This window comes from Streptomyces sp. HUAS MG56 (assembly GCF_058673395.1).
In genome coordinates this window covers 5,819,099-5,875,123 of the sequence record NZ_CM178722.1, presented here as the reverse complement: position 1 = coordinate 5,875,123, position 56,025 = coordinate 5,819,099, and the positions used below count along the sequence as shown (strand labels likewise).

Here is a 56,025-nt window from a genome sequence, read left to right as displayed (position 1 = left end):
CCGGCACCCCGTGATGGACCTCGGGTGTGGCCCCGGCGGCCGCGCACAGGCGCAACAGGTCGTCCAGAAGTTCGGCGTCCTCGGTGACGATGAGCGGCCGTCCCGGTCGTCCCGGCGCGCCGGGCGGTGGGTCGTGGGTGACGGTTCCGGTCACGGGTGTTCCCCCTTCGCTGCATGGGCCGCGCAGCCCCTGCGGCCCCGCGATTCCCAAAGATGCGGAGAACCGACAAGCGGCCCCCCATATGAACGGCCGACGGAAACCGGCCATACGCGCTCCGACAATCGGATCCGGCCATGAACTCGCCACGGCCGCAGCGCGCTGGAATCACGGTGCAGCGGTCCGCGAAATAATGTGGATCTTGGTGGAAAACTGTGGACAACTCAGGGCCTGTGAATATCTCCATCACCCATACCGGTGATGCCCGTACTGATCCCTGTGCGACTTCCACAGAGCAGCGCAACGATTACCCTGAGTAACGAATCATGGGCGCACGGAAGCGGCGGCCGCAGCGGCGCGAGGGCGGCCGCACGGTCGCGGAGCGAGAGGAGAGGCGGACGAAAAGGCGTCCGGACATGCGACGACCCCCGCCGGGGGGGAGAGCGGGGGTCGTCCCCACGGCCGACTCGGGGGGGGAGGAGTCGGACCGGGTTAGCACGGTCGCGAACGATCCGTGACTTCCATGGTGTACCCGAGAGCCCTCTCAGGCAAACCCACACGCCCCACCTTACGCCGAATGGTGGGCGCCTATGCTCAGGGGCGTGGAAAACCACTCCTTGCCCCGCGCAGCGGCGTTCTTTGACCTGGACAAGACGGTCATTGCGAAGTCGAGCACGCTCACCTTCAGCAAGTCCTTCTACCAAGGCGGGCTGATCAACCGCAGGGCCGCGCTGCGTACCGCATATGCCCAGTTCGTCTTCCTGGCCGGCGGCCTGGATCACGACCAGATGGAGCGGATGCGCGAGTATCTGTCCGCCCTGTGCCGCGGCTGGAACGTGCAGCAGGTACGGGAGATCGTCGCCGAGACCCTGCACGACCTGATCGACCCGATCATCTACGACGAGGCCGCCTCCCTCATCGAGGAGCACCACACGGCCGGGCGGGACGTGGTCATCGTGTCGACCTCGGGCGCCGAGGTGGTCGAGCCGATCGGCGAACTGCTGGGCGCGGACCGGGTGGTGGCCACGCGCATGGTCGTCGGCGAGGACGGGTGCTTCACCGGCGAGGTGGAGTACTACGCGTACGGCCCGACCAAGGCCGAGGCGATCCGCGAGCTGGCCGCGTCCGAGGGCTACGACCTCGACCGCTGCTACGCCTACAGCGACTCGGCGACCGACCTGCCGATGCTCCGGGCGGTCGGACACGCGCACGCGGTCAACCCGGACCGCGCGCTGCGGCGCGAGGCACTCGCGCGCGGGTGGCCGGTCCTGGAGTTCCGCCGGCCGGTCCCGCTCAAGAAGCGGCTGCCCTCGCTCTCCGTACCGCCCCGCCCCGCGCTCGTCGCGGCGGCGGCCGTCGGAGCGGCGGCCGCGACCGCCGGCCTCGTCTGGTACGCCAGCCGACGCCGCAGCACGGCCTGAACTTCGCCCGTTTCACCCCTGTTTGAACCTGAAAGTAAAGAAGTGCAGGCAGGGGTTCCGCTTCCTCCGGGCTCGCGGTAGAAAGAACCTAGGCCCGCGAGACCAAAGGACATCCGAGAGGATCACCTTTCACTACGCACTTGGCCCACGGACCCCGCATGGACACCGGGCACCCACGCGACGTCGACCCGTCGATTACGGGCCAGCCGCACCAGGTGACGGGCAAAGTCCCCGACCTGATGGGCACATATCGAGGACGCTTGGTAACCGGGTGAGCATGCCAGCGGCGGTACGAGAATTCGTACCGCCGCAACCCTGTCCGGCGCCTCTCGCGCACTTCCGGCGCCCGGGTCGCCGCCTCGCGCCGCCTCAGGCCGCGCCGCGCTGGAGCGCCTCGCACACCGCCGTCGACTCGCGCACACCCAGCTCGACCGCCTTGCCGCAGTGGGCGATCCACGCCGCCATGCCCTCGGGGGTGCCGGAGACGTAGCCGTCGAGGGCCGCCAGGTAGGCGGCGCGGCCCAGCTCGGCGTATCCGACCTCGGCCGGGCAGATCGCCTTCGGGTCCAGGCCGCTGCCGATCAGGACGATCCGCTCGGCCGCGCGCGCGACCAGACCGTTGTGCGACACGAAGGGCCGCAGCGCCAGCAGTTCGCCGTGCACCACGGCTGCCGTGACCAGCGCGGGCGCGGACGTCCCGGCGATGATCAGGTCCGCGAGCCCCTCCAGCCGGCCGGAGACCTCCGCGGCGTCCGGCAGCGGCAGCTCGATCAGCGGCTCGTCCACCGCCTCGCCCGCCAGGCGCGGCCGGCCGACCTCGTCGCCGCTGCTCGCCGCGGCCACCAGGTGCAGCCGGGCCAGCACCCGCAGCGGCGACTGCCGCCAGATGGACAGCAACTGCCCCGCCTCGGCCGACAGCCGCAGAGCCGCGCCCATCACGCGCGCCTCGGCGTCACCGCTGAAGTCGGTACGCCGCCGCACCTCCTCCAGAGCCCAGTCGGCGCCGGACAGCGCGGCGGAACCGCGGGCGCCGCGCAGGGCCGCCTCGGCGGTGATCTCGGTGCTGCGGCGCCGCATGATCCGGTGTCCGTAGACCCGGTCCACGGCCTTGCGCACGGACTCCACGGACTCAGCCACACCCGGCAGCGAGCCCAGGGCGGAGAGCGGATCGGCGGTCGCGCCTGTCGTACTCATGAGTACGACACTACGCACCACAGTGCCCCACCCCTCGAAGGAGTGGTCTTCTTCACTCGGACCGCCACATGCAGCTATCAGCTGACTACCGTTGGTGAACATGAAAATTGCTTTCGTCGGGAAGGGCGGCAGTGGCAAGACCACGCTCTCCTCCCTCTTCATCCGCCACCTCGCGGCCGCCGGTGCCCCGGTGGTCGCCATCGACGCGGACATCAACCAGCACCTCGGTCCCGCACTCGGACTCGACGAGGCGGAGGCGGCCGCGCTGCCAGCCATGGGCGAGCGACTGCCGCTGATCAAGGACCATCTGCGCGGCGCCAACCCGCGCATCCCCTCAGCCACCACGATGATCAAGACGACCCCGCCCGGCGAGGGCTCGCGCCTGGTCCGGGTGAGCGAGCCGAACCCGATCTACGACGCCTGTGCACGCCCGGTGGAACTCGACGGCGGCGCCGTCCGTTTGATGGTCACGGGCCCCTTCACGGACGCCGACCTGGGGGTCGCCTGCTACCACTCCAAGACGGGAGCGGTGGAGCTGTTCCTGAACCACCTCGTCGACGGCCCCGACGAGTACGTCGTGGTCGACATGACGGCCGGTTCGGACTCCTTCGCCTCCGGCATGTTCACCCGCTTCGACATGACGTTCCTCGTCGCCGAGCCGACCCGGAAGGGAGTCTCCGTCTACCGCCAGTACAAGGAGTACGCCCGCGACTTCGGCGTCGCCCTGAAGGTCGTCGGCAACAAGATCCAGGAACAGGACGACATCGACTTCCTGCGCGCGGAGGTCGGGGACGACCTGCTCGTCACGGTCGGTCACTCGGACTGGGTGCGCGCCATGGAGAAGGGGCGACCGCCCCGGTTCGATCTCCTGGAGGAGGCCGGCTCCCGCGCCCTGCACACCCTCAAGGACACCGTGGACGCCACGTACGCCCTGCGGGACTGGGAGCGCTACACGCGCCAGATGGCGCACTTCCACCTGAAGAACGCCGAGGCGTGGGGCAACGAACGCACGGGAGCCGACCTGGCCGCTCAGATCGACCCCGGCTTCGTGCTCAGCGAGAGCGCCGGTGCGGGCGTGGCGGCTCCCGCCTGACAGCATCCGGCCGGCAACTCCCGCCTGCCGCCTACTGCCTGACCGCCGGCGCCCCGGGTACGCCCTTGGGCGCCGGAGCCGGACGACCGGAGAGGAAGGACGCCCAGCCCTGGCGGGGCGCCTCGCCCACCGTCAGGGTGCGCAGCTTCTCCAGGGTCTTCGGGTCCTGCGCGTCCAGCCAGTCGGCCAGTTGGTGGAACGACACACAGCGCACGTCGGGCTTGTTGCACACCTCCTTCACCGTGTCCTCGACGGCACGCATGTACGTGCCGCCGTTCCAGGACTCGAAGTGGTTGCCGATGATCAGCGGCGCCCGGTTGCCGTCGTAGGCCCGGTAGAAGCCCTTGACGAGGCCGTCGCGCATCTGGTCGCCCCAGTAGTCGAACTTGTCGGGGTCGCCCTGGGTCTGGGTGCCGGACTGGTTGACCATGAAGTTGTAGTCCATGGTCAACTGCTCGAAGGTATGGCCGGGGAAGGGGACCAGTTGCATGGACAGGTCCCACAGGCCGTCCTTCTTCTTGGGCCAGACCTGGTTGTCGACGCCGCTGGAGTCGTAACGGAAGCCCAGCTGACGGGCCGCCTCCGTGAAGTTCTTCTGACCTTCCAAGCAGGGCGTGCGGGCGCCGATCAGCTCCTTGTCGTAGTCGAAGGGCAGCGAAGCCGAGTTCTTCATGCCGGTGTTGGTCTTCCACGTCTTCACGAACTGCTTGGCCTGGGCGATCTCGCTCTTCCACTCGTCCACCGACCAGGTGCCGACGCCGCCGTCGGGCCCGCAGAAGTGGCCGTTGAAGTGGGTGCCGATCTCATTGCCCTCCAGCCAGGCCAGCCGCGCCTGCTTGACGGTGTCGGCGATCCCCTTCTGGTCGTTGAAGCCGATGTCGGAGCGGCCCGGCGAGTGCTGCGGGGGCTTGTAGAGGTCACGCTTGGCCTCCGGCAGCATGTACACGCCGCTGAGGAAGAAGGTCATGGTCGCGTGGTTCTCCTTGGCGACCTTACGGAAGTGCGAGAACAGCTTCTGGCTGTCCTCGCCGGCGCCGTCCCAGGAGAAGACGACGAACTGGGGCGGCTTCTGACCGGGCTTCAGCCGCTCGGGCCTGGGCAGATGCGGCTGTGCGCCGGTGTACGCGGTGGACCCGTCGCCGATCAGCCGGACGAGGCTCCGGGGCGGCGGCGCCGCCTTCTGGGGGCCGGGCGCCCCTTCCTTCGAACCGTGGGAGCCGGTCGCGCAACCGGCGAGTGACGAGGCGCAGGCCGCGGCAGCCACGACGCCGACGGCGATCCTCTGGGTGGCGGTCATGTGTTCCGCCCACCTTCTTCCTTCTCTCAGGTAAACGCTGGCGAGGTCGTTTTCTGGCGATCTGCCGGGCTTGAACCGACAGCGCGGCCAACGTCGCACGGGACCGAGAAGGAATTAGTACGACAAGCCGATCAAATGATTACTTCGCCCATCCGAGGGATCTCATGAGTCATTTGCCCCGCAAAGCTATACCGCTTCTTTACGTTGCGTTACTCTTCATTTACTGAGAGTGCCCCATCCCGCCCCAGTCCGCGACCACGCCGCCCCGGAGGAGACGGGACCATGCCCACCTGCGCATCCCCTCACGCCCAGCACCCCGCCGACCTGTCCGCGTCGACGTCGACGTCCGTCGCGGTCCTCCTGATCGCCCTGTCCCCGTCTCTCGGACTCGGCTGCGCGGACCTCGTCGCGCCCCTCGCAGTAGCTGCCGTGCTGCTGACGGTCCCGATCCTGGAGGAGATCCCGCTCGTCCCCCTCGCCCGCATCACGCATGGCCGGCAGAAAGGAGCCCATCACGGAGGAGTCCACGACCAGTTGACCTTTCTCGCGGTGCACCGACCCGGCGGGGCCTTCCCGCTCATGCCCCAAGGCGCCCACGCCGTCACGAACGCCCGCATCGCGCGAGGCGGCACGGCCGACCTGTCGGGCCGACGCGGCACACCCCGGACCGTCGCCGGACCGAACCCGCCTGCCGCCGGGCCGACTTGGCCCGGCACCGAGTCGGCCAGAGCCAACGCCGAATCGACCGGAGCCGCCACCGGGCTGATGGCGTCCACCATCCGGTCGGCCGGCTCCAGCGCCAGATCCGTCACCGGCTCGGCCCGGTCCGGGCTCTGCCGGTGTCGGCCCTGGACGCCGTGGCGTGACCACCAGGACTGCGTCACGGGTGCTCCGGCCTCTCCGGCAGGACAGGAGACGGCGGGAGAGGTGGCGGCGGCGAGGGAACTCGCGCGTGGCATCAGCTCGTTCCAGCGTCACACCGCGCCGCTGGTTCGAGCGGAGCTGGCGCGGCTCGCCAGGGACGGCCAGCGGCCCGCACAGCTCTTCCTGACCTGTGCCGACTCCCGGCTCGTCACATCGATGATCACCGCCAGCGGCCCCGGCGACCTGTTCGTCGTCCGCAACGTCGGCAATCTGGTGCCGCCACCGGGCGAGGAGCACGGCGACGACTCGGTGGCGGCGGCCATCGAGTACGCGGTGGAGGCGCTCGGGGTGCGCTCCATCACCGTGTGCGGCCACTCCGGATGCGGGGCGATGCAGGCGCTGCTGTCCGGCGAGTGCGGGGACGGGGGCGGGGACGGCGGCAGGGGCGGTGATTCCGGAACGGCGGGGGCCGGGACGGCAGCCGGTGCCGCGGGCGCCGCCGAGGCCGTGGTCACCCCCCTGCGTCGCTGGCTCCGGCACGGGCTGCCGAGTCTCGCGCGGATGGACCGGGAGGACTGCTGCGCCCGGCCCCGGCTGACCGGGCGGTCCACGGTGGACGCCGCGCACGCCATGGACGCCGTGGAACGACTGTGTCTGGTCAACGTGGTCCAGCAGTTGGAGCACCTGCGGGCGCACGGGCCGGTGGCGCGGGCGTTGGCCAGGGGCGAGCTGGAGCTGCACGGGATGTACTTCCACGTGGCCGAGGCGCGGGCGTATCTGCTGGTGGAAGCGGAGGGCGGCCGGGTGTTCGAGGACGTCGCCGAGGGCGTCGTCGCAGGAGAGGAGGCACATGGTGCCGTGTGAGTCCCACGTCGTCGATAGGTCTACACCAATTTCGTCGACGACTCTTGTCACCGGGCCCCCGCGTCTGATGAGCTGTGGGCTGGGACACAACGGACACCCTTCGAAAGGGAGATGTCGTGAGCAACGAAAGCCTGGCCAACCTGCTCAAGGAAGAACGCAGGTTCGCGCCGCCCGCCGACCTGGCCGCGCACGCCAACGTCACCGCGGAGGCGTACGCACAGGCCAAGGCTGACAGGCTCGGCTTCTGGGCCGAGCAGGCCCGTCGGCTGACCTGGGCCAAGGAACCGACCGAGACGCTGGACTGGTCGAACCCGCCGTTCGCGAAGTGGTTCAAGGACGGCGAGCTGAACGTCGCGTACAACTGCGTGGACCGCCACGTCGAGGACGGACTCGGCGAACGGGTCGCCATCCACTTCGAGGGTGAGCCCGGCGACAGCCGCTCGATCACCTACGCGGAGCTGAAGGACGAGGTCTCCAGGGCGGCCAACGCCCTGCTGGAGCTGGGTGTCCGCAAGGGCGACCGGGTCGCCATCTACATGCCGATGATCCCGGAGACCGCGATCGCGATGCTGGCCTGCGCCCGTATCGGCGCCGCGCACTCGGTCGTCTTCGGCGGCTTCTCGGCCGACGCGCTCGCGACCCGCATCCAGGACGCCGACGCCAAGGTCGTCATCACCTCCGACGGCGGCTACCGCCGCGGCAAGCCCTCCGCCCTCAAGCCCGCCGTGGACGAGGCGATCGACAAGGTCGACAACGTCGAGCACGTGCTGGTGGTGCGCCGTACCGGCCAGGACGTGGCCTGGGACGACACCCGGGACGTCTGGTGGGACGACCTCGTCGGCCGGCAGTCCGCGGAGCACACGCCGGAGGCGTTCGAGGCCGAGCACCCGCTGTTCATCCTCTACACCTCGGGGACCACGGGTAAGCCGAAGGGCATCCTGCACACCTCCGGCGGCTACCTCACCCAGGTGGCGTACACCCACCACGCCGTCTTCGACCTCAAGCCCGAGACGGACGTGTTCTGGTGCACGGCCGACGTCGGCTGGGTCACCGGGCACTCGTACATCGTCTACGGCCCGCTGGCCAACGGCGCGACGCAGGTCATGTACGAGGGCACCCCGGACACCCCGCACCAGGGCCGGTTCTGGGAGATCGTGCAGAAGTACGGCGTCACGATCCTCTACACCGCCCCGACGGCGATCCGGACGTTCATGAAGTGGGGCGACGACATCCCCGCGAAGTTCGACCTCAGCAGCCTGCGCGTCCTCGGTTCCGTGGGCGAGCCCATCAACCCCGAGGCGTGGGTCTGGTACCGGAAGAACATCGGCGCCGACAAGACCCCTGTCGTGGACACCTGGTGGCAGACCGAGACCGGCGCGATGATGATCTCGCCGCTGCCCGGCGTCACCGAGGCCAAGCCCGGTTCCGCGCAGACCCCGTTGCCCGGCATCAGCGCGACCGTCGTCGACGACGAGGCGCACGAGGTGCCCAACGGCGGCGGTGGCTATCTGGTGCTGACCGAGCCGTGGCCGTCGATGCTGCGCACCATCTGGGGCGACGACCAGCGGTTCATCGACACCTACTGGTCACGCTTCGAGGGCAAGTACTTCGCCGGTGACGGCGCGAAGAAGGACGACGACGGCGACATCTGGCTGCTGGGCCGGGTCGACGACGTCATGCTCGTGTCCGGCCACAACATCTCCACCACCGAGGTGGAGTCGGCCCTCGTCTCGCACCCTGCTGTCGCGGAGGCGGCCGTCGTCGGTGCCGCCGACGAGACCACCGGCCAGGCCATCGTCGCCTTCGTCATCCTGCGCGGCACGGCCTCGGAGGACGACACGCTCATCGGCGCGCTGCGCGACCACGTGGGCGCCACGCTCGGCCCGATCGCCAAGCCCAAGCGGATCCTGCCGGTGGCCGAGCTGCCGAAGACGCGCTCCGGCAAGATCATGCGCCGCCTGCTGCGCGACGTCGCCGAGAACCGCCAGCTCGGAGACGTCACGACGCTGACGGACTCGTCGGTCATGGACCTCATCCAGACCAAGCTGCCGGCCGCCCCCGGCGAGGACTGACCCGCACGGTCCGAGGACTGACCCGCACGGTCCGAGGACCGACCCGCACCGCCCGCGAAGGGGCACCCGGCCGACGCGCCGGGTGCCCCTTCGGCGTCCGGTGTGAGGATCACCGGTCCCGGACCGCATCCCTCCCCCCCCTTGGGTAAACGAGCAATCTTAGGTAAGCTAAGTAAAGCGTCAAGAACGCGGCAAGGGTGTGCCGGGAAGTCTGGTCGGCGAAGTGAGCCGTCCTGCCTACCCACCGGAGGTCCCCCGTGACCGCGCCCCGCGCCCGCACCAACGCCCGCAAGGTCCTCGGACGCCTGTCCCTGCCCGAGCGGTCCTTCGTGGCGGACGCGCTGCGCACCGAGACCGTCGGCGGCATCCTGCTGCTGATCGCCGCCGTCACGGCCCTGGTCTGGGCGAACGTCCCCGCCCTCCGCCACAGCTACGAAGCCGTCAGCCACTTCCGGCTGGGCCCCGGCGCGCTCGGCCTGAACCTCTCCGTGGCCCACTGGGCCGCCGACGGCCTGCTCGCGGTCTTCTTCTTCGTCGCCGGCATCGAGCTGAAGCGCGAACTGGTCGCCGGGGACCTGCGCGACCCGAGGGCGGCCGCGCTGCCCGTGGTCGCCGCGCTGTGCGGCATGGCCGTACCGGCGCTCGTCTACACCCTCACCAACCTCACCGGACACGGCTCGACCCAGGGCTGGGCGGTGCCCACCGCCACCGACATCGCCTTCGCGCTCGCCGTCCTCGCGGTCATCGGCACCTCGCTGCCCAGCGCCCTGCGCGCCTTCCTGCTCACCCTCGCGGTCGTGGACGACCTCTTCGCGATCATGATCATCGCGATCTTCTTCACGGACCGGCTGAACTTCGCCGCCCTCGGCGGGGCCGTCGCCGGGCTGGTGGTCTTCTGGCTGCTGCTGCGCAAGGGCGTGCGCGGCTGGTACGTGTACGTGCCGCTCGCGCTGGTGATCTGGGCGCTGATGTACAACAGCGGCGTGCACGCCACCATCGCCGGTGTGGCGATGGGGCTGATGCTGCGCTGCACCGCCCGGGACGGCGAGGAGCACTCGCCCGGCGAGCACGTCGAGCACCTGGTGCGCCCCCTGTCGGCAGGGCTCGCCGTGCCGGTGTTCGCGCTGTTCAGCGCCGGGGTGACGGTCTCCGGCGGGGCGCTCCAGGACGTGTTCACCAGGCCGGAGACGCTCGGCGTGGTGCTCGGGCTCGTCATCGGCAAGACGCTCGGCATATTCGGCGGCACCTGGCTGACCGCCCGCTTCACCCGCGCCTCGCTCAGCGACGACCTCGCCTGGGCCGACGTCTTCGCGGTGGCCTCGCTCGCCGGCATAGGCTTCACCGTCTCGCTGCTCATCGGCGAACTCGCCTTCGCCGGTGACGCCGTCCTCACCGACGAGGTGAAGGCCGCCGTCCTCACCGGATCGCTGATCGCGGCGGTGTGTGCGACGGTGCTGCTGAAGATACGCAACGCCAGGTACCGCAGGCTGTGCGCGGAGGAGGAGCGCGACGACGACCTCGACGGCATCCCGGACGTGTACGAGCAGGACGACCCGGCGTACCACCTGCGCATGGCCGAGATGCTTGAGCGCAGGGCAGCCGAACACCGGCGCATCGCCGCCGAGCGGGCCGCAGCGGCCCGCCACGGGCTTGCGGAAGTGGCGGGCGGGGCAGGCGAGGAGGACGACCGTCCGGCATGATCTGACGAGACGGTACAAAACAAGACGGCCACACAGCAGGACGGCCGGGCCGGACGGCCGCACGAGCGGGGTGGCCGGACCGGGCCCGACGCCTGCGGCACGTCAGACCTTTGAGGGAGAACGCGATGAGCGCACCCGACGGCAGCCCGGTCGGCGCCGAACGCAGCGTCGGCCAGCTGTTCGCCTCGGCGACGGCCGAGATGTCGGCGCTGGTGCACGACGAGATCGCGCTGGCCAAGGCCCAGCTGAAGCAGGACGTGAAGCGCGGCGCGGTCAGCGGCGGCGCCTTCACGATGGCGGCCGTGGTGCTGGTCTTCTCCCTGCCGATGCTCAACTTCGCCCTCGCGTACGGCATCCGGACCTGGAGCCACTGGAACCTGGCGATCTGCTTCGTGCTGTCCTTCGCGGCCAACGTGTTCGTCGCGATCCTGCTCGGGCTCATCGGCCTGGCGTTCGCGAAGAAGGCCAAGAAGAGCCAGGGCCCGAAGAAGGTGGTCGCCTCGGTGAAGGAGACGGCGGGCGTCCTGCAGAACGCCAGGCCGCACCCGCGCGCCGAGCTGCCCGAGGACCGTACCCCCGCCGCCATCGAAGCTGTGGCACGCTCGTCGTCATGACCGACCCCGCCCCCTCCGCCGTACGGATCGACGTCCCCCACGGGAAAAAGGTGAGTCACCGGGACGTCGCCGCCAACGGCGCGCGCTTCCACATCGCCGAGCTCGGCGACGGCCCGCTGGTGCTGCTGCTGCACGGCTTCCCGCAGTTCTGGTGGACGTGGCGGCACCAGCTGGTGGCGCTCGCGGACGCCGGCTACCGAGCGGTGGCGATGGACCTGCGGGGCGTCGGCGGCAGCGACCGCACGCCCCGCGGGTACGACCCCGCCAACCTGGCGCTGGACGTCACCGGCGTGATCCGCTCGCTCGGCGAGCCCGACGCGGCGCTGGTCGGCCACGACCTGGGCGGCTATCTGGCGTGGACGGCGGCGGCGATGCGGCCCAAGCTCGTCCGCCGGCTGGCCGTGGTGTCGATGCCGCATCCGCGGCGCTGGCGCGCGGCGATGCTGCGCGACGCCCGGCAGACGGCCGCCAGCTCCTACATCTGGGGCTTCCAGCGGCCGTGGATCCCGGAGCGTCAACTCACCGCGAACGACGGTGAACTGGTGGGGCGGCTGATCCGGGAGTGGTCCGGGCCGCGCCCGCCGGAGGACGAGGCGGTGGAGACGTACCGGCGGGCGATGTGCATCCCGTCGACCGCGCATTGCTCGATCGAGCCGTACCGCTGGCTGGTCCGCTCGCTGGCCCGCCCGGACGGCATCCAGTTCAACCGCCGGATGAAACGACCCGTTCGGGTGCCCACCCTGCATCTGCACGGCTCACTCGACCCGGTGACCCGCACCCGCAGCTCGGCCGGCTCCGGCGAGTACGTCGAAGCCCCGTACCGCTGGCGGCTGTTCGACGGTCTCGGCCACTTCCCCCACGAGGAGGACCCGGTGGCCTTCTCCACGGAACTCGTCAACTGGCTGAAGGACCCCGAGCCCGACCGGTGAAGGCCGCGGCCCGCCCGGTGACGTGTGCCGGTGACGGTATGCCAGTGACCGTACGGTGACAGGTCCGATGCGTGGAGTATCCGGTTCCTGAACACTTGTCCCTCGAACGGCCACATGCCTGCCGCATAGGCCAATTGGGGGGCGCGGAGGCGGTTATCGACCTTCTGGCGGGGCACACGTCGGGGTATGGGCTGGACGCACGACAGTGACGCACCCCGCAACCGCCGCTCGGCCGCCGGTCCGGGCACGCCTCAGCGAGGCGCCCCGCAACTCGCGGAAGCGGACCTGCGCGTAGGGATCCCGCGCATCCTGCGCCGCCGGGCCCGCTGGGTCTCGGTACGCCTTCGCCACCCGCGCGGCTGACCCCTCGGGCACCTCTCGGCGCACCTCTCGCCGAGGCGCACCGGGGCTCACAGGGCGCAGCTGTCCGTCCCCACCTCTTCGGTCGCCGTGCGGCCGCGGTCGGCGTCGGAGCGGATCTCGTCCGCCGTGAGGGCGTAGCCGGTCTCGGCGTCGTCGAGGGACTTGGCGAACACCACGCCGTACACCCGGCCGTCGGGGGTGAGCAGCGGGCCGCCCGAGTTGCCCTGGCGCACGGTCGTGTACAGCGAGTAGACGTCGCGGCTGACCGTGCCCCGGTGGTAGATGTCGGGGCCGTTGGCCGTGATGCGCCCGCGCACGCGCGCGGCGCGCACGTCGTACGAGCCGTTCTCGGGGAAGCCCGCGACGATCGCGCCCTCGCCGCCGGACGCCTCCTGGCCGGAGAACCGCAGCGCGGTCGCCCTCAGGTCCGGTACGTCGAGTACCGCGATGTCGCGCTTCCAGTCGTACAGGACGACCTTGGCGTCGTACTTGCGGCCCTCGCCGCCGATCTGCACGGTCGGCGCGTCGACCCCGCCGACCACGTGTGCGTTGGTCATGACGCGGCGGTCGGCGAAGACGAAGCCGGTGCCCTCCAGGACCTTGCCGCAGCTCTGCGCGGTGCCGGTGACCTTGACGATGGAGCGCTGGGCCCGGGTGGCGACCGGGCTGCCGGCGAGGGCCGGGTCGGGCGGCCGGACGTCGTTGATCGGCTCGTTGGCGAACGGGCTGAAGACCTGCGGGAAGCCGTTCTGCGCGAGGACGGAGGAGAAGTCCGCGAACCAGGTGTTCGCCTGCGCGGGCAGCGCCCGGGAGACGCCGAGCAGCACCTTGGAGCTGCGCACCTCCTTGCCGAACGTCGGCAGCGTCGTACCGGCGAGGGCGGAACCGATCACCCACGCGACCAGCAGCATCGCGACGACGTTGACGAGCGCGCCGCCGGTGGCGTCCAGGGCGCGGGCCGGGGACCAGGTGATGTGCCGGCGCAGCTTGTTGCCGAGGTGGGTGGTCAGGGCCTGGCCGACGGAGGCGCAGACGATGATGACGACCACGGCGACCACGGCCGCGGTGGTGCCGACGTTCGCCTTGTCGGTCACGGCGTCCCAGATGACGGGCAGCGCGTACACGGCGGCGGCACCGCCCCCGAGGAAGCCGATCACCGACAGGATGCCGACGACGAAGCCCTGGCGGTAGCCCACGATCGCGAACCACACGGCCGCGAGCAGCAACAGGATGTCCAGCACATTCACGGACGACACCCTGTCATGACCGCCAGTCGAGCGGGACCCGCTTCTCTCTGTCCCAGGCGCGCTCCCAGCCCGCGTAGTGCAGCAGACGGTCGATCACGCCGGCCGTGAAGCCCCACACGAGGGCCGATTCGACCAGAAATGCCGGGCCTCGGTGCCCGCTGGGGTGGACGGCGGTGGCGCGGTTGGCGGGGTCCGTGAGATCCGCCACGGGGACCGTGAAGACCCGTGCCGTCTCGTTCGGGTCGACGACGCCGACCGGGCTGGGCTCGCGCCACCAGCCGAGCACGGGCGTGACGACGAAGCCGCTGACCGGGATGTAGAGCGCGGGCAGCACGCCGAAGAGCTGGACGCCGGACGGGTCGAGGCCGGTCTCCTCCTCGGCCTCGCGCAGCGCGGCTCTGAGCGGCCCGTCGGCGCGCGGATCGCCGTCCTCGGGGTCGAGCGCGCCGCCCGGGAAGGACGGCTGCCCGGGGTGCGAACGCAGCGAGCCCGCGCGCTCCATGAGCAGCAGCTCGGGCCCTCCCTCGCCCTCGCCGAACAGGACCAGCACGGCGGACTGCCGCCCCGAGCCGTTCTCCGGCGGCAGGAAGCGGCTCAGCTGGAGCGGCTCGACCGTCTCGGCCGCCTTCACCACCGGCGCCAGCCACTCCGGCAGTCCGTCCTTGCTGAGCGTCACCGCACCGCCCCGCGCCTCACCGGCCGTCGTCATCGCCACCCCCTCGCCCCTGCCCGATACAACGCCCGAGGGCCCCGAGATCGTTCCGCCACGCGGCGGGATCGCTCCGTCACGCGGCCCCCAGCGGCGGGGCCGGCCGCCCGCCCGCGTCGAGGTAGGCCTGCGGAGGGTTGAGGCGCTGGCCGGGGAAGCCGCCCTTCTCGTACTTCAGCAGCTTCTTCGCCTTCTCCGGATCGGTCTCGCCCTCGCCGTAGGCCGGGCAGAGCGGGGCGATCGGGCAGGCGCCGCAGGCGGGCTTGCGGGCGTGGCAGATCCGGCGGCCGTGCCAGATCACGTGGTGGGACAGATCGGTCCAGTCGCTCTTCGGGAAGAGCGCGCCGACCTCGGCCTCGATCTTGTCCGGGTCGGTCTCCTCGGTCCACCGCCAGCGCCGTACGAGCCGCTGGAAGTGGGTGTCCACGGTGATCCCGGGCCGCCCGAAGGCGTTGCCGAGCACGACGAACGCGGTCTTGCGGCCGACTCCGGGCAGTTTGACGAGGTCTTCGAGGCGTCCGGGCACCTCGCCGCCGAAGTCCTCGGCGAGGGCCTTGGAAAGGCCTATGACCGACCGGGTCTTGGCCCGGAAGAACCCGCAGGGGCGCAGGATCTCCTCGACCTCCTCCGGGTTCGCGGCGGCGAGGTCCTCGGGGGTCGGGTACGCGGCGAAGAGCGCCGGGGTCGTCTGGTTGACGCGCAGGTCGGTGGTCTGGGCGGACAGGACCGTGGCGACGAGCAGCTGGAAGGGGTTCTCGAAGTCCAGCTCCGGGTGGGCGTACGGGTACACCTCGGCCAGCTCGCGGTTGATGCGGCGGGCGCGGCGGACCAGGGCCGTGCGGGACTCCTCCTTGGTGACGGGCTTTACAGGGATGACCTTTTTGACCGTTTTTCCGGTTTTCTTGCTGCCGCCGGAGCTCTGTTCGCCCACAGCGGAATCACGACGTACAACCACCCGCTATGCCCCCTTGGCCTGTGCTCTCACCGGTGATTTGGACACCCGGCCAGCCTAGAGCCCGCCACCGACATCCGCCCCGGACCCGGAAGATCGGCCCCCGATTGGACCCCTGACGCTTACCCGGGCACACCTGTGCGGCATCCTTGTGACAGATCACACTGTTTGGACCGTCCGGCAAAATGGGGAGCACGGTCCCCTGGTACACGGGGGAGCAAGATCCCCTGAGCAGGTCGACAAGGGAGAGAACTCGTGGACGACGTTCTGCGGCGCAACCCGCTCTTCGCGGCGCTCGACGACGAGCAGGCCGCGGAGCTCCGCGCCTCCATGAGTGAGGTGACCCTCGCGCGCGGTGACTCACTGTTCCACGAGGGCGACCCGGGCGACCGGCTGTACGTCGTCACCGAGGGCAAGGTCAAGCTGCACCGCACCTCCCCCGACGGCCGGGAGAACATGCTCGCCGTCGTCGGCCCCGGTGAGCTGATCGGCGAGCTGTCGCTGTTCGACCCGGGCCCCCGTACGGCCACGGCGACCGCGCTGACCGAGGTCAAGCTGCTCGGCCTCGGCCACGGCGACCTCCAGCCCTGGCTGAACGCCCGCCCCGAGGTGGCCGGTGCCCTGCTGCGTGCCGTCGCCCGCCGGCTGCGCAAGACCAACGACGCCATGTCGGACCTGGTCTTCTCCGACGTCCCCGGCCGCGTGGCCCGCGCCCTGCTGGACCTCTCGCGCCGCTTCGGCGTGCAGTCCGAGGAAGGCATCCACGTCGTCCACGACCTCACGCAGGAGGAGCTGGCCCAGCTGGTCGGCGCCTCGCGCGAGACCGTGAACAAGGCCCTGGCGGACTTCGCCCAGCGCGGCTGGCTCCGCCTGGAGGCGCGGGCCGTGATCCTGCTGGACGTGGAGCGGCTCGCCAAGCGCTCCCGGTAGGTCTCGTGGGTGTCGGGTGCCGGACAGGCGGTGTTCACCGTCCGGTACCCGAAAATCAGCTGCCCCGGACAGGGACGCGCGCGACAGTGGCCGCATGGCTGAAACGATCCGTCGTCCCCGTCTCGACGCCCTGCGTCCCGGCCTCGACGACCTGGGCTTCATCGCGCGCGAAGGCTCCCTCGCGCGCGTGCCCGGTGCCTTCCGCCCGGTCGTGGCCGACGCGCGCGACCGGGTGCTGGACCTCTTCGGCACGCGCCTGCACAGCGCGTACCTCTACGGGTCGATCCCGCGCGGCACCGCGCGCGTGGGACGCAGCGACCTGGACCTGCTCGTCGCCCTGCGGGACGAGCCCGGCGAGGCCGACCGGGCGGCCGTACGGGCGCTCGGCGAGGCCGTCGACAAGGAGTTCCCGCAGATCGACGGGGTCGGCACGCTGCTGTACGGCCGGGACCGGCTGCTGAGTGAGCTGGAGCGGTACGACCTGGGCTGGTTCGTGGCCTGTCTGTGCACCCCGCTGCTCGGCGACGACCTCGCCGAGTACCTGCCGCGTTACCGGCCCGACTCCCTGCTCGCCCGCGAGACCAACGGCGACCTGGCCCGGTGGCTGCCCCGCTGGCGGGAGCGGATCGCGGGCGCCGAGGACACCGAGGAGGCCCGGCGCCCCCTCGTGCGCTTCATGTCCCGCCACCTCGTGCGCACCGCCTTCACCCTCGTCATGCCCCGCTGGAACGGCTGGACCAGCGACCTGCGCGAGATGGCCGACGCGTTCGGCGGCTACTACCCGCAGCGCGCCGCACAGCTGCGCACGGCGGCGGAGTACGGCTGCGAACCCGTCGGCGACCCCGAGGTGCTGCGCACGTACGTGGACGACCTCGGCCCCTGGCTCGCCGCCGAGTACACACGCGTGCACGGCGTCAAGGCACCCCGGCCCGACTAGCTGGGCCGGGGACGGGACTAGATCAGGCCGTGTTCGGTCAGGTAGTCCAGCTGGGCCCGTACCGACAGTTCCGCCGCCGGCCACAGGGAGCGGTCCACGTCGGCGTAGACGTGGGCGACGACCTCGGCCGGGGTGCGGTAGCCGTCCTCCACCGCCGTCTCCACCTGGGCGAGCCGGTGGGCGCGGTGGGCGAGGTAGAACTCGACGGCGCCCTGGGCGTCCTCCAGGACCGGCCCGTGGCCCGGCAGGACCGTGTGGACGCCGTCGTCCACCGTCAGGGAGCGCAGCCGGCGCAGGGAGTCCAGATAGTCGCCCAGGCGGCCGTCGGGATGCGCCACGACGGTCGTACCGCGCCCGAGGACGGTGTCGCCGGTCAGGACCGCCCGGTCGGCCGGGAGATGGAAGCTCAGCGAGTCCGCGGTGTGCCCGGGGGTCGGGACGACCCGCAGCTCCAGGCCGCCGATGGTGATCACGTCCCCGGCGCCCAGGCCCTCGTCGCCGAGGCGCAGCGCCGGGTCGAGGGCACGCACGCGCGTGCCGGTCAGTTCCGCGAACCGGGCCGCGCCCTCGGCGTGGTCCGGGTGGCCGTGCGTGAGCAGGGTCAGGGCTATGCGCCGGCCGGCCTGCTCGGCGGTGTCGGCCACCGCGCGCAGATGGCCGTCGTCCAGCGGGCCCGGGTCGATCACCACGGCCAGGTCGGAGCCGGGCTCGGCGACGATCCAGGTGTTGGTGCCGTCCAGGGTCATCGCCGAGGCGTTGGGCGCGAGGACGTTGACGGCCCGCTCGGTGGCGGGGCCGGAGAGCACCGCGCCCCGGGGCTGGCCCGGCAGCGTGCTTGCGTCGGTCATGCGGGGCCTCCTCCGGGCGGACCGGGGGTCGTCGGGACGTGCTTGGTGAACTCCTCGTGCCCCGGCCAGGACAGCACGATCTCGCCGTCCAGCAGACGCGCCGTCGCCATCACCGGCGTCATGTCGCGCGCGGGGGCCGCGCCGAGCGCCTCGGCGGCGGTGCCGTACGGCAGCAGCTGGCGCAGGGTGGCGATGGTGGGCGGCATCATCAGCAGCTCGCCCTTGTCGTAGCCGGCGGCGGCCTCCTCGGGGCGGATCCACACCGCGCGGTCGGCCTCCGAGGAGGCGTTCCGGGTGCGCTGCCCCTGCGGGAGGACGGCCACGAAGAACCAGGTGTCGTAGCGGCGGGACTCGAACTCCGGGGTGATCCAGCGGGTCCAGGCGCCCAGCAGGTCCGAGCGCAGCACCAGAGAGCGCCGGTCGAGGAACTCGGCGAAGGACAGCTCGCGCGCGACCAGCGCGGCCCGGTCCGCCTCCCAGTCCTCCCCGGTGGTGTCGCCGACGACCGAGTCCCCGTCAGGCCCCGCGAGCAGGACGCCCGCCTCTTCGTAGGTCTCGCGCACGGCCGCGCACACGATCGCCTGGGCGCCCGCCTCGTCGACACCGAGCCGCGTCGCCCACCACGCGCGCGTGGGGCCCGCCCAGCGCACCTGACGGTCGTCGTCACGCGGGTCGACACCGCCCCCGGGATACGCGTACGCGCCTCCGGCGAAGGCCATGGAGGCGCGTCTGCGCAGCATGTGGACGACCGGACCGGCCCCGGTGTCTCTCAGGAGCAGCACCGTGGCCGCGCGCCGGGGGGACACCGGGGTGAGGGTGCCGTCCGCGAGCGCGCGGATGCGGTCCGGCCACTCCGGGGGGTACCACTGACCGTTCGCCATGGCCGGAGGCTATCCCGTGTAGGGCGAATGTTCGAGAGGTACCCGAGGTCAGCGGGCCTACGGAAGCAGCTCGACCTGGATCTCGACCTCGACCGGCGCGTCCAGCGGCAGCACCGCGACACCGACCGCGCTGCGCGCGTGCACGCCCTTCTCGCCGAGCACCTCGCCGAGCAGTTCGCTCGCGCCGTTGACGACACCGGGCTGCCCGGTGAAGTCGGACGCGGAGGCGACGAACCCGACGACCTTCACCACGCGCGCGATGCGGTCGAGGTCACCGGCGACGGACTTCACGGCCGCCAGCGCGTTCAGCGCGCACACGCGGGCGAGGTCCTTGGCCTCCTCCGCCGTCACCTCGGCGCCCACCTTGCCGGTGACCGGCAGCTTGCCCTCGACCAGCGGCAGCTGGCCCGCGGTGTACACGTACACGCCGGTCCGCACGGCCGGCTGGTACGCGGCCAGCGGCGGTACGACGTCCGGCAGGGTCAGGCCCAGTGCGGCCAGCTTGGCCTCGACCGCGCTCATGCCTGCTTCACCCGCTTCAGGTAGGCCACGAGCTGCTCGGGGTTGGGCCCGGGCACGACCTGGACGAGCTCCCAGCCGTCCTCGCCCCAGGTGTCCAGAATCTGCTTCGTGGCATGGACGAGCAGTGGCACGGTTGCGTATTCCCACTTGGTCATGGGGCCGACTGTAGCCGCTGTGCCGGGAGGGGCCGTGACCTGCGTTATCCACAGCCTCTCGCGTGAGTGTCGGCCGGACTGGTTAGTCTCGAAGGCGTGAGCAGGCTCCAGGTCGTCAGCGGCAAGGGCGGGACCGGCAAGACGACGGTCGCCGCCGCACTCGCGCTGGCCCTCGCGACCGAGGGGAAGCGGACGCTTCTCGTGGAGGTCGAGGGCCGGCAGGGCATCGCCCAGCTCTTCGAGACGGAGGCGTTGCCGTACGAGGAGCGGAAGATCGCGGTCGCTCCGGGCGGCGGGGAGGTGTACGCGCTCGCGATCGATCCGGAACTGGCCCTGCTGGACTACCTCCAGATGTTCTACAAGCTGGGTGGAGCCGGCCGGGCCCTGAAGAAGCTCGGCGCCATCGACTTCGCCACCACCATCGCGCCGGGCATCCGGGACGTCCTGCTGACCGGCAAGGCGTGCGAGGCGGTGCGCCGCAAGGACAAGAGCGGGAGGTTCGCGTACGACTACGTCGTCATGGACGCCCCGCCGACGGGCCGCGTCACCCGCTTCCTGAACGTCAACGACGAGGTGGCGGGCCTCGCGAAGATCGGCCCGATACACAATCAGGCGCAGGCCGTGATGCGGGTGCTGAAGTCCCCGGAGACGGCCGTGCACCTGGTGGCGCTGCTGGAGGAGATGCCGGTCCAGGAGACCGCCGACGGCATCGCCGAACTCCGCGCGGCCCGGCTCCCGGTGGGCCGCGTCATCGTGAACATGGTCCGGCCCGAGCTGCTGAACGCGGCCGACCTGGAACTCGTACGGACCGTGGGACGTTCTTCCGTCGCACAGGCACTCTCGGCCGCGGGGCTCGGCGGGGCCCGGCGCGGCGGTCACGCCGAGAAACTGGTGGACCCGCTGCTGCGGCAGGCGTCGGAGTACGCCGAGCGGTACGCGCTGGAGCAGGAGCAGCGCACGGTCCTCGGCGAGCTGGGCCTGCCGCTGGGCGAACTGCCGCTGCTGGCCGAGGGCGTGGACCTGGCGGGGCTGTACGAACTCGCCACCGAGCTGCGGAAGCAGGGGTTGTCATGAGTGCGGACCCGGCCGAGGCCCCCGAGACGGCTCCCGAGGCGCACGAGACCGCCGAGGGGCCCGACAGGGCCCACCGTCTCGCCCCCGCGCGCGTGCTGGACGTCGACCCGCTGCTCGACGACCCGAAGACCCGGATCGTGGTGTGCTGCGGCTCGGGCGGCGTCGGCAAGACGACGACCGCGGCGGCGCTCGGCCTGCGGGCCGCCGAGCGGGGCCGCAAGGTCGTCGTGCTGACCATCGACCCGGCCCGCCGGCTGGCGCAGTCGATGGGCATCGACTCCCTCGACAACGTCCCGCGCCGGGTCAAGGGCACCGAGGGCGACGGCGAACTGCACGCCATGATGCTCGACATGAAGCGCACCTTCGACGAGGTCGTGGAGTCGCACGCGGACCCCGAGCGGGCGGCCGCGATCCTGTCCAACCCCTTCTACCAGTCACTCTCGGCGGGCTTCGCGGGCACGCAGGAGTACATGGCGATGGAGAAGCTGGGCCAGCTGCGCGCGAAGGACGAGTGGGACCTGATCGTGGTCGACACCCCGCCGTCCCGCTCCGCGCTGGACTTCCTGGACGCGCCCAAGCGGCTCGGCTCCTTCCTGGACGGCCGCCTCATCCGCCTGCTGACGGCCCCGGCCAAGCTGGGCGGCCGCGCGGGCATGGCCTTCCTCAACGTCGGCATGTCGATGATGACCGGCACGCTCGGCAAGCTGCTCGGCGGTCAACTGCTGAAGGACGTCCAGACGTTCGTGGCCGCGATGGACACCACCTTCGGCGGGTTCCGCACGCGCGCGGACGCCACGTACAAACTGCTCCAGGCGCCCGGTACGGCGTTCCTGGTGGTCGCGGCGCCGGAGCGGGACGCGCTGCGCGAGGCGGCGTACTTCGTGGAGCGGCTGGCCGCGGAGCGGATGCCGCTGGTCGGCCTGGTGCTCAACCGCGTCCACGCGAGCGGGGCCGACGGGCTGTCGGCCGAGCGGGCGCTCGCCGCCGCGGAAAATCTTGAGGACCCCCGCATTGTCGATCAGGGGGGCGGGAAAGCTGGACTTCGTAACTCTCCCGACACGTACGGCAGTTCACAATCTCCCGCATCATCTCCCGCGCCCGAGGCCGCGAGCGGCACCCCTGCTTCCGAAGAAGGCTCCCCCGCCGACGCGGAACGCCCCGTCGACCGGCTCACCGCGGGTCTGCTGAGACTGCACGCCGATCGCATGCAGCTGCTCGCGCGCGAGCGGCGCACGCGTGGCCGTTTCACCGCCCGTCACCCCGAGGTGGCGGTCGTCGAAGTACCCGCGCTGCCCGGCGACGTCCACGACCTCACGGGCCTGCGCGACATCGGCACGCGGCTGGCCGCGGGTGCGCGGGGCGCCGAGGGTGAGCGGTGAGGGAGCGCGCGACAGGGGTCGTACACGCGCAGACACGTACACGCACAGGCAGATGAGCACATACGGATGTTGTGGCGTGGGCCCGCAGGACACCCCGGCGAGACCGCGAGCCGTGTCCGCGGACGCGCGGGACCACACGTCAGCCACGCGAGGCGTCTCTCACGGCGAGGCGGGCCGCAGGCCGATCGCGGTGTCCCCAGGTCCAGGCCCGATCGGCGCTTGCCGGCCCTATGCCTCGTAACCTTCCGGCCCCGTAGCCCTGTAGCTCTCTGGCCCTACAGCCCCCCTGGCAGTGGCCATGGCCGCGGTCCGACGCTGTTCCTCCGGGCGTGTGCCGGAGGGACATGCCCTCAGCTGACGGCCGCGTAGTGCTCGTACACCTCGTCGCTGTCGAGGGGCACGATTCCGGTGCCGCGCTCGTACTCCGAGCGGGCCGTCTCCAGCAGCCTGCGCCACGACGTCACCGTGGGCCGCCGACGCAGCAGTGCGCGGCGTTCCCGCTCCGTCATGCCTCCCCACACGCCGAATTCGACGCGGTTGTCCAGCGCGTCGGCCAGGCACTCGGTGCGTACCGGACATCCGGTGCACACCGCCTTGGCCCTGTTCTGCGCTGCTCCTTGAACGAACAGTTCATCCGGATCGGTAGTGCGGCAGGCAGCCTGCGCACTCCAGTCGGTTACCCAGCCCATACCGGCGCCGTCCTCTCCCGAATCGAGGCTCCCCCACGGCGGCAGCGGCATATTCACCGCCGCCAGTTGAGGACGTTACGGAAGGTGGGGACAGCGCAACACCCCCTTCGGGCCCAATCTTGAATGGCCCGAACGGACTATGGGTAAGCGGCAGATCACCCGCGGGAGTGAGCTGGCGACATACGCGACTCTCCCGGCAAACCGGGACAGCTGCGGTGCGCTACATCGGGCACCGGATGACACACGAGGCGGATTCGGACACGTGCCCCTCAGAGAACCGGGCACGCCCCCGTGGAAGAACCGGGATACGACCGGAACGATTCGGGGTCGCCGGACGTATTGATACGTGACCGCACTGCTGTGACAGTTGAGAGCAGCTTAGGCCAAGGCCTGCGCGCGTGTCCGGCGATTGAGAAGGTAGACGTCTCGCTTTGCCGTGCCGTGACGCGGGTGCTCCATCGGAACGCTCAGAAGTACGGATTAGGCTGCCCTCATGCCAAAGAAGCGCTCGGGCGGTGGTCTGTCGCCAACGCAGCAGGCCGCCAAGTTCCTCGGTGTCAGTGTGCTCGCCGGAGCCGTGATGGCGGGCATCGCGCTGCCCGCGGCCGGCGCGCTCGGCCTCGTGGCCAAGGGGTCGGTCCAGAGCTTCGACGAGATCCCGGCCAACCTCAAGAGTCCCCAGCTGAGCCAGCGCACGACGATCCTGGACAACCAGGGGAACCAGATCGCGTCGGTCTACTCCCGCGACCGCACGGTGGTCGACCTCAAGGACATCTCGCCGTACATGCAGAAGGCGATCGTCGCGATCGAGGACTCGCGCTTCTACCAGCACGGCGCGATCGACCTGAAGGGCGTGCTGCGCGCGCTGAACAAGAACGCGCAGAGCGGCGGGGTCGCCCAGGGCGCCTCCACGCTCACCCAGCAGCTGGTGAAGAACTACTTCATCGAGGAGGCCGGCGACGACCCGACGAAGGTCGCCGAGGCCACCCAGCAGACCATCGGCCGCAAGATCCGCGAGCTGAAGTACGCGATCCAGATCGAGGACCAGCTCGGCAAGAAGAAGATCCTCGAGAACTACCTGAACATCACCTTCTTCGGCGAGCAGGCCTACGGCGTCGAGGCCGCCTCCGAGCGGTACTTCTCCAAGCACGCCAAGGACCTGAGCCTCCAGGAGTCGGCGCTGCTCGCGGGCATCGTGCAGTCCCCGAGCCGCTACGACCCGGGCAACGACGAGGCGGAGGCCACCAAGCGCCGCAACACCGTCCTCCAGCGCATGGCCGAGGTCGGCGACATCTCCCAGAAGGAGGCCGACCAGGCCAAGGAGGAGCCGCTCGGGCTGCACCCGAGCCAGCCGAAGAACGGCTGCATCACCGCGGTCCGCGGCGCCGGCTTCTTCTGCGACTACGTGCGCGACGTCGTCCTGACCGACCCGTCCTTCGGCAAGACCAAGGAGGCCCGCGCGAAGCTGTGGAACCAGGGCGGTCTGACGATCCGTACGACGCTCGACCCGCAGGCCCAGGACTCCGTACAGGCGTCCGTCAGGAACCACGTCTACCAGACCGACCCGGTGGCCACGGCCGCCACCATCGTCGAGCCCGGGACCGGCAAGATCCTGGCGATGGGCCAGTCCCGCCCGTACGGCTTCGGCAAGAACGAGACGCAGATCAACCTGTCCGTCAACCAGGGCATGGGCGGCGGCGCCGGCTACCAGCCCGGTTCGACGTTCAAGCCGATCGTCGCGGCGGCCGCGATCGAGGGCGGCAAGCCCCCGACGCAGCAGTACTCGTCGCCGTACGAGATGCCGTACCCGAGCCCCGTGCAGGCGTGCGACGGCAAGGTCTGGCGCACCGACCCGAACAACCCGGACAAGCTCACGAACGAGAACAAGTCCGAGCACGGCCCGATGGGCATGAAGGAAGCGACCGCCAAGTCGGTCAACACCTACTACGTGCAGCTGATCAGCGACATCGGCATCTGCCCGGTGACGCAGATGGCGCAGAAGATGGGCGTGGCCCGCGCCGACGGCCGCAAGATCGACCAGGCCCCCTCGATCGCGCTCGGCACCCAGGAGATGTCCCCGCTGACGATGGCGAGCGCGTACGCCACCTTCGCCTCGCGCGGGACGTACTGCACCCCGGTCGCCATCATGTCGATCACCCAGAAGGTCGGCAGCGAGGTGAAGTCGCTGCCGGTGCCGAAGACGGCCTGCTCGCGCGCGATGTCCCAGAAGACCGCGGACACGGTCAGCACGCTCCTCAAGGGCGTGGTCGAGGACGGCACCGGCCAGGAGGCCGGCCTCGGCGACCGCCCGAGCGCGGGCAAGACGGGTACGACGGACCAGCGCTACGCGGCCTGGTTCGTCGGCTACACCCCGAACATGGCGGGCGCGGTCTGGGTCGGCGACCCGGCCCACAAGCGCCAGATGACCAACATCACCATCGGCGGCGTCCCGTACGACAAGGTCTACGGCGGCCAGGTGCCCGGCCCGATCTGGCGCGACATGATGACCGGCGCGCTGGCGGGCAAGCCCGCCCCGGACTTCAACCTGATCGACATCCCCGACGACAACAAGGGCAAGGGGGACGGTCAGGGAAAAGGCCAAGGGGGGGCCAACGGGGGCAAGAACGGGGGCAGCACGGGGGGAATCGGCGGCCTGATCGGCGGACTGACAAACGGCGGCGCGGCTGACGGCGGCACCACGGGCGCCACGACCGGCGGCCCCGTCCCCACCCCGACCTTCTCCCTCCCCGGCGGCTTCATCCAGGGCCAGGGCAACGGCGGGAACAACGGAACCGGGAACGGCGGCGTCTGGCCCTAGGCGGCCGTGACCGGCAGGTACGGGCATGCGTACGGCGGCGGGGCCGCACCCTGTGGGAAAGGGGTGCCGCCCCGCCGCCGTATTCGGTCACTCGGACATTCGGCCCCGGTCCGGCCGGCCGGCTCAGCCCTGGAGCAGCTGCTGCTTGACCACGGCGGCGACGCGGCCGCCCTCGGCCTGGCCGGCCACCTTCGCGTTCGCGATCTTCATGACGGCACCCATGGCCTTCGGGCCCTCCGCGCCGGCGGCCTTCGCCTCGGCCACGGCCGCGGCGACGATCGCGGTCAGCTCCTCGTCCGACAGCTGCTTGGGCAGGTATCCGGCGAGGACCTCGCCCTCCGCCTTCTCCCGCTCCGCCGACTCGGCACGGCCGCCCTGCGCGAAGGCGTCGGCCGCCTCACGGCGCTTCTTCGCCTCGCGGGTGATCACCTTGAGGACCTCGTCGTCGGACAGCTCACGCTTCTCCTTGCCCGCGACCTCCTCCTTGGTGATCGCGGCGAGCGTCAGCCGGAGCGTCGAGGAGCGCAGCTCGTCACGCTCCTTGATCGCGGCGTTGAGGTCGTCGTGGAGCTTCGACTTGAGCGTGGTGGTCATGAGGTCGATTGTCGCAGGTGTGCGGCGGCGAACGCCCGTTGTTTTAGCCGCCCGCCCGTCTTCCGGCCCTCCGCGGGTCTGACACGATGGGCGTATGCGCGCGCGATACGGAGTACCCCTGGGAATCATGGCGGCAGGCGCCGCCGGTCTGGCGTACGCGGCGGGCTTCGAGGCCCGCTCCTTCCGCCTGCGACGGGTGACGGTGCCGGTCCTCCCGCCGGGCATGCGCCCGCTGCGCGTGCTCCAGGTCTCGGACATCCACATGGTCGGCGGCCAGCGCAAGAAGCAGCGCTGGCTCCAGTCGCTGGCGGGCCTGCGCCCGGACTTCGTGATCAACACCGGCGACAACCTCTCGGACCCCGAGGGCGTCCCCGAGGTCCTGGACGCACTCGGCCCCCTGATGGAGTTCCCGGGCGCGTACGTCTTCGGCTCCAACGACTACTACGGCCCCAAACTCCGCAACCCCGCCCGCTACTTGATGGAGAAGACGAACGGCCGGCACGGCCTGAACGGCAACAAGCCGGCGGTGGGCGCCATCCACAACCCGTGGGAGGACCTCCGTGACGGCTTCGACTCGGCGGGCTGGCTGAACCTGACGAACACGCGAGGCGTGCTGAAGGTCGAGGGCGTGTCGATCGAGCTGACGGGCCTGGACGACCCGCACATCAAGCGCGACCGCTACGCCCGGGTCGCCGGCGGCCCCTCGGGGACGTACGACTTCTCCTTCGGCGTGGTCCACGCGCCGTACCTGCGCGCACTGGACGCCTTCACGGCGGACGGCTACCCCCTGATCCTGGCCGGCCACACCCACGGCGGCCAGCTCTGCATCCCCTTCTACGGCGCCCTGGTCACCAACTGCGACCTCGACACGGACCGCGTGAAGGGCCTGTCCACGCACACGGCGGAGGGCAACACCTCCTACCTCCACGTCTCGGCGGGCTGCGGCACCAACCGCTACACCCCGGTCCGCTTCGCGTGCCCACCGGAGGCGACCCTGCTGACGCTGGTGGGGCGGGAGCGGGGGTAGCAGCCGGTGGGGCTGGGGGGACGGGCGGGGCCGACGGGGTCCCGGCCGTCCGGCCGTGGCGGTGTAACCCGACCGGACCAACCCGCATGGTCCGCCCTCGCCCCCGCTCCTAGCGTGAGGGCATGACCGCACCGATACCCAGGGACATCCCGGACCTGCCCGCGGTCCCGGGCCCGCCCCTGCTGCTGCCCGCCCCGGTCCCGGCGACGGCGGTGGTGGCCCCGGTCCGCCGCCCCGTGGTCGCACTCGTCCGCCTCCTGATCGCCCTGGCGGCGGGCGGCGGCGTAGCCCTGGAGCTCCTGCTGGGGAGCCCGGCCCGCGTCCTGAGCTACTTCAGCGTCCAGACGAACATCCTGCTGGCCGTGGTCATGCTGCTGTCGGCGACGCGGACCTGGCGGGCACGCCGCCCGCTGCCGTCCGCAGTGACAGGCGCCACACTTCTCTACGCCGTGATCGCGGCGCTGGTCTACCACCTGCTCCTGGCCCACACGACGCCCCCGTTCTCCATGACCGGCGCGACGACGGCACCGGCACGCTGGCACGGCCAGTGGGCGACCCTCCAGATCCTCCACACGGTGACCCCGGCGGCGGTCGTGCTGGACTGGCTGCTGCTCACCCCGTCGGCCCGCCTGCACCTCCGCCAGGCCGCGGCCTGGCTCCTCTACCCCCTGGCCTACCTGGCCTTCTCCCTGATCCGAGGGATGTTCCTCGCCCCCTCGAACCCCGCCCGCTACCTCTACCCCTTCCTCGACGTCGCCGCCCACGGGTACCGCAGCACCCTGGCCAACGCCCTCCTCCTGGGCCTCGCGATCTACGGCCTGGCCGTCCTCCTGGTAGCCCTGGACCACACCCGCCCGACCCCGGTCCGCCGCCGCGTCTAAACCGGATTTCGTCTACAGCCACCGGTGGGCTAAAGTAAACGACGTCGCCGCGGGAAGCAGCGACACCGGGGTGTAGCGCAGCTTGGCAGCGCGCTTCGTTCGGGACGAAGAGGTCGTGGGTTCAAATCCCGCCACCCCGACGCTGGTCAGAGACCACATACGGACTTCCGTATGTGGTCTCTGTCGCGTTCGGGGGGCCAAACAGGGGGCCAAACGAATTTGATCAGGCCACCGCGTCGCCCTCCTCCGGGGCCTTCGTCTCGCCTCCTTTCTGATCTTCGGCGAAGATGTCATCCATCGCTTCGGCACCCTGCGTGATCACGGGCCGGAGCTGCTTCCGGTAGACCGCCTCTGTGGTCGCCTGGCTGCTGTGACCGACCAGGAGCGCGATCCGCTCCAGGGGGATGCCGTGATCGGAGAGCAGGGATACGAAGCTGTGCCGGAGCTCCCGCGGCGTCCACTCGGGCTTCAGTCCGGCCTTCTTCACGATGGCCTTGAAGTCTCGCCGGACGTTGGCTGCGTCCAGCGGCTCACCGCTCCGAGTCGTGAAGACGCGGCCGGTCGGGTTCCACTCCATCCCCCTCGACGCCCGCTCCTGCATCTGCCATCGCATGTGCTCTTCGAGGACATCAACCACCTGCTTCGGCAGCGCTATGGTCCGGCGGCTCTTCCTGGTCTTGGTCTCACCGTGCTTGCGCACCGAACGCCACACCGCGACGTGAGGCGGGATGCCGGCCGTTGTCTCCAGGAAGACGTGATCCCAGGTGAGGGGCCGCGCCTCTTCTGTGCGGACACCGCTCAGGAGCGAGAGCACGAGGTAGGCGTAGAGCCGTGACGGGCGCGCGGCGGTGAGCACGGCCTTTGCCTGCTCCAAGTTCAGCGCCTTGCTCGGACGGCCGGGGCGCCCCTCCGGTGCGGTGACGAGTAGGGCGACGTTCCGAGCAGCCTTGTCCCTGCGCTGAGCGTGCGCGATGGAGCGGCGCAGGATGGCAAGCAGGTCACGCAGACTTCGCGTCGCGAGGAATTCGGCCCGTCCGTCCAACCAGTCGTCGACATCGTCCGCGCTGAGTTCCTTCAGCTTGGCCTTGCCGATGAACGGGATCAGGTGCTTGTTCGCCATCGAACGGTTCTTGCCGATGGTGCCCTTTGCGTCGCGCCCCTTCAGTCCGCGCTCCAACCAGTCATTCACTGCGTCGGCCACGGTGTAGTTGGCCGGCGCCTTGACGCCGGTCTGCACCTCCTTCTTCAGGTCACGGATCTTCTGGCGTACTTCGGTCTTCGTCTTGCCGTACACCTTCGGTCGACGGCGCTTGCCGTTCGGGGCGAACCCCAGTGAGACGGCTCCGACGTAGCTCTTCTTGGCGGGGTCCCAATAGATCGTGTCCGCACCGTGACCAGCCCTTTGGGCACGCTTCGGGGTCTCGGTCATCTTCTGTTGTGCCTCCATAGGACAGGGCCGCGCCCTGAAGGGCGCGGCCCTGTGAAACTGGGGTGATGGGAAGTTCAGGCTGTAGCTTCCGCCTCACGCTTGAGGAGTTCGACGTACTGAGCGATGTACTCCGGCGGCACAAGTCGGCGACGGCCGATGCGGACGGTCTGAAGGCGTCCGAGGCGTATCTCCTCGTAGACCATCGAGCGTCCGATCCTGAGAGCCTTGGCCGCCTCTTCGGGGCGGTAGAGAAGCTGTTCGGCGGGTTCAGCAACCGTGGTCATGCGGCGGTGCCTCCTCGGCAGGGCTCCGGGGGTGGTGGCCCCCTTCCTGTCAGGTCCGCTACTTCCGCTACCTCCGCTACCGCCCTGGTCAGGGGCATGATCGAGGTAGCACATAAGGGCGCGGGTAGCGGATGGAGCTGCTACCGCCCCGGGTTCGTGGCCACGGGGCGGGTAGCGGATGGGTCGGCGCGGTAGCGGATGCGGAAGCGCGATCCGCTACCGGTTTTAGGGCTCTGACCTGCCCGGTAGCGGAGGTAGCGGAAGTAGCGCACTTTCCGCGGGGGGCGGGCAATAGCGCTGCCACGCGTCGTGTAGATCGCTCGCGTAGTAGCCCTTCATGACGCTGCCCCCGGCCTTGATGTTGCGCGCCGCGATCGGGGTGTTGTCCGCGGTCATGTACTCCCGCAGCATCCGTGACAGCCCGCGGGCATCGAGCGGCTTGCCACTCATGTCCGCCCACGGCGCCTCTTCGAGGCTGTGGAGCCGGTCCAGGATGGCGACGGTGGGCAGGCGATCGATCCCGTTGAACACGTAGTCACGCAGGTCGGTCAACAGACGGATGCCGATGCTGCCCTTGTCGCTGGTCTTGGCCGCGTTCACCAGCTCGACGCACGCGGCGCGGGCCCGCTCTGGCCACGTACCGCCCGCCGCGTCGGCCACGGCGAGCAGGGGTTCCCACACGTCCGCGGGCCGGTCGCTGATGCCCTCCGGCAGCTCCGGGAACACCCCATCGACAACGTGACGCACGGACTGTGCCCATGCGGCGAGCCGGTCGCGCAGGGCATGCCCCTCCTTCTCATGGATGCGCTGGCGGAAGGGCTCCACGCGCTCGTTCGGCGCACGGCGGCGCATGCGGACGATGACCGAACGGGTCAGGATCGTGTCCGGCAGCGAGCCAAGACCAGCGACCGCGACCCCACAGAACGACGGGAACTCTTGTACCTGCTGATTGGCTCCGTCACCGACGCAGCGCCACATGACGCCGGAGCGGCGGTGTCCTGCGTTCAGGAAGCCGCGGAGCTGTTCGTTCTCTCCGGCCTTGGGCCCGAAGACGGTGTCGATCTCGTCGAACAGGATCGTGGGTCGCCCCTCCATCCCTGAGACCGCGCGGAAGAGCGCGGAGGCCGACGCGTTGACCGCGACCATCGGTTGCGGCACGAGAGTTTCCACGATCTCCAGCGCGCGGGACTTGCCCGAACCCGGCTCCGGCGACAGGAACGCGAGCCGCGGTGTGGAGTCGAAGCAGTCGAGCAAGTGCGCGTGTGCGTCCCACAGCGTCACGGCGACGTACGCGGCATCGAGGGGGAAGATGTTGAAGCGCCGGTGGAAGGACTCCACCTCATCGAGCAGGGCGGAGCCGTCCATGGCGGGTGCCGGCGGATTGGCGCTCATGCCGCCTGCCTCCCTTCCTGGTTGGTGCGGAGCGGGCATGCGTCACGGTGGACGGTGTGCTCTTCGATCAGTGCGAGCACCTTCGAGTGGCCGACGGCGCTGCGGTCCCTGCCGCACAGGCAATTCGATGTGGCCGTAGGGACGGCACCGCGCGGTGCGGAAATGCGCAGCCACGCGACCGGGAACCGCCCGTCAACCTGGTGCGGGTCAGGACGAAGAGCAGAAGGGGCGCCCTTACGGGCGGCGCCTTTCGGCTCGCCCACGGCCGGAGGGGGCGCGGCTTGTGCGGCGGCGCACGGTCCGGTCGGGGTGGCGGGGAGGCTCTTCAGTGGGGGACGGGGCGGGGTGCTCATGCCGCCCTCCGCTGACCGTTGTGGGCAATCGACCAGTTCAGACCGCTTCGAATGGTCGCCTCACATGACCGCGGCGACAGACCCACCTGCTCCCCCGCCCACTGAAGAGCCTCCTCAACCTGCTCCCTGGGAAGGTCGCCCCAAGCGATGAAGCGCCCCAGGGCTCGCGCCGCCCGCAGCAAGGTGGCGTTGCGCTCGCCCTCCGGAGCCTGCCGTACCGACGCGGTTTCCGCGTTCAAGCCCGCAGCCGCGTAGCGAGAGGCTCGAACGGCCGACGGTGCAGCCATCAGTGCCCGAGAAGCCTGACGGCCGGTCAGGCGGGCGCTGAGCCATTCCGGCAGAGGTGCGGGCGGCACGTCGTTGACGACCGCGTAGGCGCCCGTGGGAGTGAGGCTGCCGGGGGCGACGACGTAGCCGCCCCATGCGCGGGTGTCGATGCGCTTGCCGAGCCGTCCGGCCGTGTTGCCGAGCCGGACGCCGGACGGGGCGGTGAAGTACAGGTGCACCCCACCGCTCGCAGTCCGCACCGTGCGGGTGGTGGGCACGGCATGCCCGGCGCGCTCGCAGAGCGCCGTAAAGGTCGTCACGCCGTTAGGCGTGTCCGTACTGCTCTTGCGCTTGGGCATGTCGAGGTCGACGACCACCAGCCCGGACGGCCCGGTCGCGATACCGACGTTGAACGGCAGGTCGCCCCACGCACGGCGGATGCGGTCGGGGTCGATAGTGGCGCGCTCTTCCCACTTGCGGTGACCACCCGCGCAGTCCCCGATACCGGGGCAGACGTCCTCACCGTGCAGGGCCGGACGCTTGTCACCGGGGCGCAGGGGGAGGACGGCCCATCCCCGCTCCGCCGCATCCAGGGCGGCGAACAGAAGGTGACGGTTCATGCCGGCACCCCCGACGTGCTCGATGGGATGGCCTGGGCCGGACGGCCCTCGCCGAATGGCGCTCGTTGGGTCATGCTGGATGTCTCCTGCTCTCTTGGAGGGACTGGAGAACCGGGGCGGGCGCAGGCTTGTGGTGAGACGGCGCCCGCCTCGGGCGTAGCTAGCCGTGGAAGTGGTTGCGCTTGAAGACGGCCTTGCGGATATTGACCGTGGTCCCGCTACGGTGGCCGCTCGCGCTGAGGACCTGCACGGCCACCCAGCCGCCGAAGATGACGGCGGCGAGGGTGATGAGGTGAGTGATGAGCGCGGTCAGCGCGGTGATGAACGCGGTCAGCAGGAACAGTCCGCCACAGACGGCACCGAACCCGATGCCCCCGAGCGCGATGTTCACCGCCGCGCTGGAGACAGGCAGCTTGGCCGCGACCGGCTCGGGCTTGACAGGTTCGAGGGCGTAGCCGGTGACGACGCGGCCGTCCGGCAGGACGACGCTCGTCACCGCCGGGATCGTGCCCGGCTGCACCGGTACGACCGGCGCCGACCGCACCGGGGCGAGCGGAGTAGGTCGGTGGACTTCCACGGTCGCCTCACGACGGCTGGGGGCGAGGGGCTTGACGGGTTCGTTCATGGTCGCGGTCTCCTGTCATCCGAGGTGGCCGAGAGTGTCGGCGCACGCCTGCACGAGGTTGTGGATGGGTCCGTACGCGCCGGTCCCGGCGACGAAGAAGCCGAACAGGAACAGGACGATGGCCGAACCCGCTCCGGCGGACCTGGTCTTGATGGCGAGGGCGGAGGCGGCGCCGAACAGCAGGACGGCGGAGATGTTGAGGACCATCGGGAGCCTTCCGGTCAGGGGGTGTCGGTGCCCGCGCGGTAGATGCGGGCCCAGCGGTTGTAGAGCCAGCGACCGACGCGTATGCGCTTGCCCGTGGCGTCGCAGCGGCGGCAGTCCTTGCCGCGCTTCATGCGCCCCTTGCGGTCGGTCTTCATCGCGAAGCCCCAGCCATTGCACTTGCGGCAGTTGCCGAACGGCGAGGCGGCGCACACGGCGACGTAACACAGCGTTACGCCGAGAATCAGGGTGATAGCGAGCAGGACAGGGGTCATGACAGGCCCTTCCAGGCGGGTTTCAGGGGTTTCCGCAGATGGGCCGCTATCTGCTAGCGGCCTGATCAGAGCGGGTTTAGGGCGCTAGCGGGGCCGCTAACGTTAGCGGGGTGTGCCGCTAGCGCTAGCGGCCCCGGAGCCTCAGCCCGCGTCCCGCTTTCCATCACGCTCCGCGACCGCGGCGACGATGTGGGAGCGGTCGATGCCACGCCGGTTCACGACCTTGCCCTTCACGCGGCGGCCCACCTGGATGGTGGAAACGCCGTGCGGCTTCAGGGCCGCAGCTAGCCCCTCGGGGTCCCAGCCGTCGTAGACCTCCTCGCGCAGCTCTGCGAGCCGGACGACGACGGTCTCGGACCACACTTTGGGCTCATCGGCCGGCACAACGGCGAGGATGTCGCGCAGCAGGTCATACGTGCTGGTGACCGGCTCGGGTGCCTCGCCAAGCGCGTGGCCGGACAGGGTGCCCGCTTCCTCACGCAGGCGGCGAGCACGGGCGCCGATGGCATCGGCGTCGCGGCCGTCGACGTAGATGGCGCGCACGATCCGGGCGTCCGAGCCTTCACCGACGAAGTAGTGAATGCCCTTGTCCCCCCAGGCGAACATGGTCGCCCGCACGCCCCGCTTGTAGGCGGACGTGCCGAGCACCATGTCGTTTTCGAGCTGGCCCATGACCTTCAGGCACCAGCGTGCCGAGGCATTCGCGCTGATCCCGGTCGGGAGTGCCTTGGCATCCGGGCGCTGCGTGGCGAGCAGCAGCACGATGCCGGTGGCCGGACCACGCTTGACCAGGTCAGTTGCGATCTCCTCGAACTCCTTGGCGTGCTCGGGGTGCTCAAACAGCACCTGGCACTCGTCCACCCCGATCACGATCGGGTGCAGCCCCAAGGAGCGCTTGTCGGCAAGGGCGCTGGTCACCTTCGACTCCGGGCAGACATCGCGCGGCAGGGAACGGATCACCTTGGTGCGGCGCCGCAGTTCCTCGCGCAGCGCCCGGAAGTCGTTCAGGCAGTACTCGATGGACTCGTCATCGTCGCCCGCCGCGTGGCGGTGCGAGACGGCGTCGCCGACCGGGTCCAGGTCGCCCGTGCCCTTCATGTCGTAGGTGTGCAACTCCGCCCGCGGGTCCAGCGCGGCAATGAGCAGCAGCAGACGCAGCAGGAACGTCTTGCCCATGCGCGGGATGGCGCCGATGACACCCGCGATGTACATCAGCGTCGCTTCGACCCAGCGCCCACGCTGGTCGGTGCCGTAGGCGACCGGCTTGAACAGGTCCACCGAACCCGACTTGAGCAACGGCCACTTGGGCTGCTTGGCGCGAGACATGTCCTGATCACCCACCCAGAGCACGAGGTGACCGGTGTGCTCATCGGGCACCGCCTCGGGCCACACACACCCGAGCGGGCGGCGCAGACCGGAAGCGAGCCGGTCGCGACGCTCGATGACATCGGTCACCGTGACGCCGTAGGGGAGGTTGCCCTCCGCACGCCAACCGGGGCCATCCCGGGTGATCGGGGCGGTGAACTCGAACCCATCCCGGCCCTTGGCCTGCGCCTGGTTGATCGCCGGGATACCCAGAGCGCCGAGCGCCCGCAGCACGATGTCACTGGTGAGCTTGGTCGCCTTGGGCAGTTCCACAGCCCTGTGGATGACCGGGTCATCCGCGCGGCGCCCGGCGAACCCGAGCGCCATCACGACCGCGCTCACCGACACCGCCTGAAGCCATTCGGGCGCGAGTACGTACATGGCGAGCGCGGCGCCGAGCCCGACGAACATCGCGAGCACGGCCACGAGGGTGCGCAGTCGGACGCGGCCGTCGCGTTGCCGCGACAGCTTCAGGTACTCGGCGGCGTCTTCGCGGCGAACCGCGGCGAGTCGGACCGGTTCGCCCTCGCGGTCGGCCACCCACCGCATAGTGCTGCCCACGAACTTCGCGGCGCCGGAGGGGGCTTGGAGGGTGAGGCGGGCGGCGTAGACCGGGGCCCGAAGAGCGTGGTAGCCGATCGCGTGGGCGTAGTGGCGGGCCACCCACGCCGCGGCGGTCCGCAGCTCCGCCATCGACCGCAGCCACTCGGGAACGACCGCACGGCGCTGGGCACCGAGCAGCCGACCGAGGTAGCCCGGACCGGTCGCGGTCGGGGTTGGTTGGTCGACCATCACGCGGACGGTCGGGTCGGCCGACTCGGCACCCGACCGCGCGGTGTCGGAGTCGGCCGACGGGTCGGAGCCGAGTCGGGCAGTCGAGTCGGTACGGGCCGACCGTGCCTTGTCGAGGTCGACTACCTCGCCACCGGAGTTGGCGCTCATCTCTGCTTCGAGTCGGTCGAAGAGTTCGTTGTCGTCGTCGGGGTGCTTCACTGAAGGTCCCTTCCAATGGGAGGAAAGGCGGGGTCCGGCCGTCGCTGTAGGAGGTGGGCGGACGGGCCCCGCCGGATCGTGGTGCGGTGTGTTCAGGCGGCGCGCTGTTCCTCGGGGTAGGCGCAGGGCACACACATGCCGAGCGAGGTAGGGATGACGTATCCGGCGTCCTGTCGGCAGGCGGGACAGATACGGCGGGCCCGGTTCGCCTTGGCGAGCGCGGCCCACTTGCCCGGCGTCATCGGCCGGACGGGTTTGGCGCGGTCGACGCGGTAGAGGTAGGCGACCAGCGGGCCGCGCCGGTAGCGCGGGCGCATGATCTGCGCCGCGATCGACTGCCCACCGGGCCGTAAGCCGCAGGCCCGTAACTGCCGTTTGGTAGCGAGCCCGTCGGGGGCACAGCGCCACGGGTAGGTGGGCAGTCCGTGCCTCGCTCCGGTCGGGTCGAAGCACTTGGCGAACATCAGGCAGCCTCAGCCGTCGTGCCGTCGCCCTCCGGGTCGTCCACGGAGTACAGCGCACGGCCGTCGGCACGCTCGCCCTTCAACTGCTCGCGCAACTTACGGGCGTTGGCCTGCGAGACGTGCACGACGGTACGGATACGGTCGGCGGTCAGCTCCGCCTCGGTCCACTCGGTGGTGAGCGCGCGTGCCTCGGTCAGCAGCTCCTCGAAGGTGCGCTGCGTCTTGGCCTTGCCCTTGGCGGGGGTCCGGCGGCGCGGTCGTGGCTTGGGGTCGACCGGTGCCGGCGGATTCTCCACCGGGGGCGGTTCGGGTGTCTCCTGCTCGGTGACGGGGGCCAGTTCGCCCATGCGCAGCATCACCCGCTCGCGCCGCGGGGTCTTCGAGCGCCACTTGCGGCCGTAGCGTTCGCGCAGGTCCGCACGGGTCAACTGTCGCTCCTTCTCCCGTGCCAGCGCCTCGGAGTAGGAGGTGACCTCCCACAGCGTCATGCGTCGCCACAGCGCGAAGGTGGAGGGGAAGGCGAGCAGCCAGCGGGAGAACCGGATCTTCTCCATGCGGCGACCTGTGGCGGCGCCGATCCGCACGGCGTAGACGTGCGCGCCGATCTCGGAGAACACCACCCACAGCAGCGGCATCGTGCCGTGCGCGACCTTGGCCGACAGGGAGTGTCCGGCCGCGATGTTCAGCCCGCACGTGATCAGCGTGAGCGCCCAGGGCACGAACCGCACCCACGCGAGCGCCATATCCATGCGGATCAACAGCAGGTTGGCCACGGTGAACACGGGGATGGCCACGTCGATACCGACCGGCAGCGTCCATGGCTCGCCGAAACCCCAGCGGGCCGCGGCAGCGGAGACCGCGTCGAAGGAGGAGATCAGACCCAGCGCGCCGACTCCGGCGGCGGCGAGCGCTCCGAGTCCGGCAAGCCCCATTTCCGGGCGGGTCAGCGGCGGCACAGCCGGACGCTCGATGGTGTGCGTCGTCATGCCGCCACCGCCTTGCGCGTCGCACGGCGCCGGGCGGGGCGCGGCAGCGGAACGATGTCGAAGAGCTCGGGGTGCGTGTCGATGACTTCGGCCGCGATGCGGGCCACGTCGTCGGCAAGCTCGGGGTTGTCGGCGAGGATGTCGCGGGCCGCATCGAGGCGGGCCGCGCGCTCCTGCTCGCTCTCGCCCTCAACTCCGAGCCACAGCTCAATCGGGGTACCGAGGGCCAGTTCGATGAAGTCGTTCGCGGAGACGGCCTGGTGACCGCCGATGTAAGTGCGCATGGCAAGGCTCCTGAGTTGGAGGGACTGAGAGCCGGAGCAACCGCAGGCGTTTGGTGAGACGGCGATTGCTCCGGAGGCACGCGAGCCGCGGCGCGGCAGGTGCGGCGGCTCTAGCGGTCGTTGACCTCGCGGATCTTGACGCTCCGGCCGTACCCGTCACGGAGGCGGACGAGGGTGAAGTAGCTACCGCCGACATCAGTGATCCGGTGCAACTCGCCCTTGTACTCGACGTCCGTGCCGACCTGTCCGACGTTGGGGTGACGCGGGTTGGTGATCCGGCGCATGGGTTCTCCAAGGAAGTAGTGGAGGGGGTGTTCCGGCTCCCCTCAGCCCCGCTCGTACGAGACGAGCGGAGGAGGCAACCGGCCGCAGCACCGCAGCGCTGCGGAGAGGTCGAAGAGTGCGCGGGTCGTGCTCCGCGCGGGCCGCCTTCTTGTCGCTGAGGACAGGCGGTAGATCCTCGGTCCACTGTTGAGTTCTCAAGGTGCATCAGCGCGGGGCCCGCGGCGCGCGGCAGAAGCCGCCTTCCAGCCGCCGCAAGCGGCAGCCATACGGGCAATCCCGAGCCATTCGTGCAGGTCAAGCGGCCGTTATCCCGAAGTTCCGGGCGACCTCTCGCTGACTAGCGTGCACTAGTCTGCTGTGGTGCACAACCCCTGTGAGGTGATGCGCGCTAGTTCGCTGTGGTGGGTACGCTCAGAGCATGACTGCCACAGGAGGGCCCAAGCCGAAAGCGGTGCAGGTCGCGGACGCGCTACGCGCCGACATCAAGAAGATGAAGCCGGGGGACAAGCTCCCGTCGCAGCGAGAGCTGATGGACCGATTCGGGTACGCAAGCCAGACCATCCAGAACGGCCTGGCTGCACTCCGTGCCGAAGGGCTCATCGTTTCGGCCGGCAACCTCGGTAACTTCGTAGGCGACGGGTCGGCCCCCACCGGCGACGTACGCGACGACATCAAGGAAATCCGCTCCCAGATTCAGGCATTGGCTGAACGGGTCGCAGCGCTCGAAGAACGCTCCGTCCCGGGTGGTGCGTGATCTGCAACCAGCATGGGAGTAACGGAGGGTGTGACGTAAGTGACAGCCAGGGGACGGCAAGGCGGAGGTGGGGACATGTCCAGTGACACCCCTCTGTCCCCTTCCCTGTCCCCCGGGCGCGCGGGTGAGACTCGGAGTACGCACTCGGAGGAGGGCACATGACCGACGACAGGCCCGCATGGGCGCGGCGCATCGCTGCCGAACGAGCGGCCCGTGACTGGTCGCAGCGAGATGCGGTGAGGGCGTTGCGGGCGCACGCTCCCACGGAGCTGCCCGCGGAGGAGAGCATGATTCGCCAGTGGAAGCGCTGGGAGTCAGGCCAGATGCCAAACGACTTCTACCAACCGATCATCGCGGCCCTCTTCGGCACCGTGACACACGCGCTGTTCCCGGCGCCCTCACGGCGGGATGGGGACGGGGAGATCTTGGCAGCGTCCGGCATGGAGACGCTGGAGATCGTGAGCCGCCTCAACCGGTCCGACGTCGACAATGCCACGCTTGATGCCCTGCGGATCACGGCAGACCGGCTCGCCTCGGAGTACCCGTTCATGCCGAGCGAGCAGCTTCTCATCGAGGGGCGGCAGTGGCTGCGCCGTGTCGTCGAACTCCACACGAAAAGCCTCACGCTGGCGCAGCACCGCGAGGTGCTCGCACTGTCTGGTTGGCTCGCCCTGCTGGTCGGCTGTGTCGAGTACGACACGGGTGCACGCCACGCGGCTGAGTCGACGCGACAAGCGGCGCTCTCGCTCGCGACCGAGGCTGACCATGCGGAGGTCGCCGGGTGGGCGCACGAGATGCGGGCGTGGTTCGCTCTCACGACCGGCGACTACCGCGGCGTCATCGCAGCGGCGCGGGCCGGAGCTGAGACCGCGCAGCACCACGGCGTGGCCGTGCAGCTCGCAGCCCAGGAGGCCAAGGCGTGGGCGCGGATCGGGGACCGCCGGCAAGTCGAGGTCGCCTTGGACAAGGGGCGGCGGTTGCTCGAAGGGATGCCGTACCCCGAGAACCTGGACAACCACTTCGTGGTGGACCCAGCCAAGTTCGACTTCTACGCGATGGATTGCTACCGCCTGGTCGGCGAAGACAAGCTTGCACGGACGCTCGCCGAAGAGGTGCTGAGGGCGGGAACGGACTTCGACGGCATCGAGCGCTCGCCAATGCGTAACGCGGAAGCGCGCGTCACGCTCGGAGTCACCGCGGCGCGTGAGGGCGACTTGGAGCAGGCTCTCATCATGGGTGAGCGGGCTCTCGAAGGGGACCGCCAGTCGGTGCCGTCGCTCATCATGACCAGCCGGGAACTGGCTGCGGAGATGAAACGCCATTACGGCTCAGAACCTGCGGCTCAAGAATACCTTGCTCGACTGCAAGCGCTGGGAAAGGAAAAGCCGGGCTTCCTACCTCAGTGAGCATCATCGGAGATATTTGTGAGTGATCCGATCGGACCAAAGATCCAGTCGCAACATCTGACTGGCAACGCAGGGGAAGCTCGTGTACGCCTAACATTCCTTGAAGCTGGCGTGCCGATGATCAGCGTGGACCAAGGGGACGACTACGGCACTGACTTAATCGCACAGGTTCCCCACGACGGGACGAATCAACTGTCCGGTGCTCTGGTGAGAATCCAAGTCAAGTGCGGAAAGTCCAAATATCATAAAAGCGATGGAACTGGCCGATGCCAGCTTGGCGCCGAACATCGAGCCTACTACGCAGACGGCCCTATTCCATCGGTTCTGATCACAGTGGACCCAGACAGTAAACGGATGCACTGGGGGAACATTACCGAGCAATTGCAGCGAGACCGCGACTTGACAGTAGTAAGCGCGCCTCACCCATTCGATGCAGAGACAGTCCCTCAGATTCTTAGAATCGCCAAACAAGCAGGCCCAGGCGACTGGGCTTTGGCTCTCCCAAACAGCGACCCAATAGCAAGAAGAATTGCAATCGAGGGCTGCTTGCTGACGGCGCACCAAGACAGTAGAGTCCTCGAAATTCTCAGAGCGTACACCATCCGAATGAATATCGAGGATATTTCCTTCCTGGCGGCCAGGATTAACGAAGAGGAAAGCAAGCACGTCGGGCAGCAAATCTTAGTCGATTACAGCCATCACTGGGGTGATGGGCTTGAAGAACTACTCCCCGCGCAGCGCTCATACCGGGATCGACCGCCGTACCCCAGAGACCTAATCATGCAGCTTGTCAACGCATTTGAATTCAGCAAGAACGAATTGCTTGAGATCATAGAGAGAAATGAAGATAAATTCACAACCGGCCCCATCGGACATGGCCTGCTAGAGTCCGCGGCTTCCATTCTCGATTCACACCCAGCAGAACACGCTGAGCGATTGACCGAAATAGCTATCTCCAGCATCGAGCCGACCGCAGCAGACGGACCCGCCCATATATTGTTCATGAAAGCTCTTGAGCTCGACCCAATACAGGTGGAGCTTACATGTGAGCAGCACGGAATCCGCGTGATGGACGTCATTTGCGCGACCTTGCACGAGGAGCCGGAGCTAGCAGCCGCAATGTGGGCAGCATGGACCAATTAGTGATCTATGAACTGCGCCTAGCACGCGAATCTCAGGTTGTCCTGGTTCCCGACGCAGTCTCGCTCGTCGATCCCGTGGACTGCTGAGAAGCGCCCTGACTAGCATCTTGGCTAGCCCCGGTCACAGGCGGTGTCATAGCACTCAGAAGACGGCGAGGCGACATTTCCAGCCTCTTACTTCCCCAAAGCGTGGCAGGCCCTAGCAGAAAAACCAATGCTGCTGGAACGGCGGCTGCCAGGGGGATGCCCAGAGATGCGGCGGCACCAAGACCTATAGCTGCGATAGTAGAGCCAGTCACTACGATCCAGCCATCTCTCCTGTCGCTTTCTTCCTCCAGGGAGTGCGACATGGATTGCGACTCATCAGTAACAGGCAGATCAAGGAGGCTAAGCCAACGCTCTTCGAGGAGACGCTCAACCAATGTACCCAAAATGGCAACAACTCTGGGGATCTCCGCCTTCCCATTAGTCAGTAGGGTGCCGGAGCAGCGCATCAACTCTGCCTGCACCCGCGCCACGTGTTGCGAGACAAGCGCCCTTCTTCCAGGGCCAGAAAAGCTCGAAGAGGAATCGGCGAAGTCGCCCAACTCGCCACAAAGGACGGTCATCGCCTCATCAATCTCTAGCGGCTTCGATCTACCCTTTTCCATTTCTGCGCATAGATGAAGTACCAGGAAGCTTGACCGGACGGCTTCCCAATCGGAATTCTGGCGATGGGCGATTCTCGAAAAAGTAGCGATCCGAGCAGATGCCGAAAACATGGCGAGAAATGCGCCCGCGATCAGCGCTAGATTTTGGAGATTGCGAGGGGTGAACGACTTGTCGTCGTAACCTTTAAAGAAGGCTACATAGATGAGAATAAATAAAAATAGCGCCAATATGAGCAACCAGATAGCCGCGAAGGTATCTTCAAGCGCTTTGCAATTTCGGCGCGCTTTGCGGTATTCGGCCAATATCCATTGATAAGGAAGAGAGATGGGTCGACCGTAGGCACGGCATACGGCTACCACTCTTCGCGTCCTGCGTCTCACAAACTCTTCATCAACACTCGCTTGCCTGCGAATGATTAGCCACTTCTTCCCCTCCCTCCATGGCGCATCGCGCGAAAGACTCTTAAGTCTAGGATTGACCCACCAAATAGCCAGAGCTGGGTACGCCGTGCAACAGAGCGCCGCCGTGCCAATGGCGGACAGCCAAGGTCCGTGATACACAATCCCCCCTCAAATTAGCGGACTGCTCACCTGATAGTAACCAGAATCACCGCCAGTCAGGGGCAAGTCGTCGGCACTTAGCTGAGCTGTGATTCACCCGCCCGCGAAGGGCTGCTGGGCCGACCGCCCACTGGGCCACGCCACCGCCACCAGGCCCGCTGTGCAGTCCGGCGCGTACGGGCGAAGCGACCTGAGTCCGTGCCGCGCTGGGCGGTACCACGAGAGCAGGGCTCTGGGACCCAGCGAAGGCAGCCAGCGGAAGACTCCCGGCAGCCACTCGCCTCAGCCCCCGCGCCCTGCTCAAGGCGCGAGACGCCTACGGCGTCTCACCAGGCCAGATCCGTGCCAGCGTGCGACCTGTTCGGGGGCCAAACGGGGGGCCAAACGTGGCAGCCACACGGGAACCGCCCCGGACAGTGGTGGACAGTGCCGGAGCCGAACGGGCAGTACGGTGCCCCTGAAGCAAGGCCATAGAGGGTCGGATCGCGTTCGGGACGAAGAGGTCGTGGGTTCAAATCCCGCCACCCCGACAGCCGTAACAGCAGGTGAGGCACCTACTAGTCACTAGTAGGTGCCTCACCTGTTTGGTCTGCGTGTCTGACTGCGTGACTACCGCTTTTCGCGTGTCTACGGGCGCCGCTCCTGCGCTCCGAAGATCCCGGCCATGACCACCGCACCGGTCTGGATCACAGGCCGGATCTGCTTCCGGTGCACCTCCTCGGTCACGGCCGTCCCGGAGTGCCCGACAAGCCGGGAGATCTCCTCCAGCGGGACGCCCCGGCCGGACAGCAGGGACACGAAGCTGTGCCGCAGTCCGACGCCGGCCGAAGAGGCCGACGGCCATGAACACCGAGCCGAGCAGCAGCGGAACACCCGCCCCGATCCGTCCGCCCATGAACCCGCACTCCCTTGTCGCCCGGGCCCATTGCATCACGCGTCTTCAGTCGGTGGATCGGCTGTGTGCGCCCCCCTGGCCGTCAGCCCGTGCTGAGCCAGGTCGCGGTGAAGTCGCGGCCGCCGCCCGAGAGGGGTCTGCCGTTGACGGTGGCGTCGGAGAACGTGACGGAGCCGAAGTCGGTGACGTTGCCGGACGGGCCGCCGTGCCGGAGCCGGCCTCGACGATGACGTGCGCGGAGGTCGGGGTCCCTCCCGTGGCGGCCTGAGTCTCGTTCTCCGTCCTCGTCCAGCACCGGGTGACGTCCTTGAGGGTGAGGGTGAAGGCGTTGTTCCCGTCGTAGGTGACCGAGGCCCGCACGTGGTCGCCGGGCTCGGTCGGCACGGTCATCGGGACGAGAAGCCGGTCTGCTGGTCGCCCCCGCGGCAGGTGGCGGCCGGCTGGGTCCAGTTCGCCGAGACCGAGGTGTAGGTCCCGTTGATCGCCGAATAGCCGGAGCCGAAGTTGTAGGGCGGCTCGGCCCCCCCGGTGCCGGTCGCCGCGATGCCGGTCGCCGGCGTGTCGGTGGAGGCGTTGGCCAGGCCGGCCGGCGCGCCCAGGAGGACGACGGCCGCCTCGCCGCTGACGGCCGCGCGCCGGGAGGGGCGGCGGCCTCGGTGCTCTGTACTCGTGGGACGTGTTCCTGCTTCGGCCGACGGTGTGCCGGAGCGGAGCGGTCCGTACGACGGTGCCGGCCCGCTCCGCGGTGAGGTGGCCGCCGGTGCGCAAGAAGGCTGCCGCGAAGGGTGCACCCCCTGTTTCCCGTCCTCCCCTGTTTCCCCCAAGTTTCCCCCCGCCCCCTGGACACTCCCTTACTCGTCGGTAAGGCTCGCCCAGGCGTATCCGCCGCTCCCGCTCGCGCCTCGGGCGGGAGTCTCAAGTACCGGAATCGACAGGGGGATTCATGAACGGGATGAACCGGCGGCGGTTCATGGCGGGGCTCGGGGCCGCGGGGCTCGGGTCCGTGGTCATGTCCGGGCGGGCCGTGGCGCGGGAGCGGGCGCTCGCCGAGAGTGCCGCGCGGGCCGTGCGGGTCGAGGGGACCACGCTCCAGCAGGCCGCGACGGCCGTCGGGGACGGGGCGTACAAGCGGCTCACGGCCGGGCCCGGTTGGCCGTTGGTGGTGCGGGAGGAGCTGCGCGGCGCCGGGGGCGGGCGCGACGGGCGGCGGACCGGGCTCGCGTCCTTCGTGCAGTTCACCGACCTGCATCTGACCGACACCGAGTCGCCGGTGCGGTTCGAGTACCTGGCGCGGCTCAACGACAGTGCGCACCGGCCGCAGGAGACCCTGACCGTGCGTGGCGCGTCGTCGCTCGTCGAGCGGGTCAACGCGGTGCGGCAAGGGCCGTACACGGGGCTGCCGTTCCGGTGTGTCATGGCCACCGGGGACAACACCGACAACCACGAGCGGATCGAGCTCGACTGGTACCTGAGCGTCATGAGCGGCGGGCGGATCGTGCCGAACAGCGGGGATCCCGGGCGCTACGAAGGCGTCCAGAACTCCGGGAGCGGGCTGTACTGGAATCCCGGATCCCCGGCGTCGGACGCCTACAAGGCCAAGGGGCTGCCCGAGATACCGGGGCTGCTCGGCGGTGCCGTGCGGCCCTTCGACGCGCCCGGACTGAGCGTCCCCTGGTACACCACCGTCGGCAACCACGACGACAGCATCGAGGGCAGCCTGCCCGACCTCGGGCTGCTGAACGACCTCTACACCGGGTCGCGGAAGCTGGAGGGGTGTGACGACGCCACGGCCGCCCGGCTCGCGGACGCGCTGGTGCGTGATCCCGCGCAGGCCGTCCTGCTGCTCGGCGAACTGCTGGCCGGCGGCGGTGCCGTGCGTACCGTCACGCCCGACGAGCGGCGGCATCCGTTCACGCCTGCCGAGTTCGCCCGGGCCCATCTCGACGCGAGGTACACCGGAGCCGGGCCCGTCGGGCACGGGTTCGGCCAGGACTCCGTCGACAGCGGGCGGCTCTACTACACCTTCGACCTCGCCGACGGCGTCCTCGGGATCAGCCTCGACACCACCAACCGCGCCGGATTCGCGGACGGTTCGCTCGGCACCGCGCAGCTGAACTGGCTGGAGTCGGTCCTCAAGGGCAACAGCGGGCACTGGTACGACGCCGACGGGCATGTGGTGCGCGGCGGGGCCGACGGCCGGCTCGTCGTGGTGTTCAGCCATCACACCAGCACCACCATGGGCAATCTGCTGCCGGACCCCTACCGGCCCTTCGAGGGGCGGCACGGCGGGGCGGAACTCGTCACCCTGCTCCAGCGCTTCCCGAACGTCGTGGCCTGGGTGAACGGGCACACCCACACCAACCGGATCGTCCCGCACGGGCACAGCGTCCCCGAGCGCGCCTTCTGGGAGATCAACACCGCCTCCCACGTGGACTATCCGCACCACGCCCGGATCATCGAGATCGCCGACAACCAGGACGGCACCCTCTCCCTGTTCACCACCCTCATCGAGTCCGCCGCCCCCTACCGGACCGACTTCGCGGACACCTCCGACCCCGGCCTCGCCGCCCTGTACCGCGAACTCGCCTACAACGACCCCTACGCCACCCCCGCCACCCGCATCGGCGCCGCCGCCGACCACAACACCGAGCTGATCCTCACCGCGCCGGCCAGGTAGGAGCACGACACGTTCGGGCCCTGCACACGCGGGTTCATTTGCAGATTTACGCAACTGCGCAGCTATTATTCCGGCACGGACAGCCAGCCAGACCGCCGGAGGCAGCTGACATGACCAGCGTGAAGAGCTTCTCCGTCTCGGGGTACGGGCCCGAACGGTCCCGGCTGACGCGGCTCTTCGCCCGGGACTCGCCGCTGCGCCGGCTGGACTGGCCGATACTGCTGGCGGCCCTCGCGCTGTCCTTCATCGGCTCGCTGCTCGTCTACTCGGCGACCCGCAACCGCACCACGATCAACCAGGGCGACCCGACCTACTTCCTGGTCCGGCACCTGATGAACCTCGGCATCGGGTTCGCCCTGATGACCGCCACCATCTGGCTGGGCCACCGCGTCCTGCGCAACGCCGTGCCGATCCTCTACGGCGTCTCCGTCCTCGGTGTGCTGCTGGTGCTCACGCCGCTCGGCGCGACCATCAACGGCAACCGCAACTGGATCGTGCTGGGCGGCGGATTCTCGCTCCAGCCCTCGGAGTTCGTGAAGGTCGCGATCGTCCTGGGCATGGCGATGCTGCTGTCCGCCCAGGTCGACGCGGGCGACCGGACGCACCCCGACGGCCGGGCCGTGATCCAGGCGCTGGGGCTGGCCGCCGTACCGATCATGGTCGTGATGATGATGCCGGACCTCGGTTCGACGATGGTCATGACCGTCACGATCCTCGGTGTGCTGCTCGCCTCGGGCGCGTCCAACCGGTGGATCTTCGGTCTGCTCGCCATCGGGGTCGCGGGCGCCGTCGCGGTGTGGCAGCTCCATCTGCTGGACGCGTACCAGATCAACCGGTTCGCGGCCTTCGCCGACCCGAATCTGGACCCCTCCGGCGTCGGCTACAACACCAACCAGGCCCGGATCGCCATCGGGTCCGGCGGGCTGACCGGGCAGGGGCTCTTCCACGGGGCGCAGACCACCGGGCAGTTCGTGCCCGAGCAGCAGACCGACTTCGTCTTCACGGTCGCCGGCGAGGAGCTGGGCTTCGCCGGCGGCATCCTGATCATCGGCCTGATCGGGGTCATCCTGTGGCGGGCCTGCCGGATCGCGCGCGAGGCGACCGAGCTGTACAGCACGATCGTCGCCGCCGGGATCGTCGCCTGGTTCTCGTTCCAGTCGTTCGAGAACATCGGCATGGCCCTCGGCATCATGCCGGTGGCCGGCATCCCGCTGCCCTTCGTCTCCTACGGCGGCTCGTCCATGTTCGCCGTGTGGGTGGCCGTGGGACTCCTCCAGTCGATCAAAGTCCAGCGCCCCGTCCAGGCCTGAGCGCATCTGCGGCGCCGACGTGGCCGGTCGCGCCCACGCGGCGGAGCCGCATATCGGTGGAGCCCCGCGCCCCTTCGGGGCGTTGCCGAACCGCGGCGGACTTCGCCGGACCCGCTTGGCCAGTGCGCGCACCGAGCCCTCACGCAGAGCCCTGGGTGTTCTCGGCCAGGGTCACCGCCACCGCACCGGCCCGGCCGGTCCCGGGCGCGGACGCCGCGTGCGTCCAGCCCCGGTCCGACGCGGTACTGGTCCAGCGCCGGCCGTCGAACGTCACGGACGTGGCGTGCAGGGCGGTGGCGTGGCAGACCAGCCACAGGGCGAGGGACCAGCCCGTGGCCGCCCGGCCGGGCGCGATCGGGTAGCTGACGCTGCCGCTGCCGGCCACGGACACGGCGGCCGGCGCTCCGCCGAACTCCCGCCGGACCGCGGCCTCGACACCGGCCTCGCTGTCCGGCACCGAGCCGGCCGCACCGCCACCGGCACCTCCGCCGACGGCCACCGTCCCGCTTCCCCCGCCGGAGGCGCCCGCCTCGCCGGAGGCCGCCGTCGCCCCGCTCACCGTGCAGCTCAGCGCCGGCCCCTCCCGGCCCGTCAGCACGTCGGCCAGCGTCGCCGCCATGTCCTCGTGCTGGGCGTACGCCTGCGGGTAGCCGCTGTGCTGGACCTGCTGTGCGGCGACGGTGACCGGCAGGCCGAGGTAGTCCGGCACCTTGACCAGCGCGTCGAAGAACCTGCCCGAGGCGTAGACGGGATCGCGGATCTGGGCGGGGGTGCCCCAGCCCTGGGACGGGCGCTGCTGGAACAGGCCGAGGGAATCCCGGTCCCCGTAGGCGAGATCGCGGAGTTTGGACTCCTGGATCGCGGTCGCCAGGGCGATGGTGACGGCCCGTTCCGGCAGGGCGCGCGCATGGGCCACGGCCGCGATGGTCGCGGCGTGGGACGCCTGGTCCAGGTCGAGCGAGACGGCCGTACCGTCCGGGCCGTGCGCCGTGCACTCGTCGGAGGCCGTCGAGTGGATGAAACGGACGGCGAGATAGCTCACGAGCGCCAGGACCACGCCCAGCCCGGTCACCACCGCCCACGCCTTGCGGCGCCCCCTCCCGCGTGCCGCCACGCCGACCCTCCTCTTACCCGCCCTCGGCTACAGTTCAGTTGCGTTATTGCGCAACCATATAACTCTGATCGCCGGGCCCCGGAGCGGGATGCGGGGCGGCGGACCCGATCAAGGGGGAAGGCATGACTGGTCGGCGTGGGCCGGCGAAACTGGCCGTGCGGCCGAGCCGGTCAGGGCGGCTGGGCGACCGGGGGCTGGAGCTGGCCCTCCTGCTCGGCGCCGTACTCATATGCGTGTTCGGCTACGCCGAGACGGCCCTCGCGCTCACCGGGAAGCTGCCGCCCGGCATGGCGCTGACGTGCGTGGCCGCGGCCGCACTGCCCCTGGTGTGCCACGTCGCCGTACGCCGGTTCGCGCCGCACGCCGATCCGCTGATCCTGCCGCTGGCCACCCTGCTCACCGGCCTGGGGCTCGTCCTGATCCACCGTCTCGACATCGCCTACTCGACCCACTACCACCACGCGCCGCCCGCGGCGTCCGGGCAGCTGATGTGGTGCGGCATCGCGGTGGCGGTGTTCGCCGGGGTCGTGGCGCTGCTCAAGGACCACCGCAGGCTCCAGCGCTATCCGTACGTCACGATCGCCGTGGGCATGGTCCTGCTGATGGCGCCCGCGTTCTATCCCGGCGACGTCTACGGCGCCAAGCGGTGGATCTTCATCGGGCCGCTGTCCTTCCAGCCCGGCGAGTTCGTGAAGATCGTCATCGTGGTGTTCTTCGCCGGGTACCTGACGATGCGCAGGGACGCCCTCGCGCTCGCCGGACGGCGGCTGATGGGCATGTACCTGCCGCGCGGGCGCCAGCTCGGCCCGGTCGCGGCCGTGTGGATGCTCAGCCTGCTCGTCCTGGTCTTCGAGCGGGACCTCGGCACCTCGCTGATCTTCTTCGGCCTGTTCGTGATCATGCTGTACGTCGCCACCGAGCGGACCAGCTGGGTGGTGTTCGGCGTCGTCATGTTCGCCGTCGGCGCCTTCGTCGTCGGCTCCTTCGAACCGCACGTGCACGGCCGGGTCGTCGCCTGGCTGCACCCCATGGATATCTTCCTGCCGCCCGACCAGCGCCCGGCCGGACTGGTCTCGGACCAGGCCGCCCAGGCCCTGTTCAGCTTCGGCTCGGGCGGCATGCTCGGCACCGGCCTCGGCGAGGGCCACCCTGAGCTCATCGGCTTCGCCGGGCGCAGCGACTTCATCCTGACCACGGTCGGCGAGGAACTCGGCCTCGCCGGGGTGACGCTCGTCATCCTGCTCTACGCCCTGCTCGCCGAGCGCGGCCTGCGCACGGCCCTGACCGTCACCGACCCGTTCGGCAAGCTGCTCGCCGGCGGCCTGGCCTCGGCGCTCGTCCTCCAGGTCTTCGTCGTCGTGGGCGGCGTCACCGGGCTCATCCCGCTCACCGGCAAGGCGCTGCCGTTCCTCGCCCAGGGCGGCTCGTCGATGGTCGCCAACTGGCTGCTGGTCGCCGTCCTGCTCAAGGTCAGCGACACGGCCCGCCGTCCCCCGCCGCAGCCGGCCGCCGACGTCAGCGCCGCCGAGACCCAGTTCGTACGGCCGGTCTGAGACCCCCGTCCCCCCTCGGTGACGGAGCGGAGCCACTGATGTTCCCCGGCGTGAGTCCCCTGGACCTGCTCGCCCTGCGGACGGTGCGCGCGTTCGCCGACAGCGCCGGGGACGAGGTCCGCGCGGAACTCGGCCCCGAACTCAAGGAGTTGGCGGAGATCCGCTCCGCCCTGGACCCGAGGGCGGAGCTGTCGGAGGTCGCCGCCGCGGTGCACGGCGACCCCGACGCCACCTGAGGCGGCCCCGCCTCAGGCCAGCGTGAAGTACGCGAGGCTGCCCAGGCCGGCCACCGAGCAGTAGACGGCGAACGGGATGAGGGTGCGGTGCTCGAAGTAGCGGACGAGATAGCGCGTGGCGAGGTAGGCCGCGACGAACGCGGCCACGCTGCCGGCCAGCAGGGGGCCGCGCAGGCCGTTGCCCTGCGCCCCGAGCAGCGGCGGGAGCTTGAGCAGCGCGGCGCCGCCGATGACGGGGGTGGCGAGGAGGAACGCGAAGCGGGCGGAGTCCTCGTGGCCCATGCCCTTGAAGATGCCCGCGCTGATGGTCGAGCCGGAGCGGCTGATGCCGGGCAGCAGGGCGAGGATCTGGGCGGCGCCGATCGTCACGGCCTGCCGGATCGTCAGCCGGGTGATCCGCAGGTCCGACTGCTCGTCCGCCGACAGGTGCTCCTCGCCGGGAGCGACGGCCGCCCCGGCCCGCCGGCGGCCGGTCCCGCCGCGCCGCAGCTGCTCCGTGACGAAGAGCACGATGCCGTTGAGCGCCAGGAAGATCGCGGTGGGGACGGGCTTGCCGAGCGTCGAGCGGAAGACCTTGTCGAGCGCGACACCGGCGACCGCGACCGGGACGCAGGCCGTGATGATCAGCCAGGCGAGCTTCTGCTCCACGGTCTGGATGCGGCGCTGGGTGACCGACGTGAACAGACCGCGGACGATCCGCACCCAGTCCCGCCAGAAGTAGACGACCAGCGCGAGGGCGGTGGCCAGGTGAAGGCCGACCAGCTCGTTGAGGTAGAGGGATCCGTCGGCGGAGACGTCCAGGTCGTGCTTCCAGTGCCCGCCGAGCAGCGCGGGTATCAGGATGCTGTGCCCCAGGCTGGAGACGGGGAACAGCTCGGTGACCCCTTGCAGCAGGCCGACGCCCACGGCTTCGGGATAGGTCAGAACGGACATCGGCCGGCCTTCGTCTCCAGGTGCGCGAGGGGAGCGGAGCCGGGGACCCGCGCGCGGCGGACGGCTCCGGCGGCGCAAGGTACTACACGCGAGCAAGAATCAGGACAGGTCGCGCGAAGCACCCGGCCGGCTGCCCGGACCGGCGAGCGGGAATCACCTGATTCACCCCGGATCGCCCTCGCCGAGCAGGTTCCGTTCGTGGCGCTTGCGGGCCAGGACGAGCCCGGCGGCGTACAGCGCGAGGACGATGGTGAGAAGCAGGTAATACTCCAGCGGGAGCGTGGTGAGACCGAGCAGCGGGCCGAGCGGGGACGGCGGCAGCACCAGGCCGATGACCGCGAGGGCGGCCGCGGTCCAGCCCACCGGGCCGGGCGGGCGGTCCTCGAAGAGCCGGCGGCCGGTGCGCAGCAGCAGCATCACCAGGCTCTGGGTGATCAGGTTCTCGGTGAACCAGCCGGAGTGGAAGACCGCCTCGTCCTCGGCCGGTCCCGAGCCGTGCAGGGCGAGGGCCAGGACGACGAAGGTGGCGAGGTCGGCGGCCGCGTTGAGGACGCCGAACCCGGTGATGAAACGCAGCAGGGCGCGCGGGTCGAGGGTGGCGGGGCGGCGCAGCAGGGCCGGGTGGGGGCGGTCGTAGGCGAAGGCGAGCTGCACCGTGTCGAAGCACAGGTTCTGCACCAGCACCTGCGCCGGCAGCATCGGCAGGAAGGGCAGCAGCAGACCGGCGGCGAGCATCGCGATGACGTTGCCGACGTTGGACGACAGGGTGATGCGCAGATACGTGGCGATGTTGCCGCCGCTGTGCCGGCCCGCGGAGATGGCGTGGTCGACGGCGGTGAGGTCCTTCTCGGCGAGCACCACGTCGGCGCCCTCCCGGGCCACGTCGGTGGCGTCGCGCGGGGCGATGCCGACGTCGGCCGCCCACAGGGCCGAGACGTCGTTGACCCCGTCGCCGAGGAAGCCCACCGTGTGCCCGCCGGTGCGCAGCGCGGCGCTGATCCGCGCCTTGTGCTCCGGGGTGCAGCGGGCGAAGACCGTCGTACGGCGGGCCAGCTCGGCCAGTTCCGCGTCGGTCAGGGCATCGGTGCGGTCGGCGATGACCACCTGGTCCGGGCCCAGTTCGATGCCCAGGTCGCGGCAGGCGCGGGCCGCGGTGCCGGGGTGGTCACCGGTGAGGATCTTGATGGTGACGCCACGTGCGGCGAGCGCGGCGAGGGCGGGCGCGGCGGTGGGCGCGAGCGCGTCGCGCAGGGTGACGAAGCCGCGGAAGTCCAGGCCGCGCTCGTCGGCCGGGGTGTAGTCGCGCAGCCGGGCCGGGCGTTCGGCGGTGGCGACCGCCAGCACCCGCAGGCCGTCCCGCGCGGCCCGGTCCGCGAGGTCCGCGAGCCGGTCCGCCTCCGCAGGCTCCAGGGCGCAGCGCTCCAGGACGGCCTCCACGGCGCCCTTGACGACGAGCGTGTGCGAGCCCAGCCGGCCGGGGGTGCGCACCACGGCCGTGGCCAGCCGGCGCACGGGGTCGAACGGGAGCGCCGCGAGCCCGTCGTACGCCATGAGGTCGTCCTCGTCGGCCGCGTCCAGGACCGCCTCGTCCAGGGCGTCGGGCTCGGGCAGTTCGGCGAGCTGGAGGGTCCACCAGGCGTTGACGGCGGCCCAGCGGACCACCTCGGGATCGTCGGCGCCCGCCGCGTCCAGGCCCCGCTCGACCACCGGCCGGTCCTGGGTGAGCGTGCCCGTCTTGTCCAGGCACAGCACGTCGACCGCGCCCAGGTCGTGCAGGGCCGGGAGCCGTTTGACGATCACCCCGTGCGTGCGGGCCAGCAGCGACGCGCCGCGCGCCAGACAGGTGGTGACGACGACCGGCAGCATCTCCGGTGTCAGCCCGACCGCCACCGCCACCGCGAACGGCAGGGTCTCCAGCCCCCGGTCGCGCAGCGCCGCGTTGGCCATCAGCACCAGCGGCGGGGTGAGCAGCATGAACCGGATCAGGATCCACGAGATGCCGTACACCGAGCGGTCGAAGGCGCTCGCCTCGCGCCGGCCGACCGTGCGGTCGTGGGCGGCCGCGAACCGGGTGCGCCCGCCCGTCTCCAGCACGACGGCGGTGCCGCTGCCGGTGGCGACGCTGCTGCCCTGGAAGCACAGCTGCGGCCGCTCGAAGAGGGCGGTGCCGGCCGGCCCGGCGGCCGCTGCGACGTCCGCCGCGTGTTTCGGGACCGGGGCCGACTCCCCGGTCAGCGCCGACTGGTGCACGGTCAGGCCCCGCGCGCGCAGCAGCCGGACGTCCGCCGGGACCAGGTCGCCCGCGCCGAGCTGGACGATGTCGCCGGGGACCAGGTCCTCCACCGGGACCTCACGGGCCTCGGGCGCCGCTTCCTCGTCCGCCCGGCGCAGCACGGTGGAGGTGGTGGCGACCAGCTCGCGCAGCTGGGCCATGGACCGGTCGGCGCGGTACTCGCCGGAGGCCCGCAGCACGCTGCTGGTCACGACCAGGGCGAGGATCACGCAGGCGGTGGACCAGGCGAACACGGCGGCGGAGACCAGGGCCAGACAGAGCAGCACTGCGGTGAAGGGGTCGCGCAGGCCGCGCACCAGCAGGCGCGGCCAGGAGGCGTCCTTGCGGGCGGGAAGCGTGTTGGCGCCGCAGCGGGCGAGGCGCAGCGCGGCCTCGTCCTCGGTCAGTCCGCGCGGCCCGGTGTCCAGCCGCCGCAGCACCTGCAGCGCGGTGCCCGCGTCCGGCGCGCCGGCGGCCGACTCCGGCCCGGTGCCGCCGGCCGCGAGCGTGCCCGGTACGGCCCCGGCGACCGGCGCCTCGGCGCCCTCTCCCCAGGCCGGGGCGCTCCTAGGCACCGGTCCCCTGCAGCCCGGCCACCGGCGCGTGCGGCTCCCCGGCGCGCTGGGCCAGCCGGCCGACGAGCACGCGGACGACCGTGACGACATCGGGGTCGCCGACGTAGTAGATCTGCCGCCGGCCCTCCCGGCGGGAGCGGACGAGTCCCGCGAGCTTCAGCTTGGACAGGTGCTGGCTGACGGCGGGCAGCGCCCCGCCGACCCGGTCCGCGAGCGCGCTCACGTCGCTCTCGCCCTGGGCCAGCGCCCACATGATGTGCAGCCGCGGCGCCGCGGCCAGCAGCCCGAAGGCGGCGGCCGCCGCCGAGAGCACCTCGGCGGACGGATCCTCGAAGCCGTGGGTGATCTGCGCCACGGTCCCCTCCCTTTCGCCACCCGTCCACCGGTCGATGCGGACCTCGCACATGTGCTCACCAGTCTAGGCGGCACCTGCGGAACATCCCGGGCGTCGGGGGAGGGCAGGGTCTAGAGGCCCACGTCCCGGCTGCGGATGTCGTCCAGGGACTCGCGGCGGACCAGCAGGCGTGCCTGGCCGGCGCGTACGGCGGCCACCGGCGGGCGGCCGACCAGGTTGTAGCCGGAGGCCATCGACAGGTGGTAGGCGCCGGCCACCGGTACGGCGAGCAGGTCGCCGGGGTGCACGTCCCCGGGCAGCTCGACCCCGGCGGCCAGGACGTCACCGGCCTCGCAGTGCCGGCCCACGACGGTCACCGGGGCCGTCGCCGCCGTGCTGGGCCGGCCCACCAGCCGGGGCGCGTACCGGACGCCGTACAGCGCCGGGCGCGGGTTGTCGCTCATGCCGCCGTCGACGGCCACGAAGACCCGGCCGCCGGTGTGCTTGACGGACAGCACGCGGTACAGCGCGACGCCCGCCGGGCCCGCGATGGCCCGGCCCGGCTCGATGATCAGGCGGGGCACCGGCAGCCCGGCGGTGGCGCAGGCGTCGGCCAGTTCGGCGCGGACCTTGCGGGCCAGCGCCGTCAGGTCCAGGGCCGCCTCGCCGGGGCGGTAGGCGATGCCGTGGCCGCCGCCGAGATCGAGTTCGGGCAGCACCAGCCCGTGCTGCTCGTACAGCCGGGACATGAGCCCGACCATGCGGCGCACGGCGACCAGGTACGGCTTGACGCCGGTGATCTGGGATCCCAGGTGGCAGTGCAGGCCGGCGAGTTCGAGCTGCGGCTGGTCGAGGATGCGGGTGATGGCGTGCTGGGCGTACCCGTCGGAGATGCTGAGCCCGAACTTCTGGTCCTCGGTGCCGGTGCGGATCTTGTCGTGGCCGCCCGCGCTGATGCCGGGCACGACCCGGACCATCACCTTCTGGTGCCCCTCCGGTCCGACGGCGGCGGCGAGCCGGGCGATCTCGGACGGGCTGTCGATGACGACGCGTCCGACGCCGAGGCGCAGCGCGGTCTCCAGGTCGCGCGGGGACTTGGCGTTGCCGTGCAGCACGATCCGCTCCGCCGGGAAACCGGTGGTGACGGCGAGTTCGAGTTCGCCGGCCGAGCAGACGTCGAGGCCGAGGCCCTCCTCGTCCATCCAGCGGGCCATGGCCCGGCACAGGAACGCCTTGGCGGCGTAGAGGACTTCGGCGTCGGGGAAGGCGTCGCGGTAGGTGCGGCAGCGGTCGCGGACCTCGGCCTCGTCGAGGACGTAGACGGGGGTGCCGAAGCGGTCGGCGATCTCCGCGAGCGGTACGCCGCCCACGGCGAGGTCGCCGTGCGGGAACTCGGTGGTGGAGGCGGGCCACACCGACAACTCGGCGGCCCGGGTGGTGGGTTCGTGAACCGTGGTCATCGAGACTGCCCCTCTCAGGCGGCGAACGCGGGTGCCGGTGCGGGCGCCGGCCTGGTGGCCGGGGCGGTGAACTGCGGGTCCACCGTGAGGGCGGTGACGCCGAGCGGGGCGGTCAG

General features: G+C 70.3%; 53 protein-coding genes, 1 tRNA gene and 2 pseudogenes (2 of these 56 only partly in view). 22 read left to right on the top strand and 34 right to left on the bottom strand.

What is annotated here, in order from left to right; all coding sequences use genetic code 11:
* On the bottom strand, positions 1-154 hold the 5' end (the start) of the coding sequence (ssd, locus tag AC4OXY_RS27790) for a septum site-determining protein Ssd (protein ID WP_376293792.1). It extends 953 nt beyond the left edge of the window; only the first 154 of its 1,107 coding nucleotides appear in the window; it begins with the start codon at positions 152-154; its stop codon lies beyond the left edge, outside the window.
* 593 nt (positions 155-747) lie between these two features.
* On the opposite strand from ssd, the gene AC4OXY_RS27785 reads away from it, so the two are divergent.
* Positions 748-1,578 carry an HAD family hydrolase gene (locus tag AC4OXY_RS27785; RefSeq protein ID WP_356029346.1) on the top strand — a complete coding sequence of 277 codons (831 nt, stop codon included), beginning with the start codon at positions 748-750 and terminating at the stop codon, positions 1,576-1,578.
* 369 nt (positions 1,579-1,947) lie between these two features.
* On the opposite strand, the gene AC4OXY_RS27780 is transcribed toward AC4OXY_RS27785, so the two are convergent.
* On the bottom strand, positions 1,948-2,772 hold the full coding sequence (locus tag AC4OXY_RS27780; RefSeq protein ID WP_362821699.1) for a Fic family protein: 825 nt from the start codon (positions 2,770-2,772) through the stop codon (positions 1,948-1,950).
* Positions 2,773-2,872: 100 nt separating this feature from the next.
* On the opposite strand from AC4OXY_RS27780, the gene AC4OXY_RS27775 reads away from it, so the two are divergent.
* Positions 2,873-3,865 (top strand): ATP-binding protein, encoded by a 993-nt coding sequence (locus tag AC4OXY_RS27775; protein ID WP_356029350.1) that lies wholly within the window; start codon positions 2,873-2,875, stop codon positions 3,863-3,865.
* 31 nt (positions 3,866-3,896) lie between these two features.
* Here the strand turns inward: AC4OXY_RS27775 and AC4OXY_RS27770 are convergent, their stop codons facing one another.
* The gene (locus AC4OXY_RS27770; RefSeq protein WP_356029353.1) at positions 3,897-5,162 is read right to left on the bottom strand and encodes a polysaccharide deacetylase family protein; all 1,266 of its coding nucleotides are present in this window, start codon (positions 5,160-5,162) and stop codon (positions 3,897-3,899) included.
* 480 nt (positions 5,163-5,642) lie between these two features.
* On the opposite strand from AC4OXY_RS27770, the pseudogene AC4OXY_RS27765 reads away from it, so the two are divergent.
* From AC4OXY_RS27765 to AC4OXY_RS27745, 5 genes and pseudogenes are all read left to right on the top strand, one after another.
* Positions 5,643-6,890 (top strand): annotated as a pseudogene (locus tag AC4OXY_RS27765) (carbonic anhydrase); the annotation flags it as partial.
* Between the two features lie 116 nt (positions 6,891-7,006).
* Entirely contained in the window at positions 7,007-8,962 is a 1,956-nt protein-coding gene (acs, locus tag AC4OXY_RS27760) for an acetate--CoA ligase (RefSeq protein ID WP_356029354.1), read from the top strand.
* A gap of 257 nt (positions 8,963-9,219) precedes the next feature.
* Positions 9,220-10,662: a Na+/H+ antiporter NhaA gene (gene nhaA / locus AC4OXY_RS27755; RefSeq protein ID WP_356029357.1), complete on the top strand. Its 1,443-nt coding sequence runs from the start codon at positions 9,220-9,222 to the stop codon at positions 10,660-10,662.
* 125 nt (positions 10,663-10,787) lie between these two features.
* The gene (locus AC4OXY_RS27750; protein WP_356029359.1) at positions 10,788-11,276 is read left to right on the top strand and encodes a phage holin family protein; all 489 of its coding nucleotides are present in this window, start codon (positions 10,788-10,790) and stop codon (positions 11,274-11,276) included.
* Entirely contained in the window at positions 11,273-12,205 is a 933-nt protein-coding gene (locus AC4OXY_RS27745; RefSeq protein ID WP_356029361.1) for an alpha/beta fold hydrolase, read from the top strand. The genes AC4OXY_RS27750 and AC4OXY_RS27745 overlap by 4 nt, the downstream gene beginning before the upstream one ends.
* A 410-nt stretch (positions 12,206-12,615) precedes the next feature.
* Here the strand turns inward: AC4OXY_RS27745 and AC4OXY_RS27740 are convergent, their stop codons facing one another.
* From AC4OXY_RS27740 to nth, 3 genes are all read right to left on the bottom strand, one after another.
* On the bottom strand, positions 12,616-13,815 hold the full coding sequence (locus AC4OXY_RS27740) for a MarP family serine protease (protein WP_356029364.1): 1,200 nt from the start codon (positions 13,813-13,815) through the stop codon (positions 12,616-12,618).
* A gap of 13 nt (positions 13,816-13,828) precedes the next feature.
* The gene (locus tag AC4OXY_RS27735; protein WP_491991269.1) at positions 13,829-14,524 is read right to left on the bottom strand and encodes an NUDIX hydrolase; all 696 of its coding nucleotides are present in this window, start codon (positions 14,522-14,524) and stop codon (positions 13,829-13,831) included.
* Between the two features lie 76 nt (positions 14,525-14,600).
* Entirely contained in the window at positions 14,601-15,398 is a 798-nt protein-coding gene (nth, locus tag AC4OXY_RS27730; RefSeq protein ID WP_376293831.1) for an endonuclease III, read from the bottom strand.
* Positions 15,399-15,731: 333 nt separating this feature from the next.
* On the opposite strand from nth, the gene AC4OXY_RS27725 reads away from it, so the two are divergent.
* Both AC4OXY_RS27725 and AC4OXY_RS27720 read left to right on the top strand, forming a co-directional pair.
* The gene (locus AC4OXY_RS27725) at positions 15,732-16,406 is read left to right on the top strand and encodes a Crp/Fnr family transcriptional regulator (protein WP_014674022.1); all 675 of its coding nucleotides are present in this window, start codon (positions 15,732-15,734) and stop codon (positions 16,404-16,406) included.
* Positions 16,407-16,500: 94 nt separating this feature from the next.
* Positions 16,501-17,343, top strand: a complete 843-nt coding sequence (locus tag AC4OXY_RS27720; RefSeq protein WP_356029368.1) for a nucleotidyltransferase domain-containing protein — start codon at positions 16,501-16,503, stop codon at positions 17,341-17,343.
* Between the two features lie 17 nt (positions 17,344-17,360).
* Here the strand turns inward: AC4OXY_RS27720 and AC4OXY_RS27715 are convergent, their stop codons facing one another.
* From AC4OXY_RS27715 to sp36, 4 genes are read right to left on the bottom strand one after another with little or no spacing between them, the layout of a single operon-like run.
* On the bottom strand, positions 17,361-18,191 hold the full coding sequence (locus AC4OXY_RS27715) for an MBL fold metallo-hydrolase (protein ID WP_491991268.1): 831 nt from the start codon (positions 18,189-18,191) through the stop codon (positions 17,361-17,363).
* Positions 18,188-19,072, bottom strand: coding sequence for an NUDIX hydrolase (locus AC4OXY_RS27710; RefSeq protein WP_356029374.1), 885 nt, complete (start codon positions 19,070-19,072; stop codon positions 18,188-18,190). The genes AC4OXY_RS27715 and AC4OXY_RS27710 overlap by 4 nt, the downstream gene beginning before the upstream one ends.
* 57 nt (positions 19,073-19,129) lie before the next feature.
* Positions 19,130-19,594, bottom strand: a complete 465-nt coding sequence (locus AC4OXY_RS27705; RefSeq protein ID WP_356029376.1) for a RidA family protein — start codon at positions 19,592-19,594, stop codon at positions 19,130-19,132.
* Positions 19,591-19,749, bottom strand: coding sequence for a Sp36 family protein (sp36, locus tag AC4OXY_RS27700; RefSeq protein WP_356029377.1), 159 nt, complete (start codon positions 19,747-19,749; stop codon positions 19,591-19,593). The genes AC4OXY_RS27705 and sp36 overlap by 4 nt, the downstream gene beginning before the upstream one ends.
* A gap of 96 nt (positions 19,750-19,845) precedes the next feature.
* On the opposite strand from sp36, the gene bagA reads away from it, so the two are divergent.
* Positions 19,846-20,823 carry an ATPase BagA gene (gene bagA, locus AC4OXY_RS27695; protein WP_491991267.1) on the top strand — a complete coding sequence of 326 codons (978 nt, stop codon included), beginning with the start codon at positions 19,846-19,848 and terminating at the stop codon, positions 20,821-20,823.
* Positions 20,820-22,202, top strand: coding sequence for an ATPase BagB (bagB, locus tag AC4OXY_RS27690; RefSeq protein ID WP_491991266.1), 1,383 nt, complete (start codon positions 20,820-20,822; stop codon positions 22,200-22,202). The genes bagA and bagB overlap by 4 nt, the downstream gene beginning before the upstream one ends.
* Before the next feature lie 350 nt (positions 22,203-22,552).
* Here bagB and wblA read toward each other — a convergent pair whose 3' ends face one another.
* On the bottom strand, positions 22,553-22,891 hold the full coding sequence (gene wblA, locus AC4OXY_RS27685) for a transcriptional regulator WblA (protein WP_067046754.1): 339 nt from the start codon (positions 22,889-22,891) through the stop codon (positions 22,553-22,555).
* Positions 22,892-23,384: 493 nt separating this feature from the next.
* Here wblA and AC4OXY_RS27680 point away from each other — a divergent pair, with 493 nt between their 5' ends.
* Complete coding sequence (locus AC4OXY_RS27680; RefSeq protein WP_491991265.1) at positions 23,385-25,709, top strand: transglycosylase domain-containing protein; 2,325 nt, start codon at positions 23,385-23,387, stop codon at positions 25,707-25,709.
* Positions 25,710-25,832: 123 nt separating this feature from the next.
* Here AC4OXY_RS27680 and AC4OXY_RS27675 read toward each other — a convergent pair whose 3' ends face one another.
* A complete protein-coding gene (locus AC4OXY_RS27675; protein ID WP_356039840.1) occupies positions 25,833-26,303 on the bottom strand; it encodes a GatB/YqeY domain-containing protein in 471 nt (156 codons plus the stop codon).
* Positions 26,304-26,397: 94 nt separating this feature from the next.
* Here AC4OXY_RS27675 and AC4OXY_RS27670 point away from each other — a divergent pair, with 94 nt between their 5' ends.
* The 3 genes from AC4OXY_RS27670 (at position 26,398) to AC4OXY_RS27660 (ending at position 28,351) form a co-directional block, all read left to right on the top strand.
* Complete coding sequence (locus tag AC4OXY_RS27670; RefSeq protein ID WP_356039843.1) at positions 26,398-27,330, top strand: metallophosphoesterase; 933 nt, start codon at positions 26,398-26,400, stop codon at positions 27,328-27,330.
* Positions 27,331-27,452: 122 nt separating this feature from the next.
* Positions 27,453-28,211 (top strand): Pr6Pr family membrane protein, encoded by a 759-nt coding sequence (locus tag AC4OXY_RS27665; protein ID WP_376293813.1) that lies wholly within the window; start codon positions 27,453-27,455, stop codon positions 28,209-28,211.
* Positions 28,212-28,277: 66 nt separating this feature from the next.
* Positions 28,278-28,351: transfer RNA gene (locus AC4OXY_RS27660), tRNA-Pro, on the top strand.
* A gap of 83 nt (positions 28,352-28,434) precedes the next feature.
* Here AC4OXY_RS27660 and AC4OXY_RS27655 read toward each other — a convergent pair.
* The 12 genes from AC4OXY_RS27655 to AC4OXY_RS27600 all read right to left on the bottom strand — a co-directional run bounded on the left by AC4OXY_RS27655 (position 28,435) and on the right by AC4OXY_RS27600 (position 38,036).
* On the bottom strand, positions 28,435-29,640 hold the full coding sequence (locus AC4OXY_RS27655) for a site-specific integrase (RefSeq protein ID WP_491991264.1): 1,206 nt from the start codon (positions 29,638-29,640) through the stop codon (positions 28,435-28,437).
* 74 nt (positions 29,641-29,714) lie between these two features.
* The gene (locus AC4OXY_RS27650; RefSeq protein ID WP_108906899.1) at positions 29,715-29,924 is read right to left on the bottom strand and encodes a helix-turn-helix domain-containing protein; all 210 of its coding nucleotides are present in this window, start codon (positions 29,922-29,924) and stop codon (positions 29,715-29,717) included.
* Between the two features lie 225 nt (positions 29,925-30,149).
* A complete protein-coding gene (locus tag AC4OXY_RS27645) occupies positions 30,150-31,316 on the bottom strand; it encodes a DUF3631 domain-containing protein (protein WP_491991263.1) in 1,167 nt (388 codons plus the stop codon).
* Positions 31,317-31,665: 349 nt separating this feature from the next.
* Entirely contained in the window at positions 31,666-32,556 is an 891-nt protein-coding gene (locus tag AC4OXY_RS27640) for a bifunctional DNA primase/polymerase (RefSeq protein ID WP_491991262.1), read from the bottom strand.
* 160 nt (positions 32,557-32,716) lie between these two features.
* Positions 32,717-33,181 (bottom strand): hypothetical protein, encoded by a 465-nt coding sequence (locus AC4OXY_RS27635; RefSeq protein WP_491991261.1) that lies wholly within the window; start codon positions 33,179-33,181, stop codon positions 32,717-32,719.
* Between the two features lie 15 nt (positions 33,182-33,196).
* Positions 33,197-33,388 (bottom strand): hypothetical protein, encoded by a 192-nt coding sequence (locus AC4OXY_RS27630; protein ID WP_491991260.1) that lies wholly within the window; start codon positions 33,386-33,388, stop codon positions 33,197-33,199.
* A gap of 14 nt (positions 33,389-33,402) precedes the next feature.
* Positions 33,403-33,660, bottom strand: a complete 258-nt coding sequence (locus AC4OXY_RS27625; RefSeq protein WP_491991259.1) for a hypothetical protein — start codon at positions 33,658-33,660, stop codon at positions 33,403-33,405.
* Positions 33,661-33,801: 141 nt separating this feature from the next.
* Entirely contained in the window at positions 33,802-36,018 is a 2,217-nt protein-coding gene (locus AC4OXY_RS27620; RefSeq protein ID WP_491991258.1) for a cell division protein FtsK, read from the bottom strand.
* Positions 36,019-36,110: 92 nt separating this feature from the next.
* Complete coding sequence (locus AC4OXY_RS27615) at positions 36,111-36,482, bottom strand: RRQRL motif-containing zinc-binding protein (RefSeq protein ID WP_491991257.1); 372 nt, start codon at positions 36,480-36,482, stop codon at positions 36,111-36,113.
* Positions 36,482-37,468 (bottom strand): DUF2637 domain-containing protein, encoded by a 987-nt coding sequence (locus AC4OXY_RS27610; RefSeq protein WP_491991256.1) that lies wholly within the window; start codon positions 37,466-37,468, stop codon positions 36,482-36,484. Before AC4OXY_RS27610 ends, AC4OXY_RS27615 begins: the two co-directional genes overlap by 1 nt.
* A complete protein-coding gene (locus tag AC4OXY_RS27605) occupies positions 37,465-37,752 on the bottom strand; it encodes a hypothetical protein (RefSeq protein WP_491991255.1) in 288 nt (95 codons plus the stop codon). Before AC4OXY_RS27605 ends, AC4OXY_RS27610 begins: the two co-directional genes overlap by 4 nt.
* Before the next feature lie 110 nt (positions 37,753-37,862).
* A complete protein-coding gene (locus AC4OXY_RS27600) occupies positions 37,863-38,036 on the bottom strand; it encodes a hypothetical protein (protein WP_491991254.1) in 174 nt (57 codons plus the stop codon).
* A 419-nt stretch (positions 38,037-38,455) separates the two neighbouring features.
* On the opposite strand from AC4OXY_RS27600, the gene AC4OXY_RS27595 reads away from it, so the two are divergent.
* The 3 genes from AC4OXY_RS27595 to AC4OXY_RS27585 all read left to right on the top strand — a co-directional run bounded on the left by AC4OXY_RS27595 (position 38,456) and on the right by AC4OXY_RS27585 (position 41,340).
* Entirely contained in the window at positions 38,456-38,791 is a 336-nt protein-coding gene (locus AC4OXY_RS27595; protein ID WP_491991253.1) for a winged helix-turn-helix domain-containing protein, read from the top strand.
* A gap of 158 nt (positions 38,792-38,949) precedes the next feature.
* Positions 38,950-40,197 carry an NsdA family TPR-like regulatory protein gene (locus AC4OXY_RS27590; protein WP_491991252.1) on the top strand — a complete coding sequence of 416 codons (1,248 nt, stop codon included), beginning with the start codon at positions 38,950-38,952 and terminating at the stop codon, positions 40,195-40,197.
* 18 nt (positions 40,198-40,215) lie between these two features.
* Positions 40,216-41,340: a DUF4365 domain-containing protein gene (locus tag AC4OXY_RS27585; RefSeq protein WP_491991251.1), complete on the top strand. Its 1,125-nt coding sequence runs from the start codon at positions 40,216-40,218 to the stop codon at positions 41,338-41,340.
* A 31-nt stretch (positions 41,341-41,371) separates the two neighbouring features.
* Here AC4OXY_RS27585 and AC4OXY_RS27580 read toward each other — a convergent pair whose 3' ends face one another.
* From AC4OXY_RS27580 to AC4OXY_RS27565, 4 genes and pseudogenes are all read right to left on the bottom strand, one after another.
* On the bottom strand, positions 41,372-42,292 hold the full coding sequence (locus AC4OXY_RS27580; RefSeq protein ID WP_491991250.1) for a hypothetical protein: 921 nt from the start codon (positions 42,290-42,292) through the stop codon (positions 41,372-41,374).
* A gap of 885 nt (positions 42,293-43,177) precedes the next feature.
* Positions 43,178-43,363: pseudogene (locus AC4OXY_RS27575) on the bottom strand (site-specific integrase); the annotation flags it as partial.
* A gap of 164 nt (positions 43,364-43,527) precedes the next feature.
* A complete protein-coding gene (locus AC4OXY_RS27570) occupies positions 43,528-43,740 on the bottom strand; it encodes a hypothetical protein (protein ID WP_376293816.1) in 213 nt (70 codons plus the stop codon).
* Positions 43,741-43,831: 91 nt separating this feature from the next.
* Positions 43,832-44,236 (bottom strand): hypothetical protein, encoded by a 405-nt coding sequence (locus AC4OXY_RS27565; protein WP_491991249.1) that lies wholly within the window; start codon positions 44,234-44,236, stop codon positions 43,832-43,834.
* A 152-nt stretch (positions 44,237-44,388) separates the two neighbouring features.
* Here AC4OXY_RS27565 and AC4OXY_RS27560 point away from each other — a divergent pair, with 152 nt between their 5' ends.
* Both AC4OXY_RS27560 and rodA read left to right on the top strand, forming a co-directional pair.
* Positions 44,389-46,122 carry a TIGR03767 family metallophosphoesterase gene (locus AC4OXY_RS27560; protein WP_356039850.1) on the top strand — a complete coding sequence of 578 codons (1,734 nt, stop codon included), beginning with the start codon at positions 44,389-44,391 and terminating at the stop codon, positions 46,120-46,122.
* Positions 46,123-46,232: 110 nt separating this feature from the next.
* Complete coding sequence (rodA, locus tag AC4OXY_RS27555) at positions 46,233-47,432, top strand: rod shape-determining protein RodA (protein ID WP_402068413.1); 1,200 nt, start codon at positions 46,233-46,235, stop codon at positions 47,430-47,432.
* Between the two features lie 139 nt (positions 47,433-47,571).
* Here rodA and AC4OXY_RS27550 read toward each other — a convergent pair whose 3' ends face one another.
* Entirely contained in the window at positions 47,572-48,546 is a 975-nt protein-coding gene (locus AC4OXY_RS27550) for a heavy metal transporter (protein ID WP_362821711.1), read from the bottom strand.
* 122 nt (positions 48,547-48,668) lie between these two features.
* Here AC4OXY_RS27550 and AC4OXY_RS27545 point away from each other — a divergent pair, with 122 nt between their 5' ends.
* Both AC4OXY_RS27545 and AC4OXY_RS27540 read left to right on the top strand, forming a co-directional pair.
* The gene (locus AC4OXY_RS27545) at positions 48,669-50,099 is read left to right on the top strand and encodes an FtsW/RodA/SpoVE family cell cycle protein (protein WP_402068414.1); all 1,431 of its coding nucleotides are present in this window, start codon (positions 48,669-48,671) and stop codon (positions 50,097-50,099) included.
* A 50-nt stretch (positions 50,100-50,149) separates the two neighbouring features.
* The gene (locus AC4OXY_RS27540; RefSeq protein WP_402068416.1) at positions 50,150-50,335 is read left to right on the top strand and encodes a Sec-independent protein translocase family protein; all 186 of its coding nucleotides are present in this window, start codon (positions 50,150-50,152) and stop codon (positions 50,333-50,335) included.
* A gap of 12 nt (positions 50,336-50,347) precedes the next feature.
* Here the strand turns inward: AC4OXY_RS27540 and AC4OXY_RS27535 are convergent, their stop codons facing one another.
* From AC4OXY_RS27535 to AC4OXY_RS27515, 5 genes are all read right to left on the bottom strand, one after another.
* Entirely contained in the window at positions 50,348-51,268 is a 921-nt protein-coding gene (locus AC4OXY_RS27535) for an undecaprenyl-diphosphate phosphatase (RefSeq protein ID WP_491991248.1), read from the bottom strand.
* Positions 51,269-51,430: 162 nt separating this feature from the next.
* Positions 51,431-54,115, bottom strand: a complete 2,685-nt coding sequence (gene mgtA, locus AC4OXY_RS27530; RefSeq protein WP_362823882.1) for a magnesium-translocating P-type ATPase — start codon at positions 54,113-54,115, stop codon at positions 51,431-51,433.
* Positions 54,108-54,470 carry an ArsR/SmtB family transcription factor gene (locus AC4OXY_RS27525; RefSeq protein ID WP_356029726.1) on the bottom strand — a complete coding sequence of 121 codons (363 nt, stop codon included), beginning with the start codon at positions 54,468-54,470 and terminating at the stop codon, positions 54,108-54,110. Before AC4OXY_RS27525 ends, mgtA begins: the two co-directional genes overlap by 8 nt.
* A 110-nt stretch (positions 54,471-54,580) precedes the next feature.
* Positions 54,581-55,909, bottom strand: a complete 1,329-nt coding sequence (gene lysA / locus AC4OXY_RS27520; protein WP_491991247.1) for a diaminopimelate decarboxylase — start codon at positions 55,907-55,909, stop codon at positions 54,581-54,583.
* Between the two features lie 14 nt (positions 55,910-55,923).
* On the bottom strand, positions 55,924-56,025 hold the 3' portion of the coding sequence (locus AC4OXY_RS27515) for an SAV_915 family protein (RefSeq protein WP_356029729.1). The gene runs 225 nt beyond the window's last position; only the last 102 of its 327 coding nucleotides appear in the window; the start codon falls outside the window, past its right edge — the gene reads right to left on this strand; it ends in the stop codon at positions 55,924-55,926.

Bases quoted from the DNA above. Each gene is read 5' to 3' on its own strand.
- AC4OXY_RS27625 (WP_491991259.1), bottom strand. From the start codon at position 33,660: ATGACCCCTGTCCTGCTCGCTATCACCCTGATTCTCGGCGTAACGCTG.
- AC4OXY_RS27535 (WP_491991248.1), bottom strand. From the start codon at position 51,268: ATGTCCGTTCTGACCTATCCCGAAGCCGTGGGCGTCGGCCTGCTGCAA.
- AC4OXY_RS27670 (WP_356039843.1), top strand. From the start codon at position 26,398: ATGCGCGCGCGATACGGAGTACCCCTGGGAATCATGGCGGCAGGCGCC.
- AC4OXY_RS27595 (WP_491991253.1), top strand. From the start codon at position 38,456: ATGACTGCCACAGGAGGGCCCAAGCCGAAAGCGGTGCAGGTCGCGGAC.
- AC4OXY_RS27745 (WP_356029361.1), top strand. From the start codon at position 11,273: ATGACCGACCCCGCCCCCTCCGCCGTACGGATCGACGTCCCCCACGGG.
- AC4OXY_RS27715 (WP_491991268.1), bottom strand. From the start codon at position 18,191: ATGACCGACGCAAGCACGCTGCCGGGCCAGCCCCGGGGCGCGGTGCTC.
- wblA (WP_067046754.1), bottom strand. From the start codon at position 22,891: ATGGGCTGGGTAACCGACTGGAGTGCGCAGGCTGCCTGCCGCACTACC.
- AC4OXY_RS27615 (WP_491991257.1), bottom strand. From the start codon at position 36,482: ATGTTCGCCAAGTGCTTCGACCCGACCGGAGCGAGGCACGGACTGCCC.
- AC4OXY_RS27665 (WP_376293813.1), top strand. From the start codon at position 27,453: ATGACCGCACCGATACCCAGGGACATCCCGGACCTGCCCGCGGTCCCG.
- AC4OXY_RS27650 (WP_108906899.1), bottom strand. From the start codon at position 29,924: ATGACCACGGTTGCTGAACCCGCCGAACAGCTTCTCTACCGCCCCGAA.
- AC4OXY_RS27605 (WP_491991255.1), bottom strand. From the start codon at position 37,752: ATGCGCACTTACATCGGCGGTCACCAGGCCGTCTCCGCGAACGACTTC.
- rodA (WP_402068413.1), top strand. From the start codon at position 46,233: ATGACCAGCGTGAAGAGCTTCTCCGTCTCGGGGTACGGGCCCGAACGG.
- AC4OXY_RS27645 (WP_491991263.1), bottom strand. From the start codon at position 31,316: ATGAGCGCCAATCCGCCGGCACCCGCCATGGACGGCTCCGCCCTGCTC.
- lysA (WP_491991247.1), bottom strand. From the start codon at position 55,909: ATGACCACGGTTCACGAACCCACCACCCGGGCCGCCGAGTTGTCGGTG.
- AC4OXY_RS27735 (WP_491991269.1), bottom strand. From the start codon at position 14,524: ATGACGACGGCCGGTGAGGCGCGGGGCGGTGCGGTGACGCTCAGCAAG.
- AC4OXY_RS27680 (WP_491991265.1), top strand. From the start codon at position 23,385: ATGCCAAAGAAGCGCTCGGGCGGTGGTCTGTCGCCAACGCAGCAGGCC.
- AC4OXY_RS27785 (WP_356029346.1), top strand. From the start codon at position 748: ATGCTCAGGGGCGTGGAAAACCACTCCTTGCCCCGCGCAGCGGCGTTC.
- AC4OXY_RS27590 (WP_491991252.1), top strand. From the start codon at position 38,950: ATGACCGACGACAGGCCCGCATGGGCGCGGCGCATCGCTGCCGAACGA.
- AC4OXY_RS27655 (WP_491991264.1), bottom strand. From the start codon at position 29,640: ATGACCGAGACCCCGAAGCGTGCCCAAAGGGCTGGTCACGGTGCGGAC.
- AC4OXY_RS27560 (WP_356039850.1), top strand. From the start codon at position 44,389: ATGAACGGGATGAACCGGCGGCGGTTCATGGCGGGGCTCGGGGCCGCG.
- sp36 (WP_356029377.1), bottom strand. From the start codon at position 19,749: ATGACCAAGTGGGAATACGCAACCGTGCCACTGCTCGTCCATGCCACG.
- AC4OXY_RS27675 (WP_356039840.1), bottom strand. From the start codon at position 26,303: ATGACCACCACGCTCAAGTCGAAGCTCCACGACGACCTCAACGCCGCG.
- AC4OXY_RS27545 (WP_402068414.1), top strand. From the start codon at position 48,669: ATGACTGGTCGGCGTGGGCCGGCGAAACTGGCCGTGCGGCCGAGCCGG.
- AC4OXY_RS27710 (WP_356029374.1), bottom strand. From the start codon at position 19,072: ATGGCGAACGGTCAGTGGTACCCCCCGGAGTGGCCGGACCGCATCCGC.
- AC4OXY_RS27775 (WP_356029350.1), top strand. From the start codon at position 2,873: ATGAAAATTGCTTTCGTCGGGAAGGGCGGCAGTGGCAAGACCACGCTC.
- AC4OXY_RS27600 (WP_491991254.1), bottom strand. From the start codon at position 38,036: ATGCGCCGGATCACCAACCCGCGTCACCCCAACGTCGGACAGGTCGGC.
- AC4OXY_RS27720 (WP_356029368.1), top strand. From the start codon at position 16,501: ATGGCTGAAACGATCCGTCGTCCCCGTCTCGACGCCCTGCGTCCCGGC.
- AC4OXY_RS27770 (WP_356029353.1), bottom strand. From the start codon at position 5,162: ATGACCGCCACCCAGAGGATCGCCGTCGGCGTCGTGGCTGCCGCGGCC.
- bagB (WP_491991266.1), top strand. From the start codon at position 20,820: ATGAGTGCGGACCCGGCCGAGGCCCCCGAGACGGCTCCCGAGGCGCAC.
- AC4OXY_RS27705 (WP_356029376.1), bottom strand. From the start codon at position 19,594: ATGAGCGCGGTCGAGGCCAAGCTGGCCGCACTGGGCCTGACCCTGCCG.
- AC4OXY_RS27780 (WP_362821699.1), bottom strand. From the start codon at position 2,772: ATGAGTACGACAGGCGCGACCGCCGATCCGCTCTCCGCCCTGGGCTCG.
- AC4OXY_RS27640 (WP_491991262.1), bottom strand. From the start codon at position 32,556: ATGAACCGTCACCTTCTGTTCGCCGCCCTGGATGCGGCGGAGCGGGGA.
- AC4OXY_RS27635 (WP_491991261.1), bottom strand. From the start codon at position 33,181: ATGAACGAACCCGTCAAGCCCCTCGCCCCCAGCCGTCGTGAGGCGACC.
- AC4OXY_RS27750 (WP_356029359.1), top strand. From the start codon at position 10,788: ATGAGCGCACCCGACGGCAGCCCGGTCGGCGCCGAACGCAGCGTCGGC.
- AC4OXY_RS27610 (WP_491991256.1), bottom strand. From the start codon at position 37,468: ATGACGACGCACACCATCGAGCGTCCGGCTGTGCCGCCGCTGACCCGC.
- AC4OXY_RS27630 (WP_491991260.1), bottom strand. From the start codon at position 33,388: ATGGTCCTCAACATCTCCGCCGTCCTGCTGTTCGGCGCCGCCTCCGCC.